The organism is Sanguibacteroides justesenii (assembly GCF_003204205.1).
Taxonomy (GTDB): Bacteria; Bacteroidota; Bacteroidia; order Bacteroidales; family Marinifilaceae; genus Gabonibacter; species Gabonibacter massiliensis.
Map to the genome: position 1 here is coordinate 461373 of NZ_QJPL01000002.1, position 57671 is coordinate 519043.

Genomic DNA, 57671 nt, shown 5'->3' on the forward strand with positions numbered 1-57671 from the left:
TCATTTCCCAAAAATTTAGGAAAAAATTGTTGTTCTAATTTGGCATAAAATCCCTTGCTCGGATTCGGAATAAAATCCCTCGAATCGTAGGAAGCTACGATTCCGGGACCGAAGCAGGAGATGCTGCTCTTTTCTCCGTTAAGGAATGAAATATCTTTAAAATCTTTTCCGTTAACGTTCCTGAACATCAGGTTGGGCCCCACGTAGGTATTTTTGGCGACTTTGAATAAAAAATCCAGTTTAATTTGATTTTCTAACCGTTTAAAGGTCGTGCTGGAATCCCTGTGTCCGGCTTCATAACCGATTCCCCAGTAAGAACTCGGAAAAGAGAAAAAATAGATGTTTCCGTCGATTCGGAATTTGTCTTTCGGAAATATCGTATTCCCGCGAATCCCTAACAGGTAAAATCCGGTTGTGGTGATATCACCGTAAATAGAAACATTGGAGGGAGATATGGATTTGTCTGAACGGTCTAATCGGTATAGACCGGAAGCGACCACGCCGAGGCCTAATTTGGTATCGCTCGAAAAATGAGGTCCTCCGATGATGGAGAAATCGAATTTTTTCTCTTCTTTTACTTCGTTCGATTCGGCAAAATAACGATAAAAACGCTTGAAAAAATTATCTTTTTTTGTTTTCACGGAATCAGGAATCTCGTTTATGCTGTCCCTTTTTTCTATTAGTCCGTCTGCTTTGCCCTGGGATATACCAAAGCCAAACAGGAGAATAAAGATATATAGTGATCGTTGAATCATATCTTGTTTTGTTGGAAGTAGTTGGAATATAGATTTTAATACACGGTTTTAATTCTGTTAGACGATGTACGCAAGATTTATGCCATTTGTTTACTTTTTGATAATCATCAAAGAAAAATAAGGAAATTCTTTCGTCATGATTTCCTCTTTGTCTTGGTAATAAAGCTCTCCGGTCGTACCGATATTTTCAAAATAATGAACATGAAGTGACGGGTTCTTTGCTATAAAGCGATGGATCTCGTCCGTACATTGTGAAAGTTTCATAATTACAATGACATAGTTTTTTTCTATTAAGCCCTGGAGTTCTCCCGAGGAAACGGTGCCGGGAAGGACAATTAGTTTTTCCTCCTGTTTCACGATATGGAGACCGGCCAATGCACCGGCCGCGATAAAAGCCGGAATTCCGGCTGATGTCGTGATGGGAATTCCGGCGTTTGATAGTTTCTCAAACAGATAATTGCCGGAAGAATAGAAACCGGAGTCTCCTTCCGCTGTAATGGATACGATCTCCCCTTTGTTTATTTTTTCCTGAATTTCCAAGGCTATTTGATCATACATCCGATTGGCTTCCGTCCGGTCTTTTGACATAGGGACCGGAAAACAGTGAATCCGGGTTGTATCGACGGGCAATGCCCGCAATATGGTTAAAGAACGGGATTTAAAATTACCGTTTTTATCTGCGGTTCCCGGACAGTATATGCTTGTCGATTCTTGTAAGGTTTTCAGGGATTTAACCGTGATTAATTCCGGATTGCCTGGTCCTAATGAGACGTTTATGATTTTTCCTGTTATTGCCATATCTATGATTTTAATCGTAAAAAGCAAATTTGAATCTCTTTATGATCTCTGGGTCATAAATTTGCGAGGGCAAAAGTCGTAAAAAAAAGAATGTGATCAAAATAATATTTATATCTTTGCATGCGTCTTGGTATTTCCATAAGGAAAAGGGAATCCGGTGAAATTCCGGGGCTGTCCCCGCAGCTGTAAAGTCAATCGCTATCTCGTAATGAGGTAGATCTTTTCGGTACAACCACTGAAATGTGTCTGTTTTGGGAAGGAGAAAAGATGACAAGCCAGAAAACCTGCCAGATGTGTACATTGATTAAATTTAATCTTTCGGAGGAAAAGAAAATGAATACATTCATGCAATTATCTTTAGTATTGTTGTTATCTGTCGGTTTACTTTCTTGTAAACCGGAAAAACGTCGGGCTAAGGTTGATTCTGTCGTATCCGGTATTAAAGCGGAATCAGACACTGCAAGACAAATCCGGCTGAAGTATGCACAAGGCTTTCGGGTCGAATATCGGAAGGATTATTTGTTATTGGAGATACAAGACCCACAAAATAAAAATAGTACTTGTTACCGGTTCGTTTTGAAGAAGCGGGGAGGTCATGCCTCTTTTCCCGAGGGAGTTCCCGTGATCGATCTTCCGGTCAGGCATTTGATCTGTATGACCTCTTTACAGTTGTCCAATGTTATTAAGTTGGGAGCGATGGATCGGGTGGTCGGAATTACGAGTACCCGTTACCTTTTCAATGAAACCATGCAAAAGCAGGTGGACGAGGGGAGGACTCAAAAGATCGGTATCGAAGGTAATTTCGATAATGAGGTGATCATGAATATCAATCCGGATTTGATGCTGATTTCCCCTTTTAAACGAGGGGGATATGATGCGGTGAAAGATATAGGCATTCCTTTGGTTCCTCATTTGGGCTACAAAGAGATGACTCCGTTGGGACAGGCCGAATGGATTAAGTTTACCGGTTTATTGTTGGGAATGGAAGAGGATGCGAATCGGATATTCGGTCAGATAGAGCAACGATATAATGAATTGAAACGGTTGGTACGGGATGTGAAGCGGCGCCCGGTTGTATTCAGTGGAGAGCTGAGGGGTGGCGTATGGTATGCGGTCGGGGGAAAAAGTTTTTTGGCTCAATTGTTTCATGATGCGGGAGCCGATTATTTTTTAAAAGATGATCCCAGATCGGGAGGAGTTACTCTCGATTTTGAAACGGTCTATAATCAGGCCGAGAGTGCGGATTATTGGCGTATCGCGAACAGCTTTCCCGGAGATTATAATTACGATGCGTTGAAAGCACAGGATGAAAGATACGCGGATTTCAAGGCGTTCCGGCAAAAAGGGGTGATCTATTGCAATATGAGGGAAAAACCGTTTTACGAGAGTATGCCGGCCGAGCCGGATATTGTTTTGGCTGATATGATTAGGGTTTTTCATCCGGAGTTGTTGCCGGATTATCGGCCGGTGTATTATGATTTGTTAAAAAAGTAGGAAGATGAACATACGGAGAAATACGGTATTGATTTTTTCCATTATAGTATTTATTATCGTCTTTTTGTTGCTGAATCTGGTTTTGGGATCGGTTTCCATTCCTTTTACCTCCGTGTGGAACGTGTTGACAGGGGGAGAGGGAGAACCGGTGGCTTGGCAGAATATCGTTTGGAAATCTCGTTTACCTCAGGCGTTGACCGCATTGGTGACAGGAGCTGGCTTGTCTATCAGTGGATTACAGATGCAGACGATTTTCCGGAATCCTTTGGCCGGTCCTTCCGTGTTGGGGATTAGTTCCGGAGCCAGTTTGGGAGTTGCTTTCGTTGTGCTTCTTTCGGGCAATCTGGGAGGGGTCGCTTTGAGCCGTTTAGGGTTTATCGGAGAGGTGGCCATGTCCGTAGCGGCTGTGATAGGGGCTCTGTCTGTTATGGCTTTGATCGTTTTTGCTTCCGGGAAGATAAAAGGGAGTGTTACTTTATTGATTATCGGAGTGATGATCGGCTATATTGCCAACGCGATTATCGGGGTGTTGAAATTTTTTAGCGTGGAGGAGGATATCAAGGCTTATGTTATCTGGGGTTTGGGAAGTTTCTCTCGAGTATCTGGTAATCAGATGATGTTGTTTGTCGGAATTATGGCGGTGATCATTCCCCTATCGTTTTTATTGATCAAGTCTTTGAATCTGTTGATGCTGGGTGACGGATATGCCCGTAATCTCGGATTAAACATAAAAAGAGCCCGGGTGGAAGTAATTACCTGTGCCGGGGTACTGACGGCTATCGTGACGGCTTACTGCGGACCGATTATCTTTTTGGGTTTAGCGGTTCCTCATTTGTGTCGGGCTATATTTCAGACTTCGGATCATCGGATGTTGATGCCGGCTTCCATGCTGGTGGGGGCAGCTTTGGCTTTGGCCTGTAATTTGATCGCCCGTTTGCCTGGGTTTGAAGGAGCTCTTCCGGTTAATTCCGTGACGGCATTGGTGGGGGCTCCTGTGGTTGCATCTGTTTTATTTAGGAAACGGAAAGGGGATTGGAACGAATAAAATGAGGTTATGGCATTAAAGGATACGGTAAATATAAGAGGTCTTTCTATCGGTTATAAGACGAAAAGTGATACGAAAATAGTGGCACAAGGTATTTGTACGACGATTTACGGGGGGGAATTGACCTGTTTGTTAGGAGCTAACGGGGTAGGTAAATCGACACTTTTGCAGACGCTCTCTGCTTTTCAACCGAAGTTGGCAGGAGAGATCGAGATCAGGGGAAAAGAGATCGAGAGATATACCGATAAGGAGTTGTCGACGACCATAGGGGTAGTACTCACGGAGAAATGTGATGTCCGGAACATGATGGCCCGGGAATTGGTTGAAATGGGACGCAGTCCTTATACCGGGTTTTGGGGAGTGTTGAATAAGGAGGATCGCCGGATTGTCGAGGAGTCTATCGCCTTGGTCCGGATAGAGAATTTAGCCTCCCGGATGATACATACCTTGAGTGACGGAGAACGTCAAAAAGTAATGATAGCCAAAGCATTGGCGCAGCAGACTCCGATTATCTTTTTAGACGAGCCTACTGCTTTTTTGGATTTCCCGAGTAAAGTGGAGATCATGCAATTGCTTCATCGTTTGACGCGTGAAACCGATAAAACCATTTTTCTCTCGACCCATGATTTGGAGTTGGCTTTGCAGATTGCCGATAAAATTTGGTTAATGGATCGTCAACACGGCATTACGATCGGGACTCCTGAAGATTTGGCCTTAGACGGGCATTTGAGTAATTTTTTTGCTCGTAAGGGAATTGTTTTCGATATGGAGACCGGTTTGTTCCGGATTGAAAATCAATATACGAGGCAAGTGCGGTTGATCGGGCATGGCCAGAAATATGCCATGGTTCGGAAAGCTTTGCAACGAAACGGTATGTTAGCCAATCGGAATGTAGTGTCGGATATTGTCGTAGAGACCGGAGATCTTACGACCCAAGGTTTTAAGATACAGTTCCCCTCCGGAAAAATCGTATCCGTTCCCGATATCGATATTTTACTGAAACAACTGGTTGACAATTGTGAATAAAGGAATTCCGTGGTGATTGTTAGTCTCGGAGTTCTTTCGTCGGCAATTTTTGGATTGGGTTAACTGACTTTTCGTTTTTCCTGTAAGACGACGATACTTACAGCCACGATGATTAACAGGATTCCGAGGGCTCCCTGAACGGTGAACCACTCGTGAAATACCCATATCCCTATGACTACGGCCGTTAAGGGTTCCATGGCTCCGAATATGGAAGTAAGGGTTGGGCCGATGTGTTTGATGGCTTTAACCAATGTCATGTTGGATATGGCGGTTGCCGGCAATGCCAGACCCAGGATGTAAAGCCAGAGATTTCCGTCGGTCTCTAACCGAACTCCTCCCGTGAAACTGCCGCAAATGATAAACATTAGGGCTCCGAAAGCCATTACATAGCACGTAAGAACGATCGAATCGATCTGTACGGCACGACTTTTTCTCACGCCGACGATATATCCTCCGTAAGAGAAGATAGAGATGCAGGCGGATATAATTCCGAGAGTCGCATCTCCTTCGTTGTGATTGATATTACCGAGAGAGAGCATGACGGCTCCGACGATAGACATGCAAATAGCTGAAAGGATCCAACCTGATTTTCTTTCGCGGAAAAAAAACATCATGACCATAGCAACGGCTAACGGGTACATGAAGTGGATCGTGGATGCGACTCCGCTCGATATGTTTTGATAGGCAATAACTAAACTAAAAGAGGTCGCAGCCCGGAACAGGCTCAATAAAAAAACGATACCCAAATCCTTTTTACTTATGCAAAAATTACACTTAAGAGATAATCCGAATAGGATTAAACAAAGAGAGGCTACTCCCCAGCGATAAGATAATACCTCAAATGATGAATATCCGGCAGCTAAAAGTGTCAGGGTGAAAAATGGGGCCAGCCCGAATGTTGAGGAGGCCACGATTGCGTATATAATCCCTTTTATCCTACTCATATCTCAAAAATTCGGCGCAAAAATACTAAACCTGTTTTATATGTTGTTGTTTCGGGTAAAAAAGATGGGGAATAATCAGTGATTTTAAATTGTACATCTCCGGATATTTCAATCGAAGAATGATAGCCTTGTCAATTGTTTTCTTGTATAAGAATGATTTCCAATTCGGAAGAGCAGAGCTGAGGGAGACAGTATTTATAACAATATTCGATGAGTTTTTCGAAGAAGGCAGGGGAATCAGCAAATAATGTCCATAATTCCCGGGCTAAGGTAATATCTGCAATCGAATGGATTAAAGCAGAAGGACTTTTTACTTCTTTGGCAATTTGACGGATGAACTCTTTGTTCATGACTACTTTTTTACTATGCGTGTCTAAATGTCCCTCCGCTAATTTAATTGCTTTACCGATCATAATGCCCATGGTGATTTTTTCAATGCCTTCTGTTTCCGCCATCTTTAACGTTTCACCGATGAAATTCCCGTAATGGATAAATGCTTGGGGGGGAAGATCGGGGAAGCGTTCCCGCAACCTGTTTTCGCTTTTGGCCCCGGAATTGATGACGATATGTTTACAACCGAGGGCTTTGGCGACTTGAATTTCTTTACGGATGGAATTGATAAATGCTTCCGTGGAGAAAGGACGTACGATTCCGGAAGTGCCGATGATGGAAATTCCTCCGGTAATCCCCAATTTCGGGTTAAATGTTTTTTGTGCTAAAATACTTCCCTCGGGTACGGAAATTCGGATGTCAACTCCCTGATCGACTTTGTGTTGATGAATCATACGTTCTACCTCTCGAATCATCATAGCTCGGGGTGTGGCGTTAATTGCCGGATCTCCCACGGGGATTCCTAAGCCGGGCAGGGTCACGGTTCCTACCCCTTCCCCGGGCAGAAATCGGATTTCCGGAGAAGAGTTGAACCTGATTTCGGAACAGATCAGGCGTCCGTGGGTTACGTCCGGGTCATCTCCCGCATCTTTGGTAACGCAGCATTTGCAGGAGTCTTCATTCAAAAAACCTTGTTCAACGGGTAGAGTCACTTCTTCCCCGTTGGGCAGAGTTATTGTTGCTTCTGTTGGAACTGTTCCGGTAAGAAGTCCTTGCAAGGCGGCTTTGGTTGCAGCCGTGGCGCAGGTTCCCGTCGTGAAACCGCTGCGTAACGGGTAAAATCCGGGTAAAAGACGTTCCACCCGGTAACGAAGTCCGTGTTCTCCGTTGACGGTATAAAAAGAATCCGGTAATGGAGGACGTTTAATGACGAGTAGCGGGATATGCAGAGCTTTGGCCGCTTCTGTTTTTTCACGGAAAAAACCCGACTCTCCGCTCTCTTTCGTGAGGATGGCTTCCGGTCGTATTTTTTCCAAAAGAGCGGTTTCATCTTCTCCCTCTTGCCAAAAAAGTAATTTTTCACGGGGAAAATTTTCTTTATTGGCAAGTTGTAAAGAGTCTTCCCGGTTAAGTATTCTGAACCAACAAGGATATTGCGACCAGTAAGGATGTAACTTATGGATCGTTTGGACGCCTGTTAGGGCCAGTAAATTCCGGATAGAGTGTCGCTTTAGGTATCGGATGGCTTCATCGAAAGAGTCGCACCAGATAAACGAAGGATCGTGTTCGGGATAACGGCGTTCGAAACGGATAACGGGAATTTCCAACTCTTCGGATATAAGGGCGATATTCGCGTGTAAATTTTCGGCAAAAGGGTGGGCGGCATCCACGATAAGGCGAATATCATGGGAAATGCAGAAGTCTTGAATGGATTTCCGGTCCATCTCTCCGTTGATTCGGGTACCGTGCTTACATTCCAACTGTTGGGTTTTACCTCGGGTGGAATAGTAATAAGAACTTCCCGCTTCGTCCAATGTACGAACCGCTGCCCTTCCTTCTGTCGTTCCGCCGAATATTAAAACCATGGTAATTTTGGATCGAGAATCTTACGATGTTTGATTTACAATTGTCAATTTGTAATTTACGATCAAATTATTTTATTTGCGAAATAAGTGTTTGAATTGGTGCGAATAGAGCCTGGAAAGTCCCTGTCTGTTATCGATAGCTTCTCCTACAACGATCATTGTGGTGAGAGTCAGGTGATTTTCTTTTATGATCCGGGCCAAATCTTTTAATTCTCCCCGGTAAATCCGTTCGTCTTTCCAAGTCAGATGGTAACAGGCAGCTACCGGAGTCGTGGGCGGATAATGTTCCAACAACTCGCTCTGTACTTGCTCTGCGATAGAAGCACTTAGGAAAATACACATAGTGCTTTGTGACCGGGCCAACAGGTGTAGTTTCTCTTTTTCCGGCATCGGGGTGCGGCCTTCTCCCCGGGTAAGGATAATGGTCTGTACTTTTTCCGGTATGGTGAATTGGGATTGTAAAGCTGCTGCTGCTGCCAGGAAAGAAGAGATTCCGGGCGTAATGTGATAGTGCATGCCGTATTCGTCGAAAAAGGCCATTTGTTCTTGAATCGCCCCGTAAATGCAAGGGTCTCCGGTGTGAAGTCTGACGATAAAGAGTCCTTTATCGTAAAATTCTTTCATAATTGCGAATTGTTCTTCCAAATCCATAGAAGCCGAACTGCGTACGGTTGCTCCTGGTTTGGCGTAATAGGTTAGTTCCACGGGCACCAGACTACCGGCATACAGAATAAGGTCTGCCTGTTCGAGGAAGCGCTTTCCTTTTACGGAAATTAATTCGGGATCCCCGGGTCCGGCGCCGACAATTTCTATGAAACCTTTACGTTCCGCAAGGGCATCGCATGCTATGGCGTATGTAAAATGACTCCCTTCAAGAAGGGACATTTTTTGTTTTTCAATAAGTAGCTGTTCGTTGCGGGCGCTTTTCAAAGCTGTACTTTCTGCCACTCCGTAAACAGAGGTAACTTCGAAAACTTTTTCGGAAGGATTGGGAACCACTATGCCTTGTAGATCTTCTGTCGCATACACGGTAAGAGGAAGTTCTGTTTGTCGGGAGATTTCCCGGATAAGAGGCTCCTCTTTTTTTAGTTCGATAGTGGAAATGCTTTTTAGAGATAAAGGAGATAAGCCTTTGGTTGTCATATCTTTTTTTATCCATTCCCACGCTCCTTCCGGGTGAGCGTTCCTTTTACAGCCTATTCCCATGTGGAGGACAGGGGGGCGGAAGATAAGGGTCGGTATGGAAAAATTGTAAATGCGGGGAGTGACGGCGATCAACAAGTGAAAGCGTTCTTGAGGAACGTCTTCAAATCGATAGAATAGTTCTACATGTTCAGGACAGGTATGTTCCAAATAGTTTGTGCCTTTGTCTCTAATATCCAACAACAGGGCCGTCGGGCGTTTGTTTACAAAGGCGGCGATGATCTCGTTCATCGGGTGTGTTTTTTCCGCTTTCCATCCGAATTGGCGGTCGAGGGTATCGAGAGCCCATAGGTTTGTATTATCGCTCTGCGTGGTAATAATGGCCTCTCCGCCGATAATTCCCGCTATGCGTTTGGCTAATTCGTTTGCACCTCCCACGTGTCCTGACAAAACCGGGATGACGTGTTTCCCTACGGCGTCTATGTTGATCACGGCAGGATCCTTGTATTTGGATTGGATACAGGGGGCTATGGTCCGAACACATATACCTAAAGCTCCTATGAACAGGAGAGCGTCGAAATCATGGAAATGAACTGCGGTAAATGCGGCGATGGAGTCGATAGGAGTGCATCCTTCTCGTTCTATCGATGAAAATATTTCGCTGTTTGGCATCTCCCGGCGGATGATCCGAGCCGTTTCGGCTCCCTGATCCGAGGCTATGATGATGGCTATCGAATTCATATGATTAACTGTTTTTTGTCGCTTGAATAATTTCTATCGGGTTATGTTGATCGACGGTTATACGGTGTCGTTTGGTGATCGTAAAGCCGCATTGTTCCGCCGTAACGGTAAATAATCGATTGCTCTCTTCCGAGACGGAATTGAATACGACAGGGCCTCCCGAAACGATCTTTTCGCTTAGGATATGTAAGATCTCCTTCATTTTTCCCCCGTGTCCGCCGATAAAAACGGCATCGGGATAAGGGATGCCTGTCAGGTCTGCCGTGGTAAAATCTTCTGCGATGGTATCGATTCCCGGGGTACCGAACTTTTGGCAGTTGGCGTACATCAGTTCTTCTCCTTCCGGTCGTTGTTCGAAAGCGGTAATATGAAGATGGGGAAATTGTAGTTTAGCTTCGATGGATACGGAACCGGTACAAAATCCGATATCCCATAAATGTTGCCGGGATCGGAGATCTAACATGCTTAAAGATAGTAAGCGAACCGGCATTTTCGTGATCATCTTGCTTCTTCCGTTCAGCAGATGGAAATCCTCTTCCGGGAGGCCGAAAGGTCGCTCTCGGGGATAAGTTTGTTCGAGGATAATGCAATTGGGGAATTGAAATTCTTGTTTGCAGACTTCCGGCAAGGAGAACCTCCGTATTCTTTCTTCTGTGTTTCCCAGTAATTCACCGACGGTCATTTGGTAGTTGTCGTATCCGAATTCAAGCATTCGTTGGGCAATGGCAGGGGGCGTTTTTTCACGGTCGGTCAGAATACCTATCTTTTTCCCTCCTTCAATCAATGTTTTGTCGAATTCATGCCATGGGCGCCCTGTAAGAGAGACCGTATGCATGTCGTGGTAAGGCAGAAGCAGGCGGTGTGACAGGGTTTGTAACGAATTGAAACAGGGGTGTAGTATGATCTTTGCCTGAGGCAATCGTTTCTGGATCGTAGTTGCAAACCCGAAAAAAAGAGGATCACCGGAAGCAAAAACAACGATTTCCCCCCATAAGGCGTATTGTCGGAATACGTTGTCCAAGGGAACGGTTATATCTATCCAAGTGTAATCGGGCGGAAGCAACTTCTTAACGAGTTCATGATGTCGTTTCCCTCCGGAAAAAACAGAATGACTACTGATGAGCGAACGGATATGCTTATTAAAATCCGGTTCTTTGTTGTCGTCCAATCCGATTACAATAAATTCCATAAGAATAAAATTAAAAATGAAATACACACGGAACGCAAATAGGGTATCTGAAATTATAAATCTCTTCCGGGACGTAATTGCGACGCATCGTCGAAGCAAAGGATAGCATTGACAATTGTAGCAGCAAGATTACTTCCTCCCTTACGTCCTTCTATGATAATCTTGGGTATACGGGTGAATGATTTAAGCATATGCTTGGATTCCCGTACATTGACGAATCCAACGGGTGCTCCGATAACTCCTGCGGGACGTGCTTTCCCTTTGCGGATTAACGAACAGAGTTCCATCAGGGCGGTGGGGGCGTTCCCGAAAACGTACAAAGCTTCAGGATGTTCTTCTGCTGCCAACCGGATTCCGGCTTGTGTCCTGGTGATATTCAGCTGGTTAGCCATTTCAGCGGTTCGTTCGTCATGCAAATAACATTTTACGGATACACCTAAACGTTCGAGAGCTCCTTTTCGGATACCCGATGCGGCCATCGTAACATCCGTAATGATTGTCCGGATCTTTCTCTCCTTGAAATCTTGGTACAATTTCTCCACGGCTAAGGGATCGGAGTAAAAGATATTTTCCATATCGAAATCGGCTGTGGTATGGATCGTGTGTAATAATGCCCATTTCCGATCCAAAGGTATATCCTTGTTCTTTAATTCCGAGGCTATGGTACGGAAACTTTGAATCATAATTTCTTGCCCTATTTTCATCTCGGTGTCGGATTCTTGATCCCGATAGTAGCCGCGGGGAGTGATGATGTGATTGTCCCACGCGTAGGATTGAGAATTACCGATAATTACGATGGTAAACATGTCGACCTCTTCCGGGTCGAAATCGGTAAGGGTAGTTATTTTTGTCTTTTGTTCCGTTCTGCCTGCTTGACGGACAAACCCGACCGGGTTTTCCGGTTGGCGATACTCTAAAAAGATCTCCTTTAAACGATGAAGTTGCCAGTAACGGCCTTCACTTTTCGGATTATATATGGCTGTGACGAAATCGGCAGCAGCAGCTGCTGCTATTCGTTTTTCGATTTTTTCCCAAGGGGTCATTAAATCGGAAAGGGAGATGATGCAGAAGTCGTGTCCGATCGGTGCACCCAAAAGAGCTGCTCCCTTTTGAAAGGCACTGATGCCGGGAAGAATCTCAATTTCGATGTCGCTGTTTAACTCTTTTTTCATTTCCAAAATAAGGGGAGCCATACCGTATATGCCGGCATCCCCCGAGCTGATCACACAAACTGTTTTCCCGTTTTGAGCTTGCCGGAAAGCTTCTGCTGCCCGATCTTGTTCTTTTTTCATTCCCGTGTCGACACATTTTGCGTGACTGCCGATAATTTCCTGAATGAATCCGAAGTAGTATTTATAGCCGATAACAACGTCTGAATCGGCTATGGCTGTCCGTACGGCAGGCGTAATATCTTCTTCGCTTCCCGGACCGATACCCGCTACGTATATTTTTCCGTTATTCATATTTGAATTGTTTAACCGGAACAAAGTTACTTTTTTTATTTCACTTTCATAGAATCCATAAGGTTCTTCAAATCGATAAAGTTTTAAAAGCCCATGGGGTATAAATGATTTCTGATTGAGTTTTGCTCTTGCCTTCTTTACAATCGTCAATCTTTTTTAATCATTCGATCGATAAGTTGCTTAATTCCAGCATCTTTTTAATCTTTTGATCTCTTCGGGATACCCCTCGGGGGACCGGGACGTTCCCGACGGTCGTGTAGACGGTTTCCGTTCCCTGGTCTCCGGGACTCGCTTCGCTCGGACATTCCGTCGTCCGGACATTCCGGAAACCGCACGCAACACTCGCCGTTCCTTGTTTATGTTCCCTCGTTTTATCCTTCCCTCTCCTCCGTTCATTGTAAATTTAAGATTGGCTGCTGCTTTTTAATTTACAATCTACAATTTACAATCGTCAATCTTTTCAATCCTTCTATCTCTTAATTCTTCCATCACTCGATATCGTCCGATATTTCGTATTTCTTTTTCTTGGTTACGATATCTTCTTTTTTGTGGGTAGCCGCGTAACGTGCATGTTGGATGAAAATATCCTGAATGCGGGAATGTTCACCTAATCCTTTCAGAAAGAGAGAAACACGATATCCGTTTTTTTCCAATTTTTCTTTCCACTCTTTGGCGATATCGTTTTTAGCGTGATCTCCGGCTACGAACATAAAGGGGATAAGGGTAACTTCTTTACTTCCGGATGATTTAAGGCCGGACAGTACATTTTCAAAGGTCGGATAGCCTTCTATGGTTCCGATATGGTAATTTTTATGTCCTTCTGCTTTCATCATGTAATCAAGCATACCGTAAGAGGCGTTTCCCGGATGATAGGTTCCGTGGCAGACAAATACGCATTCTCCTTTCGTTTTTCCTTTTAATTCTGCGGCGATTGCTTTTATGGCTTTGAGGTAGTCTTCCGGTGAGTAGAGTAACGGGTTTCCGATACGGATATCTTTGAATTTGGATTGTAGTTGAGCCGCATCCCGACGTAATGATTCCATTTCGACACCCTCGATAATGTTCGTCGACTGTATGATGATATGAGTATAGCCTTCTGTTGCCAATTTGTTTAACGCCTCTGTCGGGTTTGGTTTCCGAACACCTTTTTCTTTTAGACGGCGTATAATCATACGGGAGGTATAAGCTTCTCGGACTTCGATAGTCTGAAACTCTTTTTTCATTTTTTGATTAATGGCATCGATGGTCAAGGCCCGGGTATCGTCATGGGTTGTCCCGAAATGTACGACGAGAAGAGCGATTTTATCGTTGGGCCCTACTGTTTTAAAGATGTCGGATTCTTTAAAACCTTCTCCGTGTCCGAAGAGAGTTATGTGGAAAAGTAGTAATAAGATGACAAATAGTATGTTTTTCATGACAAGAAAGGGATAATCCCCGGGATGTTCGAAAATTCTAAAAAAGGGTAGATGTGTTTTTCAAACATCTCCGGGGAGATGGGTTATTTGGTGAAACGAATAATCAAACTGGCAAACAAGGTCCTGCCCGGATTGAGCGTGGCGTAATTCACCCCGTTCGGACGATCGTCCGTCCAGTCAAAAATATTGTCTATTCCGGCATTCACCTCAAAGAAGAAGTTTCCTACCGGGGCAAAAGTGTGGGTGGTTGCCAGATTCCATAATTGATATTTCGGGGCGCTCTTGTCCGTATAGATGGGTTTCCCCGTCGTTTTATCCTTTGTTTCGGAATAGATGTATTTTTGTCCTTGTATTCTTCCGTTTACATTTACGTTCAGTCTGTATTTGTTCCATTCGTGCATCCATCCGGCACGGAAGGTGGCCGCGTGTCTTACGGCCTCGTTCAACCGGTGTCCGGTTTTTCGGTCTTTGGCATAAACACAATTATAGGCTCCACCTGCGGAGAAACCGTATCCGAGATAACTGTTAACGGAAATATCGAACCCTTGAGCACGCGCTTTATCTAAATTGCGATACATTTTCCTCGTTTTGATTCCGTTTTCCTTGTCCTCTTCCGTTAATTCCAACTCGTAACTGTCAATGATATCCTTAATGTCATTGATATATCCGTTTACCGAGATATTCAGAAATCTTCCGACATATTCGACGTTCAAACTGTAATAGTTTGATTTTTCCGGTTTTAAATCCGGATTTCCGATGGTAATGGATCCCCGGTTCTCGTAATCATAATAGAGTTCCTGTAAGGTCGGTGCTTTGAAACCGGCGGAATAGGCAGCCCTGAAATTGAATTTTTTCAAAGAGTACATCAAGGCTAATTTAGGGGTAAACCTGTTTTTGAAATTTTCATGGTAAACGTAACGGAATCCGGGAAGGATCTGAAGTTTGTCCCATAGACGTATTTCGTCCTGTGCATAAATGGCGAGTGTATATACCTCTTTAGGTTCATCCAAGCTGCCGGGATTTTTCATGTAGTCGTCCACGTATTCGGCACCCACGGTGAATTTGTTAAAATCACCGACCCGGAATACGCTTCTCAGATTGGCATTATAGTACTTTTGACGTTTGGTCAGTTCCTCGTCGCCAACCCGGAAGGTCGTGTCGTTTTTGACCACCTGTGCCACGGTATAAAGCTTGTTATACTCGTAGTTGTCCATGTATAAATCTAAAGCAATATAGGCTTTGTTATCAAACAGGTATTTTCCTCCTACACCGCAATTGTAATCCATATAGGTCAAATCGTACGTGTAGCCTCCGTCGCTTTTCTTGTGTTGGACGGGACGGTTCACCTCCCGGTCAAAATAGCTTCCTTGGGCATAAAGCGATAGCCTCTGGTTCGGCTCGTAAGTGAAACGTTGGCTTACGATATTGGAAAAAAAGGAGTTGACGGATTCTTTCCTGGTAGGAACGACCGTATCTGCGCTTGTTTCGTAGGGACTTAATTTCCACCCGTCCGATTGGCGTCTTTGGTAAGAGGTTGAGGAGGTAAATTTACCGAAGTTCAGGTCTAAACTGGCGTTTTGGACGAAACTGGATTTTCCCCCGAACCGGGTTTTGGATTGGATGCTGATAGGTTCTTTGGGTTGCTCGGTAATGACATTGATAACTCCGGCAATGGCTTCCGAACCATAGAGGGAAGAGGCTGCTCCTTTCAGTATTTCGATTCGTTTTACCCGGCTCATATCAATACGCGACAAGTCCGTATTGCCGGAAACATCTCCCGCCATTTTTTTCCCGTCCACTAAAATTAGAATATGTTTGTTCTCCAGCCCGTTCATCGTGAAATAAGAGCCCATGACGGTCGGACGGATGTTGAAAGAGGGATTTAATAATAATAAGGCGTCCTCGAAGGAGGTGACTCCGGCTTTTCTTATTTCTGTTCCGCTTAAAACTTCCACGGGTACGGGAGAGTCTTTTAGTCTGCGGTGAGTTCCCGTACCGGTGACAACGACCTGATTCAAGTTTACGGGCGTCCGGGATAGTTTGAAAACGATCTCTTCTGTGCTACTGTTTACTTTTATGTCTTCCGTTTCATAACCGGAAAAACTGGCTCTGAGGATGTATGTCCCCTCTGCGATGTTTTTCAGGGTAAACTCACCTTTGTTATCCGTTGCGATACCTATATTCGTGCCGATCAATCTCACGTTAGCTCCCGCGAGAGCTTTTTGGGTTTTGGCATCGACGACTTTTCCTTTTAGGGTGATGCCGGCGAGTGAAACACTGACAACCGATAACAGCAAAGCTGTTAACACAACAAACTTTTTCATTACAATGATTAATTTTAGCTGTTTATAATTCTATTCCTGACCCCGGGAATAGTTATTACCTATATGTCTCGGCAGGTCTCCTGACTACGCCTAAGAACGATACCTTCCCGTCCGCAATCGGACAGTGGTGTAAGAATCTGTTCTTTGATCCTTCTTTTAAAGGACCGGGCATCACAGTAGCGGGCACTGTTCCGGATTCCAACCGGCTTCCCTCTTGTGTGTTAGCAGATATGCAACACAACACCAAAGACAGTGCAAATGTATTACTTTTTGATTTGAAATAAAAAAATACTTGAAAAAAATGACAAGTTAAATCGGAGCATAAAAAAGAGCTATATCCGGTCGAAAGGAAAATAACCTGTAGCACCCGTCCCTATGTGCTGTTCTATCTCAAAATTTTTTAATCACTCAATCTTTTTATCCGCAATCATGAATTATCATTATATTTGTCCTTCAATTCGGATCAAATGCGGAAATCACAGTTTTTAATCGGAGCGGCTTCTTCTGGAAGCGGGAAAACTACCTTTACGATCGGTTTGTTGCGGGCTTTGAAGGATCGAGGCTTGGACGTACAGCCCTTTAAATGCGGACCGGATTATATCGATACGAAGTATCACGCCATTGCCTCGGGGGAAGAATCGGTGAATTTGGATGTTTTTATGGCTGCTGAAAAGCGTGTACGGGAGGTATATGCCCGTTATGGCGAACATTCGGACGTATGCGTGACCGAAGGGGTAATGGGCCTATTCGACGGTTATGACGGCATGAACGGGAGTAGTGCGGAAATTGCCGCTTTGTTGAATATTCCCGTGATATTGTTGTTGAATGCCCGGTCGACGGCTTATTCCGTAGCCCCTGTCCTGTACGGTTTCAAACATTTTTATCCGAAGTTGCAGGTTGCGGGGGTCGTTTTTAATTTTGTCAGTTCCGCTATGCATTACTCTTATTTGCAACAAGCGTGCGAGGATGTCGGTATGGAAGCTTTGGGATACCTCCCGAAACAGGAAGATTTTGAGGTGCCTTCCCGGCATTTGGGGTTAACTCTTGATGAAACTTTCGATTTTGATGCATTTGCCGGCCGGGTGGCGAAGGTTATCACACGGACGGTAGATGTGGATCGTTTATTGGAGTTGACCCGAAGGGCTTTTGAACCGGTTGCTGTTAGTGAGAGGAGAGTAACCGAAAGATTGAGGATCGCTGTTGCCATGGATGAGGCCTTTAACTTTGTTTACCGTGAAAATATGGAGGTATTGAAACGAATGGGTGAAGTTACTTTTTTCAGTCCTTTGCGGGACCGGGAGCTGCCGTTATCGGATTTTGTCTATCTACCCGGCGGATATCCCGAGTACTATTTGCCCGAATTATCTGCCAACGGGGAAATGTTGGCTTCGATTCGGGATTATGGGGAGAGTGGAGGAAAAGTCTTTGCCGAATGCGGGGGAATGATGTATCTTTGTGATTCTATTTCGGGTATGGACGGAAAGGTATACCCTATGGCAGGCCTTTTGAAACATAGGGCGACCATGGAGAAGATGGGTTTGAAATTGGGATATCGGCGGATAGAGATCGACGGTATGGTATTCCGGGGACATGAATTCCACTATTCCCGGGTAGTGTCCGGAGATCGGTTTATCCCTACGGTTGGAAAAACATATAGTGCTAAAGGGCGGGAAACGGACACGCCGATTTATCATTATAAACACGTGTTGGCTTCCTATATCCATTTTTATTGGGATGAGGAAACATTTCAGTCCTTGTATTCGATTATTTGATTTTTGAAAAAGGATTATATTTTTTATTTTAATACGATGAATAGGAGAGGCATCCTTTCTTAAAAGGGACTATAACTTCTTTTCTCTAATCGTTCTTTTTTTTCCATCGAGGATGAGTTCGATGCTTTTTAATGACTTTATGGAAGAGGTATAATTTTCTATTTTACCGTTTGTGAGCTTGTATTCGACAATCAATTGAAATTCTCCTTTTCTCGGGATATAATATTTCCGGAAAATACTTATGACATCGTAGTATTCTTCATAAATGAACGTATTCCATTCCGAGGCCGTTTTTTCTTGGATATATATCCGGATAATCTCTTTTTTTTGTTTGTCCGTTTGGGAAAACCGGATGCAGAACGGAAGAGGTGAGTTTTCTTCCGAACGGATGGAATCTTTTAACGGGTGAACGCTATCGATTCGGGTTATACGGTCATAGGATATTTGCTGGGCAGAGGCAGGAGGTACGAATCCCCAATATAGGATGCCGAATAAGAGGCTTTTTAGAATTGGGCTTGTTTTCATAAGATAGGATATTGTAGGATCGTTATTCTCGCTATTCCAAATAAAAAAAGTATGATTAGACGCTATATCTTATAATAAAATGCTTTAAAGGTAGAAAAGTATTATCGTCTTTTAAGAATAAATATAAAAAAACGAACAAGGGATTAACTTATTGGCCTGCGATTGGGGGATATGTAACGGTTAATTCACCGATCGGTAGTTAATCTTTTCCTGTAATTACAGGATACGAGCACCCGTACATGAAAAATAAGTAGATATAAAAATGATTAAGAGATTAGATTGAGGTAATCACCTAATCTCTTAATCATAACATTACCGGAGTTTCAATGATCCGTTTACTTTTCCTTTACCCATTTAACGGCATCGGCAATCACGAGCTGAATAAATGAATAACGATATTTCTCTGATGTAAAAGGATGATCTACTCCCCTGTCGTCCAACACAACACGGGATTCTCCGGCCGGCAGGTTAAACTTGCCCAGCGATACCCAGGCTTCTTCCGGTAAGAGGTAGAGGTTTGACAAATCGAAATTTCCTTCTTGAACTTCTAAGATTATTTCCTCTTTTCCTTGGGGAGTGTAGACGGTATAGTAATTTTTCATCCCCGGGAAGTCGGTCGTATATATATCTCTTCTTGATGTCGTATAATGAGGCCGATAGATAAATATTTCGTATTTTCCGGCTTCCGGAAGGTTGGCAGTCCATTCGGCTTTGAATTGGCCGGTACCGACTTCTTTTACAAATGCGCTACGGATACGATTGCCGTACATTCCTTTTTCTAATATAGGATTCCAAGCGTTAGCTTTAAGGTTTTGCGGGTTGACGTATTCCTGATCGCTCTCGTTTCTGAACAGATCGGCTAATCGTTTTCGGTTGTTTGCCGAATCGATCAACTGGAAATTCTCGTCCTCGTTGTCGACGACGATCTCTCCCGGGGGATAGAATTCATTTCTATCGATCGGCGTGACTCCTTCTTTCGGTACGGGACCTGAGAAGGGGAACTCTCCCGGGGAAAATAAAATGTTATCATTGGGTAAAATGCCCGAAAAGTTGGTGGTCAATTCTAACCGGTGTTCGATGTTTGCATGAATGACGATTCGTTTAAATTCTCCGGGTTTGATCAGGTAATTTCGGTCGTATCCGGTTATTGCACCGTACATATCAGTTATAAGGAGTGAAACGATACCGTCCGTTTCACTGATATTGCCCACCTTGAAATCGATGATCCGTGTCTTTCCCGTCGTTTTGAGGGAGAGGTCTTTTATCGTTAACAGGGGTATCTGGTGGCTCGTGTACCACTCGTCCATGTAAGGTTTGATGTTCTGTCCGAACCGTTGCTCGAATTCCTCGAGGAACGAGTCGAAATCGGTTTCTTGAAAACGGATACGCTCGTTGAATTCATGCATGAAACGGTTTAAGGAGTCCCAGGTGGTGATTGTCGCAAGGTAGCCTAATAAATGCGAAACTTTTAAAGAAATGGCCGAACTTTGTTCCCTGCTGTATCCTTCCGCGATAATTCCTTTCAACCCCTTCTCTGCAAAATGATTTAATATTTTCGGACTTATTTTGGATTCCGATAGTCTCGGGTTTATCATATTATTGAATATCAATTCTATACCCTGGTACGAATCGGACGTGAGGCTGCTATTGTAATTCGAGAAAATGTTTTTTATTCCTATCCTACTAAGAAAAGCGGGCATTTGGCGGTACAGAACGTATTCCTCTACGCTTTCGTCTTGATTAGGATCTTTGGAAAAAGTACCGGGATGGGTTGATTGTACTCTGCATAAACGTTCCCAGAAAAGAGCCATTTCCGGTTGGATGTTATCGCTAAACGAATTGTTATCGCTAAACGAAGTTTTGTTGGTCCAAAAATAGGAGGAGGAAGGAACCTCGATCAATTTAAAATATTTAAAGGGGTAAGGGATGGGAGTATTGTATTCGATTTCATTTTTACATTCATAAAAAATCTCTTTTAAATTTTTCTCCCGGTCCGGGTTATCTTTTTTCAAGGCTTCCCATTCATCGAAATATTTCATATAGAAACTATTTCCCGGATAAGTGTAAAACTCGACGGTAAGGGAATCTACGGTGATCGCCCTTTTCTCGTAATTCCCGATACAGAGGGTTAACCCGGTCAGGTTTTGTAAATTGTTGAACGTGACGTTATCGCCCTCTCTCGTCGGTTTGCCTTGCGATAAAACGGTCATCCCGCCCGGGTTTTTGACATGGAGGGTATAATCCGTGAAATTAGTCTCTTTGGATGCCTGCAACCAGACAGGGGGAACTGCCGTCGGGTACCACATCACTTGCGGCAGAAGCAAGGTGTATTTATCCGATACAAAAGCCGTACGGTTACCATAGTTTTCACCTTCACGATCGGTGCGGGGAGAGAAGAATTTGTCGTCGGGGATGTTTACCTGATAAATATCCTCGTCGATCGTTCCCCCGTACGTGATCTCTATCTCGATATTTTCCCCGGGAGCCAGGGGACGCTTGATGACGATCACCTGCCGGTCCCTGTGAAAGGGAAGGTTTTGTCCCCCGGATTCGATCTTGTCGATCTTTAATCCCGGGTTTAGGAAGAGCAGAAGTTGCTCCATTGTTGTTTTTTTCCGGTTTTGGATTTTCATCCGGCTTGTTGCCGAGAATTTATCTCCCCCGGGTCGATAGGTGATATCGTGCTCAATTACACGAGCCTTGGGATATTCATTGTATTTCAAGAAAGTTTCGCGATACCCGATCCTGTTTTTCAAACGGCTTTGAAAGTTGGTAACGTATATAACGCCGAGCCCCACGGCCAGTACGAAACACAGGAAAGCGGGAATGGTTAAATAACGTTTTTTACCGGGAGTACCGGGTTGTCTTTTCGTGAAGGGTACGGCGAAGTAGAGCAGGCTTATACCCAATAACAGGATCGCACCTCGCTGGAGCAGGTAATTCTCCATGTGCATGAACCCGACTAAGGTGGAAAAAGAGTTCGGCAGCGAACTTCCCCGGAAATCGAATATCCCGTGAAGAGGCGTCGTCAGGTAGGTGTACGCTAAGTAGAGAAAAACGATCAGGATAAGCCAGCTGACGAAAGGGTGTTTAACTAACCTGTTTACCAATACGGATAACCCGGTAATAAAAACAAGCGTGGGCAACACGTAAGTGAGTAGATAAAAAAGATTTACCCACAAGTTAACGGGAGAATCCGGTATTAATATTCCCGTAGACATTAAGCTAATTACAAAGATGACATCTATCGCGAAGAACGGGATAAGAATACCCAAAATTTCTCCGAGAAAAGATCGGCCGTTACCGATGGGCCGTGCTGAAAGCACTTCCCGGGTTTCGGCTTTTTTCCGTTTCCTATGGATATCGCAGACGATAAAAGCGACAATTATCGATTGGAACAAGTTTAAAAAGTGAATCCCGAATAAAGAAAAGGAGGATGCAAATACAAATTTTCTCCAATTGATGTATTCGTATTGGTAAGTATCCAATAAAGGTAAGCCTAAAGTATATATGAATACCCCGAAAATAAAGAGATAAAATAACCAGTTTCTTTTTACTAACTTGCTCTCATAAGTTATGGCAGCTTTTAGAGTTGTTTTTTCCATCATTGCAGGTTTTGTTTTTTTGTGATTTATTTTTAGTACGTCCCAAAGATATAAATAAAAAAACTATTATGTAATACATAGTATTGTTAAAATAAGGAAAGATTGTTCGAGTATAAGATTCGGAACGGATTAAATGTCGAAAAAAACAGAAGCGAAAAGGCTTTTGTCGTATTTCTGATCGAGAATTACGCGTTATAAGCGAATATAGTGTAGAAAATAGAGATTATCAGGAGCGTAAGTAAACAAACCATTTGGTTGATGCGGGCGGCACGACGAAAGTCCGCGCGGGAGAGTTCCCGATCGTTGGTCCCGATATATGGCTTATCGACAAGTATACCGTGGTAGATGTTGGGTCCCCCGAATCGGCAATCCAAACTTCCGGCCATTGCGGATTCCGGGTAGCCGGAATTAGGGCTGGCGTGCTGCCGAGCGTATTGCCGGATAAAATTGAAGATTCCTTTCCGATAACCGACGATGGCAATAAACAGGGCTGTTATCCGGGCAGGGATATAATTGAAAATATCATCAACGCGAGCCGAACAACATCCGAAATCTTTGTATTTGGGATCTTTGTAACCGACCATAGAGTCGAGGGTATTGATCATTTTATAAGCCATCATAGCGGGAAATCCGCCGAGCGCGTAAAAGAAAAGCGGGGCAACGACGCCGTCGCTTAAATTTTCGGCCATGGTTTCCAAAACCGCCGTGTATATTTTTTTCGGGGGAAGTTGAGAGGTATCTCGTCCCACGATCCAGGACAGACGCTTGCGTCCGGCTTCTACTCCTTTTTTTTCCAACGTATCTATGACCTCTCTTCCTTCTTGGATCAAACTGTGGTTGGCTAATCCGTAGAAGACGAAAGCGGAAGCGACGATATAATAGAAGACAGGTGAAATTTTCCAGGTTAGGATTGAAATTCCCATACCGATCCCCCATATGAAAAGCGGTAGGAGCAGAGCTACTAAACATCCCTTGGTTTTTCGATAATTTCCTTGATTCAAATGACGTTCGCACCAGTTGATTAAGTTCCCGAAAGCCACGACGGGGTGAGGAAGTTTGCGAGGATCTCCGAAAAGCAGGTCCAGGATGTAACCGGAGATTAAAGGGAGCAAAACAGGTAGAAGGGACATGGTCGGAAGATTTAATACGGTTTCGTTTTGGCAGGAGAACCTTCGTTGGCCCCAAGTTCTTGTAATGCCTCTATCAGCAGGCCGTTTTTAAAATCGGTCAGGGTATTTACCCGGAAATAGCGGTTGTTTAGTCCCCGGAAATTGGAGGCATCCCGAATCAGAAGTCCGTATCTTTCAAGGAGGATATGTTTTAGAACCGTTGAATTCCAGTCAGTCTCGACTAAAAAGAAGGAGGTTTCGGAGGGTTGGGGACGGAATCCCGGAATCTTTTGCAGGGCTGTCACGAATGTTTGCTTTCTGCGTAACAGATGTTGTGTATCGGGAAGTAGGTCCTCTCCATGTGTCAAGAGGTATTTTCCGACTTCAATGGCAAGAGCGTTTATACTCCAGGGTTGTTTGAACTTTTTAATCCGGGAGATCAGTTGCTCGTTTCCTAACAGGTAGCCTAACCGGAGTCCCGGAATGGCAAAATTCTTGGTCATGGAGTGGATTACTAATAGATTCGGAAATTGTTCCAGCAGCCCTTCTGCCGGATAAGCAGAAGGGGCGAAATCAATAAAGGATTCATCCACAACAAGTGTCATTCGGGGGTGATGTCGGAGTAAATTCCGAATCTGGTCAAGTTCCCATACTCGTCCGTCCGGATTATTCGGATTACAGATAAACATGAGTTCCGGTTCGGGACAAATTTTTCCTATTTCTTCCGGAGTACATTCCCGTTCGGAAAAAGGGATAAAAGCGAGTCGATGTTTATATAACGAACAGGCGTCTTCGTATTCTGTAAAAGAGGGGATCGGCAAACAGGTATTGGCTCCCGTAAAAGCATGAGCGATGAGGTAGAAGAGCTCGGTTGCCCCGTTACCTGCAATTACATTCTCGGAGGAGATTCCATAATGCCGGGCGACTATTTCCACAAAAGATCCCGCATCGGGTTCCGGATAATGGAGGATCTTGTCCATTTGTTGCAGGATAACCGATTGCAATAGGTTGATATCTGTTTCGTACCAGACATTCGTGGAAAAGTTCGCTTTTATCTCTCCGGCGGCCTTGTATATATCATCTCCGTGTCCGTGTATCATCGTTCATCTGTTTTTAAAGTGGAATAGATATAGGCTAAGTCTACGGCAGCCCTCACGTGATCGGCCAGTAAATCGTATTGCCTGTTTTTGTAGGCGGCATAATCGAATTCGGATGGAGCCATCGGGGTCAATCCTTCCGCCAACTCATTTAGAACGATACTGTTGTCTAATATACCGTGTAGGTAGGTGCCCCAACATTTATCATTGAGAAGGTATCCGTCTTCTCGCCCGTCGCTCAATCTATTTAAAGGTGATGCCGGAGAATCGTTCAAAAGAGTCGTCCCTCCCATATGAATCTCGTAGCCTTCGCAGGTATTTTCGAGTCCTTTGAATCGAAACCTGCATTGGCGGGTGATCTTTTCCGGCTCCAACACGGTGACTGTCGGAAAAATACTTAATCCGGGAATCGCGTCGATCTCTCCTTCGATATGGAATGGGTCTTCTATTCTGGATCCTAACATTTGATACCCTCCGCATATTCCGATGATTTTCTTCCCCGATTTGTGGGCTTGAAGTATGGCATCGGCAATTCCGTTCGAACGGATATCCTGTAAGTCGGCTATGGTGTTTTTAGAACCCGGCAGGATAATGATATCGGCCTTTTCGATTTCCCGGGTATTGTTCGTGTAATAGGCATGAAATCTGGGATCTTGTTCCAGTATGTTGAAATCCGTAAAGTTGGATAGGCGTTTCAAGAGGATGATCGCCACGTTGATTTTTCCTTTCGTTGCCCGGTCATTTTTATTCTCGAGTGCCACTGAATCTTCATCTTCTATATGGATATCCCGGAAATAGGGAATGACTCCTACCACGGGAATACGGGTCAAATCGCGGATGATTTTTCTTCCTTCATCGAAAAGAGAGACATCTCCCCTGAATTTGTTTATGATAATGCCTTTAATCTGACGCTTTTCCTCTTCGTCGAGTAAGGCGATAGAGCCGTATACCGAAGCGAATACCCCCCCCCGGTCTATGTCGGCCACGAGATAAGTTGCGGCTCCCGTGCGGACAGCCATGCGCATATTGGTAATATCCCTGTTCTTCAGATTCAGTTCGGATATGCTTCCCGCTCCTTCTAACACGATAGGGTTGTATCGCCGGGAGAGGCGTTGGTAAGCCGCATAGGCCTGATTAAACAGTTCCGCTTTGTTGTTCGCCAGAAAATACTCTTTGGCCGTCATATTACCGATCGGCTTTCCATTTAAGACGACCTGTGAACTTTGTTCGTTCGTCGGTTTTAGCAACACGGGATTCATATCACTCTGCGGTGGAATCATGCAGGCTTCCGCTTGTACGGCTTGAGCACGTCCGATCTCCAATCCGTCCGGAGTGGAATAGGAATTGAGAGACATGTTTTGAGCTTTAAACGGGGCCGGATAATAACCGTCTTGTTTAAAAATGCGGCAAAAAGCGGCATTCACGATACTTTTTCCAGCATCGGAGCAAGTCCCGACGAACATGATGGGTTTTAACCGCATAAATAGAAAATTTTAAATTTCACTTGCCAGCTTAACACGATGCAAATATAGCGCGGTGCAAATTTATTTTGGTAGTTTGTAAGATGAATTTTTCAAATATTGTCGTTTAAGATTTTTTCTTGTATAGAAAAGATTGCCAACGTTCTTCTTCCGTCCCTTGTAAATCCATTTCATAGCGGGCCAGCGTGAAAAAGAGATCCGATAAGCGATTGATAAACCGAAGAATAACCGGAGTGACCTCCTCTTCTTTGTTTAATGTCCATAAGCGTCTTTCGGCTCGTCGGGCGATGGTGCGAGCCATATGACATTGAGCGGAAACGAGTGTTCCTCCTGGGAGAATAAAATGTGAGGAGGGATGACGGATGGCGGATTGCCATCGGTCTATTTCTTGCTCGCAGCAAATATCTAAATCTTCGGGAAGCGGATTCGGATTTTGGGGACGTAAGGCGGTAGGAGTTGCCACGTGGGACATAACGGTCATGAGGGATTTTTGAATGAAATGGAGCATCTCCTGCCACTCGTGCCTTTCTCCGATTTGGGCCCGGATAAGTCCGATACAAGAGTTCAATTCGTCCAGGGTTCCGTTGGCCTCGATGCGAGGATCGTCCTTGTCGACCCGTTTTCCCCCGTGTATTCCTGTTGTTCCTTTATCTCCTCCTTTGGTGTATATTTTCATGTCTGTAAGTGTCGATGGAATGTTTGTTTATAAAATCTGAAATAAAATGCAGGCCGTATTTTCCATAATTGGTAATTCGGTCATCTCCATGGCTTTTTTTCCTTGCAGGTAAGTGGCGATGGCTCGGTTAAAGGCTCCGTGGCCTACGGCGACGATTCGTTTTCCCTCGTGATATGTCTTTAAATACCGAATGAAAGCGGCAGCCCGGTTGAACAGTTCATCTACCGATTCGACACTATCCGGTAAATCGCTCCAATTTACATCGTCCAATTGTTGTCCCGTGTATACGCCCCAGTCCATTTCCCGGAGCAGGGGGGTCGCTTCAGGCTCCAATTCGTGAAATGAAGCGATTACTTCGGCCGTCTCCCAGCTTCTGGCCAGATCACTGCATACGACGGCATCCACTCTTTCATTTTTTAATTTCTCGGCTAACTTTCTTGCTTGTTCAATACCTAACGGGGAGAGGGTGCCCGGGAGTTGCCCTTGCAAAATATGTTGTTGATTTTCTAACGTTTCCCCATGACGGGTAAGAGTGAGTTCTATCATGGCATCTCTTCTTTGATTCTTTCCCGCGAAGGTAATAAACAAATTCAAGTTTTTGTTACTATCGTCTTTTTACCAATCTGATGATGTATTTTACGGATAAAACAATCCCGCTCACGGAGACAAAGGCACATCCGAGCAAAAGTCCCCACATGACGATTGTCCATAATACGGGACGATCGATTAGAAATTTGAAATCCAACCGGTGTAATCCCCGGAAGGCCCAGCGTTTCCAACGTCCGTTGTTATCATAATGTTGCGGTTGAAAAGATTTCAAATTATAATAATAGCAATCTCCGGATTCATTATCCAACGTTACTTTATAGACAGGTAGAGGTAAAGTTCTGCGACGGGAGATGTAATAGTTATCGTATTCTTCCATTTTGACGATGGTGTAGTGAACCGTATCGGCCGTCAGTTTCTTTACGGCAGCGTAGATCGTCTCTTCGGTGATTTGAAAAGGGCGTATCGAGTCGGCGGATGCATCCAGAATAATTTCTTTTTCCACTGTCCGTAATTTGTAAAGTGGTATATCGTTGTAATTACTCCAGGTAATCTCTTTTACAGGACCATGTGTTTTCGATACTTCGGCAATAGCCTTCCGGTAATCCAGATTATATTTTTCGATGGGAGGAGCAGCCGCGATGGAAGGACGGCTTCTGAACGCGTTACCTGCCTTTTTGTTATTGTTGAATAAATTGGAAAAGGTGGGTGATATGGGCGCCCATGCACTGAATAGCCAAGTACAGATAAAGATACCGAAAAAGAAACCGGTGATGTGATGCCAGCGGAACCACGGCTTTGTATAGGGAGAATGAAGAAAGCCTTTCCGGCGGGCTAGCCAGTAGGCTCGGATTCCGAGAAAGATTCCACTGATGCACATGATAAGGCTGAGTAAGCAACTCCAATACAAAAGAGTATCCCATTTTTGTATATCCTGTCGAATAGAGGTGATGTATAACCAATGGGGAATAGCTCCTATCCAGGCCCAAAAGCGTTGTTCCCGGGAAGAGAACTGTAGGATATTTCCGGTACGGGAAGAGATATAAAGTTGGTAATGTTCCGGTCCGTCAAAATAGAATTTGTAGATAGGCAGGTCTTTTTTCAATTGTCCGAAAGGAATCCATACCTCTAATTTGCGGAGTGTATCGACCTCGGTGATGTTACGATCCGGACACCAGTATTTGGCTCTCTCCTCGCAAAGGGAATAGATGGGAGAAGGGAGGATATAGGTACTGTCGGCGTAGAGATCGGTTACTTCACGCCATCTGCCGTAATGGAAAACCGGTTCGCCGAAGGGATTGTTTAAATTAAAGTTGTTCGAGAGTACATTTTGGGGTAAACGTTGCCGTATCTCGTTGATTGCGGGTAGACGAGAGGTATCCAGGGCTTCCTGGCGAGGAAGTCTTTTGTCCGGTCCTACCCGGGGAAAGGAGTGGTATATCAATACTATACCGGAAATGCACCATAAAAAACACAGTATACAGAGTAAAAGTCCGAGAATCCGGTGTACGTGAATAAAAAATTTAATCATATCTTTTTAGTTTATAGTTTTATAAATATGTTGCTTACTTCACGCCAGGAATTCATCGGAACTCTTATCGAATCGCTCGATAACGATTCAATAACGGCTTGATAGTTAAAATCTTTCATTTTTGATGAAAAACATTTCAGTAACGCTATCCTTAACCCCGAGCATATGCGTTAACTATTGGTTTCGGTAGGTCTCCTGACTCGCCCCGGATAGATACCTTCCCATTCCCTCGTATTCGCTGGAACAGTGGTGTAAGAATTTATCCGTCATATATCTTCTTTTCAGAAGAAGCGGGCATCACAGTAGCGGGTACTGTACCGGATTCTGACCGGTTTCCCTCTTGTGTGTTAGTTAGAATGATAACACAACACCAAAACGCTGCAAATGTACAATTTTTTTTGAAATGATGTTATTTCTGGAAAAATATCATGAAATAAAAAATGGTAATAGTGTTTCTAATAAAGAAATTTGTATTACTTTTGTGCCGTTTTGGTGCGATACCTCTTTTCTTGAGGTGAAACAGAATAGGGAATCCGGTGTGAATCCGGAACTGTACCCGCAGCTGTAAGTTCCTGTAAAAGAATTTTGTACTTCAATGTCACTGGTTGAAACCGGGAAGGCGGCAAAATTCGGAACAAGTCAGAAGACCTGCCAAAGCACGTAAACCATAGCTTTCGGGAACAAAAGCGAGAGGAGAAAGATAAATTTATACTTTTTACTCATGTACCCTTAAACTATGTTAATAATGCTTTATTCATTATTAATATATAGTTTTTATGAAAAAAGTTGTTGTACTAACATTATTGTTACTGGTGTGTGTCGGCTCTCTTTTGGCCGAAGATAAAGACAAAAGGAAAAAAAAGAGTATCACGGATTCGATTTTTAATATTGAAGAAGCGACGGTCTTGGGAAAAAAGAAAAGAATGGAATTAATGGGACTGAATGTACCTCTCAGATTCGTTCCGTTAAATGTATCTCTATTGTCTGCAAAAGTGCTTGAACGGAAAGGAATTACCGAATGGGTGGATGCCGTTCGTTTTCTGCCTGGCGTCCGACTGGGCAACCAGGGCGGTTTGTGGAGACGTTTTTACGTCGGAGGCTCCAATATGCCGGCCGTTTTAATGGTGGACGGTATTCGGGATGACCGGCAGAGTATTAACACGTTTCCTTTGGGGGATCTTGCTTCGGCGGAGTCTATCGAAGTGCTTCGCGGACCTGCAGCCATCCTTGCCGGTTACGGAGCCATGGGAGGTGTTATCAATATTGTGCGTAAGAAAGCCTCTCCCGAATTTTTGGCGAATGCCCGTTTCAGTTATGAGAGGTGGGATGTAAAGAAGGTAAGTTTGGGATTCGGCGGTAAATTGGTCGGACCGGTAGAGTACATGGCTAACTTGCATTACGCTACTTTGGGAGGTTGGCGTCGTATGTCTCCTCAGCGTTTATCCGGAATAGCGACATTGGGAGCTACTTTAGGCAAGAGCAGAGTTGATGTCGCCTTTGGTTTTGAAGACGACCATTATACGGTCGAATTGGGGGCTGCTCCTTATATGCCGGGGGATATGGTGGATATGGCTACCGATAAAGTGGTTATGCGTAAGGGAGATCGTCATCCAACAGCCGATTTCGGGCAGGTTTATAATGATTTTGCCAATGATTCGCATAGCCGGAAAGGGTATAATATAAAACTTGATTATGTTTATACCTTTACGAACGGTTTGAAATTGAAGGAGGTTTTTGCTTTTGATCACAGCTATCACCGGACTTCCGGAGTAGGAAGTCTTTCTTACAAAAGTGCGAAAACTCCCTTTGAAGGAGCGGATTACAAATATTATACGGAGAAGAACGGGGTTCGGGAAGCGACTTATGTGGATATAGATTCTTTGCGCCGTTTCGGGGCGAGCGGTTTTTTCCCGCGTCACGATACTTATAACAACACATTAGAGTTAACCGGCGATGCGGAAATAGCTTCTACAAAACACCATTATGCTATCGGTTGGAATTGGTCGTTATTTGATATGCGACAATATTGCGGTTGGGATAACGGAGATACCTACGGTCCGGGAACCGATGTGATGTTGTCCGTGAAAAATCCGGAACTTGTACAAGGGTACTGGATACAGAATGTATCTTCCATTTACTTGAGAAAATGGTATACAAACGGTATCTATTTCCGTGATGTATTTGAATGGAATGATAAATGGAAATTCATGGCTTCCGGGCGTATGGATTTTTACAAGAGAAGAATGATGGCCAATTTTCCGACGATCGACGGGAAATCGTTCGATTACGATAAAAAAGATATGGGAAAATGGGCGAATTTTCATGCCTCAGCTTTTACCTGGCATGTGGGAGCTGTTTATTTTCCCCGTCCAGAATTATCGATTCATATTGCCCACGGGTCAGCCTTTACTCCGAATACGACGACATATCGTGTAAATAATATCTATTTGGATAAAAACGGAAATTCGATTAATCCGGATAAGGAAGGGGATCAAATTTTCAAACCCGAACGGGATTACTCTTTTGAGACGGGAGTTCGTTATACTTTTAACGAGTGGTTGGATGCAAGCGTAAATTTCTCTTACATCCGTCGTACCAATATGGTTACGAACGTGGGAACCCGTGAGGTGGAAGAAGAGCAAGGGGATGGAACCGTGGAAGTGACTAAGATGACGGTTAATGCGCAGGTAGGTAGAGCCGATATGAAGACACTGGATATGGATGTTACGGCCCGGATTTTACCTACTCTTTCTTTGAGGGGGGCTTTATGTTTGTCGGATTATCGGATACGCTCCATTCGGGAAAGTAGTGCTTTCCCCGAATATAAGCAGACGGGGAAAAACATGCGTACCACAGGAGTACCTCGGACTACTTTCTATGTGTTTGCCGATTATACTGTTCCGACGGGGATATTTAAGGCTTTGTCCTTTCATTTGAGTGGAAACTTCCGGGACAAAATTTTCCGGGATGTAGCTTCCCGATTGTATTATCCCTCTCTTTGGTTGATGGATGGAGGCGTATTTTATACGATAAAGAGTCATATTACGTTAGCATGTAATGTAAATAATATATTTAATAAGGAGTATTTCGAATCATCCAGTCCGGTACAGGGTACTCCGAGAAACTATCAACTTTCTGTGTCTTATAAGTTTTAAATAGGATTTTGGGGTTTTAAGTGAGCTGTTTGACGAAAAAATTATTCAGCTTTTTAGGTATGTATTTTCGAATCTTCTAATTGACATTCGTCAATTGTAATTTAGATGATAGCCATTCCCTGTATACGGCCATACGGTTGTATACAGGGAATGGCTATTTCGATGCACGGAACATTATTTGTTTGTACAAGTTGTGAATGTTCTCGGATTTAGGTTTCGTAGTATGGTATGAGTGTTTCTGATTATCTTACTGGTACCCATTTGACAGCATCGGCAATTATCAGTTGAAGGTATTCACCGAATATTTTATTCGTAACGGAAGCCCCCCGGTCGTCCAATACGACACGGGATTCTCCAGCCGGTAAAGTGAACGTGCCTAAGGATACCCAGACTTCTTCCGGCGACAGGGTGGAAGTAACCGGTAGCCAGTCTGAAGTTTCTTCTCGGTTTTCTATGATGATTTCCTCTTTTCCCTTGGGGGTGTAGACGGTATAGTAGTTTTTCATCCCCGGGTGGTCGGCTGTACATAGTTTTCCGTCACAAGCGTCAACAATACGGGGTCGGTGGATAAGTATCTCGTATTTCCCTGCTTCCGGGAGGTTTGCTGTCCAGACTGCTTTGAAATTTCCCGTGCCTGATTTTTTGGTGAAAGCACTACGAATATGTTTGCCGTAGAATTCCTGCGATAAAGTAACAATCCAAGCGTTGGCTTTCGAGTTTTCTAAATAAGTGTACTCTTGGGCGTCTTCTTTTTTGACCAGATCGGCTAATCGTTTTCGATTGTTTGCCGAATCGATCAGCTGGAAGCTCTCGTCCTCGTTGTCGACGATGATCTCTCCCGGGGGGGAGAATCGATTCCTCTCGATCAATGTGACTCCTTCTTTCGGTACGGGGCCTGATAAGGGGGATTCATTGTTATTGAATGAAATGTTTTTCGGTAAATTACCCGAGAAATTGGTGGTCAGCAGGAGTTCTTCTTCGATGTCTTCATGAACGACAATTCGTTTGTATTCTCCGGGTTTGATGATGTAATTCCGGCAGTTTTCGATTGGCTGTCCCCCGATACCATACTGACCAAGCTTAATGATCGAGACGATACCGTCCGTTTCGCTGGAATTGTTTACCATAAAGTCGATGACTTGTGTCTTTTCTGTCGTTTTCCGGGACAGATCTTTTATCGTTAACAGGGGAATCCGGCGACTCGTGTACCACTCGTCCATGTAAGCCTTGATGTCCTGCCCGAAACGTTGCTCGAATTCCTCGAAGAACGAGTCGAAGTCAATTTCCCGGAAGCGGGTACGCTCGTTAAATTCCCGCGTGAAGCGGTTTAGGGAGTCCCAGGTAGTGATTGTCGAGAGATAACTTAATAAATGCGAAACTTTTGTAGAAATGACGAGGCGTTGTTCCTCGCTGTATTCTTCGGCCATGATCCCTTTCAATCCTTTTTTCGCAATACGGTTTATCGTTTTGGGATTCATATCTTTCTTGGATACTTTCGGGTTGATTATTTGTTTGAATATGGCGTCTATCCCCTGATATCTGTCGGAGGTGATGCTGCTGGTATAATCCGAGAAAATACGATTTATGCGCATTTGGTCCAGGTAAAAGGGAAGCTGGTAGTCCAGTATATAATTCTGTATGCTCCAATCTTCGCAAGGAGTAAAAGTACCGGGATGTGTATTCTCCCATTCGCACCATCGTTCCTGAAAAAGTGCGATCTCCGGTTGAATGCCATCGCTGAACGGACTTCTGTTGAGAAAGGACGAAGGAACCTCGACCAGCTTGAAATAGTGAAAGGGGTAAGGGGTAGGTTTGCCGTGTTCGATTTTATTTCTGCATTGATAAAATACCTTTTTTAAATTTTTCTCCCGGTCAGGATTGTCTTTTTTCAGGTCCTCCCATTCATCGAAACACTTCAGGTAGAAATCGTTTCCCGGGTAGGTGTAAAACTCGACGGTAAGGGAATCGACCGTGATCGCCCTTTTCTCGTAATTCCCGATACAGAGGGTTAACCCGGTCAGGTTTTGTAAATTGTTGAACGTGACGTTATCGCCCTCTCTCGTCGGTTTGCCTTGAGATAAGACGGTCATCTCGCCCGGGTTTTTGACGCGGAGGGTGTAATCCGTGAAATCGGTCTCCTTGGATGCCTGTAACTCGACCGGAGGAACCGCGGTCGGATACCACATCACTTGCGGTATAAGTAAAGTGTATTTATCCGATACGAAAGCCGTGTGTCTGCCGTAATTTTCGTAATCAAAACGATACCTGACGGTAGAAAAGAATTTATTATCCGGAATGTTAATCTGGTAAATATCCTCGTCGATCGTTCCCCCGTACTCCATCTCTATCTCGATATTTTCCCCGGGAGCCAGGGGACGCTCGATGACGATCACCTGCCGGTCCCTGTGAAAGGGAAGGTTTTGTCCCCCGGATTCGATCTTGTCGATCTTTAATCCCGGGTTTAAGAAGAGCAGAAGCTGTTCCATTGTTGTTTTTTTCCGGTTTTGAATCTTCATCCGGCTTGTTGCCGAGAATTTATCTCCCCCGGGTCGATAGGTGATATCGTGCTCGCTCACGCGTGCCGTGGGGTATTCATTGTATTTCACGAAAGTTTCGCGATGCCCGATCCTGTTTTTCAAACGGCTTTGAAAGTTGGTAACGTATATAACGCCGAGCCCCACGGCAAGTACGAAGCACAAGAAAGCGGGAACCGTTAAATAGCGTTTCCGGCCGGCGACATTGGGATATCTCTTCGTGGCTAAAACGGCGAGGTAGAGCAGGCTTATACCCAATAACAGGATAGCACCTCGCTGGAGCAGGTAATTCTCCATGTGCATGAACCCGACTAAGGTGGAAAAAAAGTTCGGAAGTGAATTTCCACGAAAATCGAATATCCCGTGAAGAGGCGTCGTCAGGTAGGTGTACGCTAAGTAGAGAAAAGCGATCAGGATAAGCCAGCTGACGAAAGGGTGTTTGGCTAACCTGTTTACCAATACGGATAACCCGGTAATAAAAACAAGCGTGGGCAGCACGTGCGTGAAAAGATAGAAAAGATATATTCCTATATTGACGGGGGAATTCGGTACAAATATGTGGATAATCATGGAGATGATCATAAAGATGACATCTATCGTGAGGAACGGAATAAGAATACCCAAAAATTCCCCGAGAAAGGATTGACCGTTACCGATGGGCCGTGCTGAAAGCACTTCCCGGGTTTCGGCTTTTTTCCGTTTCCTATGGATGTCGCAGACGATAAATGTGACGAATATCGGTTGGAAGAGGTTCAAAAAGTAATATCCGTATAGAGGAAAAGAAGACTCGAATATAAATTTACGCCATGGAACGTACGTATTTATAAGGTTATCCAAGAGAGGACTACCTAATATAAATCCCAATGCCCCGAAGACAAAGAGGTAAAATAACCAGTTTCTTTTTACTAACTTGCTCTCGTAAGTTATGGCTGTTTTTAGGGTTGACATTTCCATAATTGCAGGTTTTATTTTTTGTAATTTATTTTTAGTACGATACAAATATATAAATAAAAAATAGTAGCATGCAATACATAGTACTGTTAAAATTGAAATATTTCCGGGAATAAGAATTAGGAGGACGTGGATTCTGGATATCTATCTCAGGATATATTATTAATATATAATGGTTTATTCTTTAAAATGGAAGATTCGCCGGAAGTGAGATCGGTATAGGATAGTGGTTTATTTTTTTTGCTTTATTATAAATAACAAGGACCGAAAGGCTTTTTACCGTATTACGGATAGGGAAAATATGCCGTATAAATAGAATCTAAAAATAGAGATTATCAAAGCATAAAAAAACAACTCTTTCGGTCGATTGGCGTGAGAAATCGGCGATTGTATTGCTGGAAGATTCGATTGATACTTGTGGCTCACAATTGGCTGTGGTTCTATTGAAATGAATGATGCTGATACGGTTGTTTTTTCCGTGAGGAATCAATTGTAAACGGAATTGCTTGTTTTCTTATTTTACAACTTCGTTTTTTTTCTGCGATTTCTTTGTATTTCGTTAAAAAACAGAGAAATTTGCCGTTATGATGAAAAGAAAAATAGTTTTGATAACCGGAGGACAGCGATCCGGCAAAAGTGATTATGCTCAGCGTTTGGCGTTGGAGTTATCGGATTGTCCGGTTTATTTAGCTACTTCCCGGGTATGGGATGAGGAGTTCCGGGAGCGGGTAAGAAGGCATCAACGAGACCGGGGGGCCCAATGGACCAACATAGAGGAAGAGAAATATATATCGAAATGCGATCTGAAGGGGCGCGTAGTGGTTATAGATTGTATTACTTTGTGGAGTACGAATTTCTTTTTCGATAATGATTCCGATATTGAAAAATCGTTGAGGGAAATAAAAGATGAATTCGACCGATTTACGGCACAAGAGGGAATTTTTATTTTTGTAACGAACGAGATCGGTATGGGGGGGATAGCCGTGGATCCGGTACAACGTCGTTTTACCGATTTACAGGGATGGGTGAATCGGTACGTGGCTTCCCGTGCGGATGAGGTCGTGTTGATGGTCTCCGGGATAGAGATGAAAATTAAGAGCTAAGGATAAAATAAATATACAATAAAAATGAGAGCGTTTGTAGTAAAAGAGACGAATAAGGCTATCGTGCCGGTTTTAGAGGATAAAATCAATAATTTGACAAAACCTAAAGGCTCTTTGGGGCGGTTGGAAGAGTTGGCTATCCAATTGGGAACTATCCAACAAACATTATCTCCGAAATTGAATAAGCCGCAGAATATTATTTACGCTGCAGATCATGGGATTGTGAAAGAGGGCGTTAGCTTTTCAGCACCGGAAGTAACCCGACAGATGATTTATAATTTCATCAAAGGCGGTGCAGGCGTAAATATGTTCGCTCGTCAGCATCATTTCGGTCTTAAATTGGTAGATTGTGGCGTAAACGGGGATTTTGGCGTATTGGAGGGTTTGATCGATCGAAAGATCAGGAAAGGAACTTCTAACTTTCGTTACGAGGCGGCAATGAGTGAGGAGGAGTTTGAGCGGGCTATTGAAATCGGCGCAGAGATTGTGGATATGGTTTACGCGGAAGGAACCAATGTGGTGAGTTTTGGAGAGATGGGAATAGCTAATACGTCGCCTTCTTCCGTTTGGATGTCCTATTTCACCGGGATCGATTTAAAACAATGCGTGGGAGCCGGAAGCGGTTTGGCAAGTGACGGTATTAAACATAAATATGAGGTGTTGAAGGCTTCTATGGAAAATTATACCGGGGACGGATCGACAGAAGATATTTTACGTTATTTCGGGGGATTCGAGATGGTCGCTGCTGTCGGGGGGATGTTACGTGCCGCGGAGTTGGGAATGGTTATTATCGTGGATGGATTTATCATGACTAATTGCGTGCTGGCAGCAAGAAAATGTTGTCCGGCAGTAACGGATTATTGTGTATACGGACACCAGGGAGATGAAACGGGACATAAATTGTTATTGGATTTTTTGGAAGCTAAGCCGTTGTTGAATTTAGGATTACGTTTGGGCGAAGGGACCGGAGCTATTTGTGCCTATCCGCTATTGGAATCGGCTGTGCGTATGATTAATGAAATGGCTTCATTTAAACAGGCCGAGGTAACAAAATATTTTTAGATTGAAAGATTCAATGATTATAAGGATTAAGCGATTGGATTTAATCTCTGAATCGCTTAATCTTTCTGACTCCCATCCTGTTAATTTATAATCTGCAATTTACAATACTATGAAAGGTTTATTGGCGGCGATGATGATGTTTACCCGATTGCCGTTGTGGCATTGGGTAAGTGTGGATAAACGTTATTTCGAGGAGGCCATACGGTATTGGCCTGTGATCGGTTTTTTAACCGGTTTTGTTACAGCCGGAACTTTTTGGTTAGCTTCGTTCGTGTTACCGGTGGGGATTGCCTGCGTATTGGCAATCATTGCCCGTGTTCTACTAACCGGAGCTTTACATGAAGATGGTTTGGCGGACTTTTTTGATGGGTTCGGCGGGGGAACGACCAAAGAGAAAATTTTAGCTATTATGAAGGATTCGCATATCGGATGTTACGGAACCATCGGATTGCTTCTCTATTTTCTGCTCTATTATAGTTTGTTGTTTGCCATCGGGGGATCGGGAGTGGAGACCTCCGTGTTATTTGCCATTATTTTGAGTGCGGATTGTTTTTCTAAATTTTGTGCGGCCGGAATGATCAATACGCTTTCCTATGTTCGAAAGGTAGAAGAGAGTAAAGTACATTTATTATACAATAAAGTTAAGCTCTTTCTTTTTGCGGGAGTCGGTTTTCTTGTTTTAATACCCTTTCTTTTTTTGGATGCGTATTTATGGTGTGCAGTCTTCCCTGCTTTAATGATGGCATGCGGGTTGCGTTTTTTTCTGAAACTCAAGATCGGGGGATATACCGGAGATTGTTGCGGGGCTTCGGTATTATTGATCGAGCAAGTATTTTATATAACAATTGTGGCTCTTCTATTTGTTTGTTGACGGCTTTTTCTTTACCCATTTTATGGCGTCGGCGACGATGTATTGGTTGGAACTTCCCCTATCATCGAGGGTGACACTGGTTTTTCCCGTTACGAGGGTAAAAGTGCCCAATGGAACCCAAAATCCAAGACTACGTTCTCGTTTGTTCATAAGGTCTAATTTAACTTCCTGTTTTTTTTCTTGCTCTATCGTGTAATGAAGAATTGCTCCGTTACAGTAATTATTTAAGACAGGTGGTTGTACCGTGTATATTAAAGGAATGTGGGCGAAGATCTCGTACTCTCCCGGTTCGGTGACGGTTACTTCCCATCGGGCCTTGTAGCTTCCTTTTCCACCCGTCTTGTAATGAATACTTTTTGTAATTTCCCCGTGATAAGTGTAATTATAGTTTTTGGTCCATCTAAGGGCATTATGGGGCCACTCGTAATACCTGTTAAATTCTTTTTCAAAGAGTTCGTTCAGAATCTTTCCCGGTTCGATAAGAGAAAATCCCTGATCCTCGTTGTCCACGATCAGTTCATCCGGATCGGGTGTTGTTATCGTGGGGTTGCAATCGAAGATTCCGGTTGTTGTGTCTGCCATGAAAGTAATGATCTTTCCGATAGATCTTTGAATTGGAATATTATAAGATATTCCGGTATATAGTTTGATATCATACTTGTTATCGTTGACCATTTTTATCTGTTTGCACGAGTGGGGTGGAAGTACGAGGTATTTTATTGATGAAGAAGAAGGAATTGTATTTTGTCTTTTTACATTTTCGAAGTCAATAGACACGATTGCATCGATGCCGGTCGGGTTATACAGTTTGACGTGAGCGGCATATCTGCCGAGGCTGTCTCCTTCTATTTTATTTATTTGAGCTTCTTGTACTAAAATTGCAGGTAAGCCCTTCCCCGCGTACCATTTTCGAGTAAAAGGAAGGATATCCGTGTTAAACTTTTCTTTAAATTTTTCGAGAAACTTTTCGAGAAAGGTTACTTGATAAGGTACGGTACACGTTTCTCGAAGCAGGTCGATGACTTGGTCTCTTCTTGCACGAGAGGCAAGGTAATGAAGGAAATCCTTTTTTTTCAGGTCAATGATCTTGGCGAGCACTTCTTCGGGTAATTTTTTGTCATACAAGGCTTCTTTCAGGCTGTGTTTTTCCATGTAACGCAAGGCGAAAATGATGTTGGCTGTAGGAGTATATTCGTGTATAGATGCACCGAAAACAGGTTCCTCTTTTAAAATATCTTGTATGATTAAATTTATGACTGGAAATTCGTCTGATCGGGTATAGCATGTGTCTTTTACAAGAACGGGAAGAATGTTGTACTTGTTTTTTTCCCAGTTGGTGACTCCTGTTTTCTCGTTATAACGAGAAGATTCTCCTTGTACAAGGAGCTCGAGAGAACGGGAGAGCATATGACTTTGTAGCTCCTTCTCGTCATTCGTGTAAAAATTGCTCCGGTATATTTTTTTCATTTGCTTAAAATCGAGATCGAAGGTTGCTCCTCTTTCCGGGTAAAAAAGAATCTCCGGTTGGGCGAAATCGCTGCTCTCTTTCCGGGTCCTGAAAAAGGAGTGAATGGACAGGGGAATCTCGATTAACATTAATCTACAAGGTGGATTTCCTTTTATTTCTCTGTAATTTATTAAATCTTTATACGCTTCGATTATTACTTTGTTGTCGGCCTGTTTTAGGTCGTTATAAAAGAAGGGTTGTTCTTTCAGGTAATAGAGGTACGCGTAAAATTTCCCCATGCTAATGTATTTCCTTTTGAACTTGCCGGCACAAAGGGAAATACCCGTAAGAGGATCCTCGTTATGGAAAGAGACCTGTTTTTTATTTTTCTCTTCTTTTCCCTGTGAGAGGAAAATTAGTTCTCCGGGATTTTCGACGGTCAATTTAAAGCGGGTAAAGTCTTTCCCGGAGCAAAAAGGGGCCATCGGGTTAACGAGAGGTACGGCCGACGGGTACCACATGACCTCGGGGGTAAGGTAGATATAGTTTTCTTCGACCATAGCACTTCTTTTGCCGAGTATAAAAGGAAGAGAAGGGTTATCTTTGGGTTGGTAAAACAACTTGTCGGGGATATCGAGGTAAGCGACGCTCTCGTCGATTTCCCCCGAGTAACGGAGTTTTAGTTTTATCTCTTGTCCTGTCTCCAGGGGATGAAAGATGAGGGTGACCTGTCCTTCTTGTTTGAATGGCAGTTCTTTTTCGTTCTCTTTCAATGAGTTTATTTTCAGGCCGGGGTTTAGAAAAAGCACGAGGGTATCGACTTTTCCCGGGTTCGGGTTTTTCAGGTAGAGTTCGCTGGTCGCGTTCACGATAGAGCCTTCCCTGGAAAAATGGATTTGGTGTTCTGGAATTTGTAAGTTGGGAATATTCCCGTGGCGCGCGAATATCTCCACGTGATTCTGTCTTTTTTGGCTCTCTTTCACGAAATGAATCCGGTACGAGGAGAGCAACATCAATCCGATAACTGTCACGACGATTCCGGTTATTCGGAATTCTCCGGGAGCTTTTACCCGGTTGGGGATTCTGTTAAAACAGGCTATCGCCAGGCAAATTAGTCCAATCCCGATCCCGAAAAAAGCTCCCCGGTGCAGGAGGTAATGTTCGGGATTAACATGTCCGGTGATGTTCGAAAAGATGTTCGGTATGGAGATGGCCAGGATATCGGTTGTCCCGTTCCAGTAATCGTGAAAAAAGCCGGAGGTGCAAAGGTAGAGTAGACCCGTAACTAATATGGTAATCCCTTTATGTCGTGTAAGAAAGGATAGAAAGAGGGTAAGTCCGGAGTAAAAGAGGGTCGCTGGAACGGTCAGAGTAATGAAATAGAAGAGATAGATTCCTATGTTGAAGGGAGAGTCCGTGAGTAGTACATGCACGGTAGAGGTGATACCGATGGACGCTAAATCGAGAATAAATAGGACCTTTATAACGCCTAACGTTTTTCCGAGTAACCACTCGCTATTCCCGGCGGGATGAACCTCGAGGTTTTCGGCTGTCGATCTCTTGTAGAACCCGCTGATCGTAAAGATGACAAATAGGTTCTGAAGAAGGTTGAGAAGCGTGGTGCTGACCCAGGGGATATAGGAGGAAATGGCGATTCTTTGCCAGGATGCGGAGGGAAAATTTCCATGGTAGATCATAACGATATAAGTGATACCGCCTATAACCAAACCCGCGAGGATTTTAAACAAAATACCTCGTCCCTGTATTTTAGCTTCGTGGGTCAGAATCGTGTTGACGTTATATAGGTTCATATCTCAGATTGACTTAACAAAAATAGAAGTTTTTCCTTTTTAAATAAGCTAATAATTCGTATGTATTAATGTAATGAGGAAAAAGATTATTAGAAAATAAATTTTCTGTTGTACTTGATTTGGGGACAAGAATCATATCGTCTACTATGGTAGCCTCATTGGGATTAAATAAGGTAACGGTTTTTGTTGCAGTACCAAATCCTGCAAGAGAAAATTCCAATGTGTAGGTTCCAGAGGCATTGAGAACTAACACGTATCTTCCGTTTTTATCTGTTTTGTAACGATTGCAGTACCAAGAGTGCGGACGGTGACACCTGGTAGTAATTCCATGGTCCAAAATTCTCTTACGTCTCCACCGACATAATATTTAGCCGCAAATACCTCTTCTCCTTCTATAAGCAGAAAGGAGAAGAAAAATAATCTTAAAATTAAACTTTTCATATTCGTACGATTTAATGATTAATATATGGAGGGACGAAGTATCGATTGTAATTTACAAAAAAATAGATAATAAACAAAATTTTAGACGATTTATTTTAATTCTACATAATGCTATCAATAAATTCTTTTCCTATATTTGCTTTATAAAAAAACGGTGATATGAAAACTATTCTTATAATTTTAAGCTTCCTGATCTGGGGAGGAGAAGATGGTTTTGTTTCAGCCCGGAAAGAGGAGCATGTGCGGGTATTGAGACCTTTAGAGCAATGTGAAAGAGTAACCGATTTGAATAAGTGGATAGAGCGGGTGGAGGTGATACCGTTGGATAAAGTGGAGGGAATTACAGTTTGGAGCCGTAAAATTTTGCTTGTGCCGGGGGAGAATATTATTTTGTGGGATAATCGTAATATCGCTTTTTTCGATGCTTCCGGTAAATATTTGTTTACTATTGGAAGGGAGTGTATGCCGAAGGAGGGTAATTGCGGAACTATCCGGGATGTGGCATTGGATTTTGATAAAAATGTGTTGTTGGCATTGGATTGGAAGGGAGATGTACAATTGTACGATCTGACCGATGGTCATTGGTTGGAAAGTATTCATCCGGAATATGCTGAGGCGGGAGATGCTTATGAGATTGCTCCGTCGACGGACGGTGGTTTTTTTCTCTATTTTTGTATATTGGATGAGGATAGTTTTTCAAAGCCATTCGATCAGTTAGTGTCATTTGATAAAAAGGGGAAAAAGACTGGAAGCTATCTGTCTCGTTCAGACTATACGATTCCTTTCTTCCTCATTTCTCCCTCTTATGATCGGTCTTATTATATCCGTACACAGGGAGGAGAGCATTTTTATTATAGAGTAAAAGAGGGAAAATTGGAAAAAGAGTTTAAAATTGATTTTGGAAAACGGACAATCCCTTCCGGATATGCCTTTTCTCCGCTGAAGGAAGGTAAATCGCAGATTCAATATTATTTGCAGGCGGATTATTTTAAAATGCCGATCTATTTTAAGGCGACTTCAAAAGAATTTTATTTTTCCGTTGCGGGCCCTCGTGCCGAAGCCTATTATTTTTTGTATCCCAACCGTAAGCAAAAGGGAATTTATTGGGTAGGAGAAGAAGGGGCTCCGGTACGATTTTATCATTCGGATAAGGATTATTTTTATACCATTCTATGGGATGATTGCAAGGAACTGAAGAAGACGGAAGATATTCAAAAAATAAAGGATCCTTTGAAACGTTGTGTATTGGAGCGTATCGGATTGATACAGCTTCATGCTCTGCATTACCCTTTTATTACGAAAGTTAAATTTAAATCATGATAAGCCGATGAAGTTGACATTGATCCGGCATACCCGGGTAGAAGTTCCTGCCGGGACTTGCTACGGGAATAGCGATGTAGATGTAGCGGAAACATTTCCGGAAGAGGCGGAGAAGGTGAAGGCAGGTTTAGTGGGAACGCGATTCGATGCGGTGTACTCGAGTCCTTTGCAACGATGTACGAAATTGGCTGCTTATTGCGGTTTTCCAGATCCTGTACTGGATGATCGTTTAAAAGAGTTGAATTTCGGACACTGGGAAGGAAAACGATGGGAGGAAATTAAGGATCCCAAGTTACAGGAGTGGTATGACAATTGGTTAAATGTCCAGCCCGTAGGAGGTGAAAGTTTTTTGGATCAATACAATAGGGTTACTGCCTTTTTGGATGAGTTGAGAAAGAAACCTTTTCGGGAGGTTTGTATTTTTGCTCACGGGGGAACGATTCAAGCTGTATTGATTTATGCGGGTGTTTATAATTTCAATCAAGCATTTTCAAATGATATCACGTATGGCAGTCGTACGATCGTGGAGGTCGTTTAGCATCTTTCTTCCTCTTCTTCGGCATGGCGTATGGCTTGTTTGAGTTTTCGGCGTACGTTCTTTTCGCAAACTAAAGTCAGGCCGATAATGAATAACATGACGGCTACATCGATACACATTCGAGTACTGACTCCATTGAAATCCATCATTGCTATTCGTACGATTGCAATTAATATGAGGATATAAATGAAAGCCCGTATCCGTTGTAATTTTTTTTGACAATGGAGTATTGCGTTGTTGGGAGATTCGTCCTCTTTTTTCATAAAAAATTCTTTTACGTCGTTAAATGTACGAATTATTTTTTAATAAGAGATATGAATTTCGATATGAAATTCAGTTGTTGATGCTGAGCCGGATAGTTACTCCTTTATCGTTTCTTACTTGTACGGTCTGATCTTCCGAGATGGGGTAGACGTAAGAGTAGATACAAGGTACGACCTCTTTCCCTTTTTTGTTGACATAGCCCTCTTTCCCTTTGGCTCGGACTAAAGCATAACCCATGGAATTAAACGGCTCTATATGGGTATAGATACAACGGGTAAGGGGAGCTCCTTTATCGTTTAACAGACCTACTTGATTGTCTTGGTTTAGCACGAGAATGAATTGCCGCTCTTTATCAAACCAGTATATATCTTTATAGACGGAAGGAAGGGCGATGTCTCCGTTTTCGTCCAATAAGCCCAAAGCATCGTCTTTATAAATCCGAAATAGACGGTTGCTCATTTTTCCGATGGCGTCGTAGATACAGGATGTGATTTCGTTCTGCAAACTGTCGATTAATCCGAATTTTCTCTCTTTTTTTATTTTATACACGTTTGGTGTGAAATATTCCAGTTCTTCATACCGGGGAAGAAAGACCTCTTTTCCTTTTTTGTCGATATAACCGTACAAGTTATCCTTGACAACAAGAGCGAGACCTCTCTCTCCAAAATCATCAATTCGGTCGTACGTGGTTTCGCATATTGTATTACCGTAAGCGTCGATTAATCCGAATTTCCCTTCTGCTTCTACCCGAATGATCTCCCCGTTGTATAATTCTCCGTCGGCATCGCAAAAGGTCGCCGATTGGTATTGGCAAGGCGTTACCATCTGTTTTTGGAGGTTGATAAAACCGGATAGGCTATCGTTTGTAATGGAATAAAGATAAGCCCCGAATTTTTGAATATCATTGTATAGGCAAGGGAGAATCTCTTTTCCGTCCCGGGAAACATATCCTAATTTCCCGTTTTGTTTAACGAGAGCTATGCCTGTGGAATCGAAAGCAAATATCTCATCGTAACGGAAAGGAATCATTTCTTTTCCGGAAAGGTTTATATAGCCGTATTTATTTTCTTTTCTGGCTTTGGCGACCCCTTCTTCCGGAAAGATATGAAGTTCGTCATAAAGGCAATCTACAACCTTTTCTCCTTTTAGATTGATGATTCCCTTTTTGGCGTTTTGGGTAACAATGGCCAATCCGTATTGAAAGCTTTCTGCCTGTTCGTATTTGAATGGGATCACGATCTTGCCTTTTGTATTGATGAATCCGTAACCATTGCCCATCCTGACGACTGCGATACCCTCCTTAAAATCTTTTGCCCCATCGAATTTATAAGCTACGATTTCTTCTCCCGTTTCGTTAATAAACCCCCACTTTCCATTGGCTATCTGGTGGGCGTAACCGATAAAATTGATCTGTTTTTTTTCCTTGCAGGCCAGCAACAAGCCGATCAGGCATAATAGAAGGGTATATTTCATTATGTGTACTATATAGTCTATATTTTGAAGGATTAAAAGTAATAATATTTTTTAAATAGAGTGTCTGTTCTTGATTGTATGAGTGATAAAAAACAACGCTGATCAATTTCATTTTGATCAGCGTTGTTTATATCTTACAAAGATTAAATTATTCTGCGGTAGCGGCAGCTTTATTTTTTCTTTTTCGTTCTGTCTCGTCAAGGATGATTTTGCGAAGGCGCATAGACTTGGGCGTAACCTCCACGTATTCGTCTTCCTGAATATATTCAAGAGCTTCTTCCAAACTAAATTTTACGGCAGGGGCGATGTTTACTTTATCATCGGAGCCACTGGCTCGCATATTGGTCAGTTTCTTGGATTTGCAGACATTGATAACGATATCGTCCTGACGGGTACTTTCGCCGATAACTTGTCCGGCATATACTTCTTCACCCGGATCGATGAAGAAACGTCCGCGGTCTTGCAGTTTATTGATTGCGTAAGCGAAAGTATCTCCGGCTTCCATGGCGATAAGAGAGCCGTTGGTACGCATTTCGATCTCTCCCATATAAGGTTCGAAGCCTTTCAGGCGGTGGGCCATAACGGCTTCTCCGGCCGTCGCTGTCAGTAAATTGCTTCTTAGACCGATGATTCCCCTTGAGGGGATATCGAATGTAAGGTGAACCCGTTCATTCCGGTGTTCCATGTTGGTCATGGTACCTTTTCGACGGTTAACCATTTCAATCGCTTTTCCTGAAAGTTCCTCCGGTAAATCGATCGTTAACTCTTCGACGGGTTCGCATTTGACGCCGTTGATCTCTTTTATGATTACTTTGGGTTGTCCTACTTGTAACTCGTAACCCTCCCGGCGCATGGTCTCGATAAGAACGCTCAGGTGTAATACACCCCGTCCGAATACGACAAATGAATCGGCTGTTAATCCGGGTTGTACCCGTAAAGCAAGATTCTTTTCCAGTTCCCGGTCCAAACGTTCCTTGATATGGCGGGAAGTTACGTATTTACCGTCTCTTCCGAAGAAGGGAGAGTCGTTGATGGTAAATAGCATACTCATGGTCGGCTCGTCGATTGCAATGGGAGCGAGAGCCTCCGGATTCTCGAAATCCGCAATCGTATCGCCGATCTCAAATCCTTCGATTCCCACTAACGCGCAGATCTCGCCGCACTCTACTTCTTCCACTTTTTGTTTACCCATCCCCTCGAATATCATTAAATCTTTGATTCTGGATTTTACCATCGTTTCTCCGTCCCGCTTACATAACGTTACGGCCATTCCGGATTTTAGCTTGCCGCGGGTTAGTTTCCCGATGGCAATACGTCCCACGTAAGAGGAGTATTCCAGGGAGGTAATTAACATTTGTGGAGTTCCTTCCTGTATTTTAGGAGCGGGAATATCTTTGATAATAGCGTCTAATAACGGGGTAATATCAGTTGTCGGCTTATGCCAATCCGTTGACATCCAACCTTGTTTGGCACTACCGTAAACAACGGTGAAATCGAGTTGCTCTTCGGTAGCGTCCAAAGAGAACATAAGATCAAATACCTGTTCATAAACAAAATCCGGTCTGCAATTGGTCTTGTCTACTTTATTAACTACCACGATGGGTTTTTTACCTAAAGCAAGAGCTTTTTGAAGAACGAAACGGGTTTGAGGCATAGTTCCCTCGAAGGCATCTACCAATAGGAGAACACCGTCGGCCATATTCAGAACGCGTTCGACCTCTCCACCGAAATCGGCATGACCCGGTGTGTCAATGATATTGATCTTATAGTCTTTGTAATGAACGGATACGTTTTTAGCCAATATGGTAATTCCTCGTTCTCTTTCCAGATCATTATTATCGAGCAATAGATCGCCTTTGTTTTCTGTTTCTCTGAATAAATTTCCTTGGTAAATCATTTTGTCGACCAGTGTCGTTTTCCCGTGATCGACATGTGCGATAATCGCAATGTTTCTAATTTTCTGCATTTTGCTCCTTTATGGTATTGTTCCAAATAGGGCGCAAAGGTAATGCATTTTATTGGAAAGTGAATCAGTTGGATATAAAAAATATAAAAAAGGGACTTCGGAGTCCCTTTTTTATGATGCGATAGAATCAGCAATCAACGCGGTTTGCGCTTCCTAACACGTTAATTGTTTTGTGTTTATATAATTCCTTTAATGATTCGCGTGCCGGCCCGAGGTATTTACGCGGATCGAATTCTGCCGGTTTCTGGGCAAATACTTCACGAATAGCGGCTGTCATTGCCAAACGTCCGTCGGAATCGATGTTGATTTTGCAGACGGCTGATGTCGCTGCTTTACGTAATTGTTCTTCCGGAATACCTACGGCATCTTTTACGGCTCCCCCGTATTTGTTGATAATGGCAACCTTGTCTTGAGGAACTGAAGAAGAGCCGTGAAGTACGATCGGGAATCCCGGGATCCTTTTTTCTATCTCCTCGAGGATATCAAAGCGTAAAGGAGGCGGAATCAAAATTCCCTCTGCATTCCGGGTACATTGTTCCGGTTTGAATTTGTTGGCTCCGTGGGAAGTTCCGATAGAGATAGCCAATGAATCCACCCCTGTTCTTTTCACGAAATCTTCTACCTGTGCAGGACTGGTATAGACGTGTTCAGCTGCTTTCACGTCGTCTTCGATTCCGGCTAAAACTCCTAATTCTCCCTCAACGGTTACGTCGAATTGGTGAGCATAGTCTACCACTTTCTTCGTTAGAGCGATATTTTCTTCGTACGGGAGGGCCGAACCGTCAATCATGACAGAAGAAAAGCCCATTTCAATACAAGATTTACATAATTCAAAGGTGTCACCATGATCTAAATGAAGGGCAATAGGTATATTGCATCCCAATTCTTTTGCATATTCGACAGCCCCTTGTGCCATGTAACGCAAAATGGTTTGATTGGCATATTTTCGAGCTCCGCTGGAGACTTGTAAGATTACCGGTGATTTGGTTTCTACGCAAGCTCCGATGATGGCTTGCATCTGTTCCATATTGTTGAAATTGAAAGCCGGGATGGCGTATTTGCCTTCCATTGCCTTCTTGAACATCTCTCTGGTGTTAACCAGTCCTAAGTCTTTGTAATTAACCATAGCTGATATTTTTTATAATCTGCATCAAAGTTAAGGATTAAAAACAGAGTTTTCCAAGAAAAACCGGAAAAAATTTCAAACGTTTGCGTAACCTGTTAATTTCATGTTGTCCGGAAATACAAGGATTGAAGATGGGAATTGAAATTCATACCCGATATTGCGACGCACCCCTGTTTGCAATCTTGTTAAAATGTCTGGTGTACGATTAGGTCGTCCCATGCGCTATCTTGTTTCACCATTCGATCTCTTCTAAACCATGTGCTTTTAAATAGGTATTGGCTTGACTGAAGTGGTGATTTCCAAACCATCCGCCCCGATTGGCCGATAAGGGAGAAGGATGAACGGATTTTAATACCAAATGGCGTTGCGTATTGATGAAAGCTCCTTTGCGCTGGGCATAAGAACCCCATAGCATGAAAACGAGGTGCTCCTTTTTTTCGGCTAATAGTTTGATAACGGCATCCGTGAACTCTTCCCAGCCTTTATTCTGGTGGGAGCCGGCCTGATGAGCCCTTACAGTCAAGGTAGCGTTCAGGAGTAGAACCCCCTGATCGGACCAGCGTTCCAAATTTCCGGAAGAAGGTATGGCTGATCCCAAATCGTTGTTGATCTCTTTAAAAATGTTTTGTAAAGATGGTGGTTGTTCTATTCCTTCCGGTACGGAAAAACAAAGGCCGTGAGCCTGTCCCGGCCCGTGGTAGGGATCTTGTCCCAAAATGACGACTTTCGTGTTTTCAACGGGACAATGGTCAAAAGCGTTAAAAATAAGTTTTCCCGGGGGGAATATTCGGTTATGCTTATACTCTTCTTTCACAAATTGAATGAGCTCTGAAAAATAAGGTTTTTCAAATTCTTCCTTTAAAAGGTCTTTCCAGGATTCTTCTATTTTAACGTCAGGCATGGTAGGTAGAATTTAGATTATAATTAAAGATTTGATGATTTACGATTGGGTGATTTTGAAAAGTCATTATTTGACAGGCTTTATCTTTAGTTCAAAAAGTTTAGGCCAGCGTTTACCGGTAACATATAGGGTCCCTTTTTGGGCATTGTAGGCAATACCGTTCAGTACGTCATCATTTTCATCTAACTTGCCGCTCTCCTCCTTTGTTAATAAGTCGGGCAGATGCAATTCTTGTTTGACGACCCCTGTTTGCGGATCGATAACGGCGATTCGATCGGTTAGCCAAACGTTGGCCCAGATCATGCCGTTTATGAACTCCAGTTCGTTTAGATTCAGGACGGGACCGTTATGGTCGAAAACCTCTACTCTTTTCAATATATTGAAAGTTTCCGGATCGAGGTGATAGAGGACATGAGTTCCGTCACTCATGATCAGTTTGTCGTCCATTGTGGTAATGCCCCAACCTTGAGTTTGGTAATCGAACGTGGTTTCCAGCGTGAAAGTATTCAGGTCGTAAACAAATCCTTTGTGTGATTTCCAGGTAATTTGATAAATTTTGTCTTTATAGATGGTAATACCTTCTCCGAAATAGGACCTGTCAAGGTGAAGGACGGATAGTATTTTATTGTTTTGAAGATCTGTTTTTCGTAAAGAGGAGGCTCCGTATTGTCCGGTTCCTTCGTACATGAAATTGTCGTGAAATACAAGACCTTGGGTGTAGGCGCGGTTGTCGTGAGGGAAGGTGTTTATAAGTTGGTAATCGAGAGATACAGGAGCTTTGTTTGGTTTAATGACGATCGGCATGGTAGCAATCCCCTGTCTCTGGTTAGGATGGAAAGCCATGACTTTTATCGTTTGAGTTCCGCATTTCCCTTCCGGGATTTTGAAGATATACTCCCGGGTATTACTGTCTAATGTGGTGATCCTTGAGTTATTGTACAGGATATGAGAAGAATCGATTTTATATCGTTTGTCGTAAGCGAAATTTATTTTGATTTTCTCTCCGAATACACACGTGTCGTTTTTTTGAGGATAGATAATCTGGATGCTCTTAACGTATCTCGTCGTATTTTCCGGTGATGGTTTCGCATTTGCCGAAACCGACGTTGCGTTTTTGTTTTTAGGCTTTGTCTCCGTTTTGCACGAGATGAACACCAATGTAAATAATAATGCGTAGAATATGTATGTCATTGATTTTTAATTATAATTATCTTCCTCCTGTGAAGAGGGTAAAAGAAGCCTTCTTATTCGAGGCTCCATTCGTATCCGTCTTTTGTATCCTTAATAAGGATTCCTGCATTTTTTAATTCGTCACGAATCTGATCGGAAGTGGCCCAGTCTTTATTTTGGCGTGCTACTTTCCGCACGTTCATCATCGCCTCGATTACTTTGTCTAAAGCTTGGTTGCTTGCCCCGGAATCCTCCTCGCTTTTTAATCCCAGAATATCAATTACGATGTCCTGGTATAGTTTTTTCAATTTATCTAAATTTTCGGTGTTTATTTTTTCATGGCCTGCACTGATCGAATTGATGATCCGTACACCGTCGAATAGATGGGAGATTAGAATAGGAGTATTCAAATCATCGTTTAGCGCTTCGAAACATTCCTTTATCAAGGAGTCCACATCTACCGTATTCTCTATTGACGGCTTCAGTTTATTCAATTGGTTGACGGCGGACATAAGACGTTCGTAACCTTTTTGGGCCGCTTTTAATGCTTCGTTTGAGAAATCGAGCGGGCTACGATAATGGGCTTGGAGAATAAAGAACCGAACCGTCATGGGGGAGTAGGCTTGTTCCAGTACGTCATTTTCTCCCGAGAAAAGTTGATCCAAGGTGATAAAGTTACCTAACGATTTCCCCATTTTTTGTCCGTTGATGGTTACCATATTATTATGCATCCAGTACCTTACGGCGTCGTGTCCGTACGCGGCCGCACTTTGGGCGATTTCGCATTCGTGATGAGGAAATTGTAAATCCAACCCTCCCCCGTGGATATCAAACGTTTCTCCCAGGTATTTTTGACTCATACAAGAACATTCTAAATGCCAGCCCGGGAATCCTGTTCCCCAGGGGGAAGGCCACCGCATGATGTGTTCCGGGGAGGCTTTTTTCCAGAGAGCGAAATCCAACGGGTTTCTTTTTTCTCCTTGTCCGTCTAACTGGCGTGTATTGGAAAATAACTCTTCTATTTTTCGGCCGGAAAGTTTTCCGTAATGGAATTTCCGGTTGTAGTGTTCTACATCGAAATAGATATTGCCGTTACTTTCATAAGCGAAACCGTTATCGATAATCTTTTTGATTAACTCCTGTTGTTCTATGATGTGTCCCGAAGCGTGAGGTTCTATACTGGGAGGAAGTGTATTCAGATCTTCCATGTTTTTATGATAACGGTTGGTATACAATTGGACGATTTCCATCGGTTCCAGTTGTTCCAATTTCGCTTTTTTGCCGATTTTGTCCTCTCCTTCGTCTGCGTCGTTGACTAAATGACCTACATCAGTGATATTCCGGATGTATCTTACCTTATAACCCAAGTATTTCAGGTATCTGAAAAGCAAATCGAACGTGATAGCCGGACGGGCATGTCCCAAATGAGCATCCCCGTACACGGTAGGACCGCATACGTACAATCCGACAAATGGAGGGTTAAGAGGTTCGAACAGCTCCTTTTTCCGATCTAATGTATTGTATATCGTCAGTTTATTTTCCATGGTATTTTTAGTCATTTGTTTCGGATAACAAAAGTAAGAAAAAAATAAAAAACAACTTCTCTATTTTTATAAAGTTTAAAAACAGGGGAAGAGAAGAGCATGGGATAGGCGTTTTACTCCTGCGGCTTATACTTCAAGGCTTCCGGGATCAGGGCTTTTAATTGAGCGATCCGTTTTTCGTCTGCCGGGTGGGTGGATAAGAATTCGGCTTGTTTGCCTCCCCCTGCTGCTGCCATTCGTGACCAAAAGGCCGTGGCTTCATTGGGATCGTAACCGGCCATTGTCATAAAGATCAGTCCCAAATGATCGGCTTCCGATTCGTGTTTACGTGAAAAAGGCAAGATGATGCCGACGTTGGCTCCGATTCCGATTACCTGTTCCAGTAACGCTTTTCTTGCTGCCCCCTGGGATTGGCCGAGTAATTCGCTTGCGGCAGTACTACCGTATTGAACCAATGCTTGTTGACTCATTCGTTCGTTGCTGTGATGGGCTACGGCATGAGCGATTTCGTGTCCCATAACGACAGCGATGCCCGCTTCGTTTTGGCAGTAGGGCAAAATCCCTTCATAGAATACCACTTTTCCTCCGGGCATACACCAGGCGTTGGGTTCATTGCTGACTACCAGATTAAATTCCCATTGGAAATTTTGAATTTCGGATTCTAAACCGTGCTCTCTCAGGTATTGTTCCACGGCTTTGGATATGCGGGCCCCTACTTTCCGAATCCGGTTTTTGGCCGAATCGTCGCTCGATAATTTATTCTCTTTAATAAAACTGCTGTAAGAAGTCAGGCTGGTTTGTACCATCTGGTCTTCCGGAAATAAAATAAGTTGATGACGTCCCGTGATGGGTACGGTGGCACATTGGTACATCAATAGAAGGAAAGAGCCTAATAGGGTAATACGGGTAAATTTCTTTTTCATCGTTTGATTTCTTTTTTATTTCGAATGCTAAAATATAATACGTACCTGAAAAATGCAATGTTTTTCAATAGAGAATCTTTCGGAAAAAATGAGTTACTTTTTGCCCGTTGGACAGCATCCCGTTAACAATCTATTTTTATTGGGTTAAAAGGTAATAGATAGATAATAGAAACAAGATTTTCTTTTATTGAATTATTTTGAGGGAAATACTTTTATTTTTGTGTTAAAATGAAAAGTAATGAATCGGAGAATTCTTCAATTGGCCGTTCCGTCGATTATATCTAATATAACGGTCCCGTTATTGGGTTTAGTCGATGTGGCTATCGTGGGGCATTTGGGTGCGACTGCTTATATCGGGGCGATTGCGGTAGGAGGATTGCTGTTTAATATTTTATACTGGAATTTCGGTTTTTTGCGAATGGGTACGAGCGGGTTGACTTCGCAGGCTTATGGACGGAAAGACGCTTCGGCGGAAACGAGGGTTTTGGTACAGGCGGTTTGTGTCGGGTTGGTCTCTGCAATCGCCTTATTGTTGTTGCAATACCCGATCGAGCGTTTGGCTTTTCACCTGTTGGATACCAGCGATGAAGTAGAACGGTATGCCGTAGCCTATTTTCGGGTTTGCATCTGGGGAGCTCCGGCTGTTTTGACTTTGTATGGTTTTAAGGGATGGTTTATCGGAATGCAAAATTCCCGTTTCCCCATGTATATTGCTATTGCGGTGAATACGGTTAATATTTTGTGCAGCCTTTGTTTCGTTTTTGGATTTAAGATGAAGGTGGAAGGAGTTGCCTTGGGAACCGTGGTGGCCGAATATGGCGGCTTGGCCATGGCGGTTGTTTTATGGGTGAAGAAATACGGCTATTTGCGGGTAAGGGTTGTTTTGCGGGAAAGTTTATATTTAACGGCTATGCAGCGTTTTTTCGCGGTGAACCGGGATATTTTTTTGCGTACATTCTGTTTGATTGCCGTAACTACTTTTTTTACTTCCACGGGGGCCCGTCAGGGGGACGTGATATTGGCGGTTAATACTCTGTTGATGCAGCTTTTTACACTGTTTTCTTATATTATGGACGGTTTTGCTTATGCCGGGGAAGCTTTAGCAGGCCGTTACGTGGGTGCTTGTAATTTAAAGCAATTGAAACATGCTGTCCGTAATCTGTTCGCTTGGGGAGTCGGACTATCTTTGTTTTTTACTCTTTTATACGCGGTAGGAGGGAAAAATTTTTTAAGTATATTGACGGATGATACGGAGGTCATACAGGCTTCGGCTACTTATTTTTATTGGGTTTTGGCTATTCCGTTAGCCGGATTTTCCGCTTTCTTATGGGATGGAATACTTATAGGTGCCACTGCAACGAAACAGATGCTTGGGGCTATGTTGATAGCTTCATTCGCTTTTTTCTTCATTTTTTATACTTTTTCCGGGAGTACCGATAATCATATGCTTTGGCTGGCTTTTCTGGTCTATCTTTCTTTGCGGGGAATCATGCAAACGCTTTGGAGTCGTAAGATTTTTACACTGCAATATTTACAAAAAATAGGTTGTAAATAATTTTCGAGTGTTTCCGGATCATTTAGATCTATCGGTTTCGGGTATTGTCGTGTATTGTAAAAATGTTATTTTTGCACGGTTGGATGAAAATTAGTAAAAATTAAATGTATGAGTGTGACAACAGAAAAGAAAAAAGTGAAGTTCAGTAAAGCGTTTTGGGTTGCCAACACGGTCGAATTATTAGAGAGAGCGGCGTATTACGGTGTTTTTGTCGTAATCACCCTGTATTTGAGTAATGTATTGGGTTTTTCAGATATTCAGGCTGCTACTATCGCGGGAATATTTTCCGCTTGTTTGTATTTCTTGCCTACTTTCTCGGGAGCTCTTGCCGACAAAATAGGATTTCGTAAGTCCATGTTACTGGCTTTTTTGTTATTGACGTTAGGGTATTTGGGATTAGGGGTATTTCCGACTTTTTTGGCTTCTACCGGATTGGTGGAATACGGATACGAAACTCGTTTTAACGGATTGCAGGATAGTAACTATCGTTACGGTATCTTACCGATTATGGCTTTGATCGTTGTCGGCGGATCTTTTATTAAAAGTGTTATTTCCGGTACCGTGGCCAAGGAAACGGACGAGAGTACCCGAGCGAAAGGTTTTGCTATTTTTTACGGGATGGTAAATATCGGGGCTTTTTCCGGCAAGGTATTGGTGACGCCGTTAAGAGATTCTATGGGACATGAGGGGATGATCGTCTTGAATTATTTCTCTGCCTCCATGACATTTTTAGCTTTAATAGCTATTTATTTTATGTATAAAAGCGATAAACATGCGGGAGAAGGAAAATCTTTCCGGCAGATATGGGTCGCTTTGATGAAAGTCTGTACGAACGCCCGTCTGCTTATTTTAATTTTAATCATTACGGGATTCTGGATGGTGCAACATCAGTTATACGCGACGATGCCCAAATACGTGATCCGGTTGGCCGGGGAAGGAAGTGCTATCGGGTGGTATGCTAACGTGAATCCGTTGGTGGTTGTGTTGACGGTGAGTTTGATTACGCAATTGATGCGAAAAAAATCGGCATTATTTTCTATGACGGTAGGCATGTTTATTATGCCGGTATCGGCTTTATGTATGGCTTCGGGTAATATGTTGAGCAATAGTGAGATTGTTGGAATGCATCCGGTCGCTTTTATGATGATCGTGGGTATCGTGTTCCAGGGATTAGCTGAAGTATTTATTTCTCCCCGTTTTCTGGAGTATTTTTCTTTACAGGCTCCTAAAGGAGAGGAAGGGCTTTATCTCGGATTTAGCCATTTGCATTCGTTTCTCTCTTCTATTTTCGGTTTCGGATTGTCCGGATTCCTGTTGAGTAAATATTGTCCGGACCATGCTTTGTTTAGTAGCGAGGCGGAGTGGGCGGCGGCAGCTTCAAATGCTCATTATATCTGGTATTATTTTGCCGGTATTGCTTTGGTTTCGGCTATCGCTTTGATCATTTACGGAAAAGTGGTACGTTACATAGATGCCCGGAAACAGGAGATGGGTAACGAATAACTACGTAGTATATATCGGAATGAAAAGGTGTTTCTCCTCGTATTTAGGAAAAACACCTTTTGATTTAAGGTTTGGTTTGTTTTACAGTACGGGTGATTTGTTTGGAATGGAAAGGGATACGACTAACGGAAAATAGTTCGTGTTTTTGAGCTGAAACCCTTATGGAGGTAACAAAAGGCTTCTTTGTTGTTGCCTTGCCTTTTGTCAATACATGTCCGTTACGGGAAGGATCACCGTCATAGATGATGATATCATGATGAAGGGGAACCTCCGAAGATTCTTGGATGATGAATTTTAATTCTATGTTTTTCATCGGGGTATTTTGATGCAGAACGCCATGTGCTTTATTGTTCCAGGCGATAGTAATACCTATACAGACTACGGTAATAGTTAAGATTAAAAATCGGGTCATGTTATTCTTTTATGTTTGTGTAAAGATTACGTGAGAAAAGAAATTCAGGTTACATCCTGATAAGTAGGAGATTGGAAAAAAGTTATTATCCGGGAGTTGCCGTAGGGAATTGGAATTTCTTTATTAGATTTGTAAAATATCTATTTTTGTAGTTTTAGTAAGGAGGTTTTGTAAAGAGGTATGGATACAATCATAGCGTTATTTGAACGGAGTTGCGAGAAATTTTCCGAAAGTCCTTATTTGTGGGAGAAGAGAGATGGAAAATATATATCCACGTCTTATCGGGAGGTTAGAGAGAAAGTAATAGATTTTGCCGGAGCTTTACTCTCTTTGGGGATGAATAAGGGAGACCGGGCAGCTCTTTTGAGTGAAGGATGTAATCGTTGGGTGTATGCTGAACTGGGGGTATTGTACGCGGGAGGGGTAAATGTACCTTTAAGTATCAAATTGACAAGTGATGAAATCTTATTTCGGATAGAACATTCGGGAGTTCGTTTTTTAATTGTTTCTTCTTATTATTTCCGTCGGATACGTGAAATGAGCTCCCGTTTGCTCCAAGTAGAGAAGATCATTGTATTCGATTATGAGGGAGAAGAGGAGCGTACTCTCTCTTTCGAGTCTCTTTTGTCTGAAGGCAAGTTGTGGTTAGCATCTAATTCTCACGTCTTGAACGATCGGGTTCGGTCTGTTCGGGCAGATGATCTGGTAAATATCTCTTATACTTCGGGAACAACGGCAGACCCTAAAGGGATTATGTTGTCGCATGGGAATTATGTGACGAACGTGTTACAGGCTGATTCGCTGATACAGATTCCATCGTCTTATAAGGTGCTTTTGTTTCTGCCTTGGGATCATAGTTTCGCTCATACGGTAGGCATCTACTCTTTTATGTATAACGGAGCTTCGTTGGCTTCGGTAGATTTTGGAAATTCTCCTATGGAATATTTAAGGAATATTCCGGTGAATCTTTTGGAAATAAAACCTCATGTCTTGCTTAGTGTGCCGG

Annotated in this window: 43 protein-coding genes and 4 riboswitches (2 of these 47 cut by a window edge); of the genes, 14 read left to right on the plus strand and 29 right to left on the minus strand. The window is 43.2% G+C overall.

Annotation, left to right across the window (positions count from 1 at the left end; translation table 11 throughout):
* On the minus strand, window positions 1–755 hold the 5' portion of the coding sequence (locus DMB45_RS04950) for a BamA/TamA family outer membrane protein (RefSeq protein WP_041503431.1). It extends 421 nt beyond the left edge of the window; only the first 755 of its 1176 coding nucleotides appear in the window; its start codon is at window positions 753–755; its stop codon lies beyond the left edge, outside the window.
* 90 nt (window positions 756–845) lie between these two features.
* Window positions 846–1553, minus strand: coding sequence for a precorrin-2 C(20)-methyltransferase (cobI, locus tag DMB45_RS04955; protein WP_041503432.1), 708 nt, complete (start codon window positions 1551–1553; stop codon window positions 846–848).
* Window positions 1554–1663: 110 nt separating this feature from the next.
* Window positions 1664–1859, plus strand: a riboswitch (cobalamin riboswitch).
* A gap of 27 nt (window positions 1860–1886) precedes the next feature.
* Between cobI and DMB45_RS04960 the strand changes: the two genes are divergently transcribed.
* The 3 genes from DMB45_RS04960 to DMB45_RS04970 are packed head-to-tail and all read left to right on the plus strand — an operon-like array spanning window position 1887 to window position 5118.
* Complete coding sequence (locus DMB45_RS04960; protein ID WP_110688534.1) at window positions 1887–3047, plus strand: ABC transporter substrate-binding protein; 1161 nt, start codon at window positions 1887–1889, stop codon at window positions 3045–3047.
* Between the two features lie 4 nt (window positions 3048–3051).
* Complete coding sequence (locus DMB45_RS04965) at window positions 3052–4092, plus strand: iron chelate uptake ABC transporter family permease subunit (protein WP_394341852.1); 1041 nt, start codon at window positions 3052–3054, stop codon at window positions 4090–4092.
* Window positions 4093–4101: 9 nt separating this feature from the next.
* Entirely contained in the window at window positions 4102–5118 is a 1017-nt protein-coding gene (locus tag DMB45_RS04970) for an ABC transporter ATP-binding protein (RefSeq protein ID WP_110688514.1), read from the plus strand.
* Between the two features lie 59 nt (window positions 5119–5177).
* Here DMB45_RS04970 and DMB45_RS04975 read toward each other — a convergent pair whose 3' ends face one another.
* From DMB45_RS04975 to cobJ, 5 genes are all read right to left on the minus strand, one after another.
* Complete coding sequence (locus tag DMB45_RS04975; RefSeq protein WP_041503435.1) at window positions 5178–6062, minus strand: DMT family transporter; 885 nt, start codon at window positions 6060–6062, stop codon at window positions 5178–5180.
* Window positions 6063–6193: 131 nt separating this feature from the next.
* Complete coding sequence (gene cbiD / locus DMB45_RS04980; RefSeq protein WP_041503436.1) at window positions 6194–7978, minus strand: cobalt-precorrin-5B (C(1))-methyltransferase CbiD; 1785 nt, start codon at window positions 7976–7978, stop codon at window positions 6194–6196.
* A gap of 72 nt (window positions 7979–8050) precedes the next feature.
* Window positions 8051–9862 carry a precorrin-4 C(11)-methyltransferase gene (gene cobM / locus DMB45_RS04985; protein WP_041503437.1) on the minus strand — a complete coding sequence of 604 codons (1812 nt, stop codon included), beginning with the start codon at window positions 9860–9862 and terminating at the stop codon, window positions 8051–8053.
* A gap of 4 nt (window positions 9863–9866) precedes the next feature.
* Window positions 9867–11051: a precorrin-6y C5,15-methyltransferase (decarboxylating) subunit CbiE gene (cbiE, locus tag DMB45_RS04990; RefSeq protein ID WP_110688515.1), complete on the minus strand. Its 1185-nt coding sequence runs from the start codon at window positions 11049–11051 to the stop codon at window positions 9867–9869.
* Window positions 11052–11104: 53 nt separating this feature from the next.
* Complete coding sequence (cobJ, locus tag DMB45_RS04995) at window positions 11105–12514, minus strand: precorrin-3B C(17)-methyltransferase (protein WP_041505179.1); 1410 nt, start codon at window positions 12512–12514, stop codon at window positions 11105–11107.
* A 205-nt stretch (window positions 12515–12719) separates the two neighbouring features.
* On the opposite strand from cobJ, the gene DMB45_RS05000 reads away from it, so the two are divergent.
* Complete coding sequence (locus DMB45_RS05000; protein ID WP_041503440.1) at window positions 12720–12941, plus strand: hypothetical protein; 222 nt, start codon at window positions 12720–12722, stop codon at window positions 12939–12941.
* 61 nt (window positions 12942–13002) lie between these two features.
* Here DMB45_RS05000 and DMB45_RS05005 read toward each other — a convergent pair whose 3' ends face one another.
* A complete protein-coding gene (locus DMB45_RS05005) occupies window positions 13003–13929 on the minus strand; it encodes a sirohydrochlorin cobaltochelatase (RefSeq protein WP_041505177.1) in 927 nt (308 codons plus the stop codon).
* A gap of 83 nt (window positions 13930–14012) precedes the next feature.
* Window positions 14013–16253: a TonB-dependent receptor gene (locus tag DMB45_RS05010; RefSeq protein ID WP_059027111.1), complete on the minus strand. Its 2241-nt coding sequence runs from the start codon at window positions 16251–16253 to the stop codon at window positions 14013–14015.
* Between the two features lie 53 nt (window positions 16254–16306).
* A riboswitch (cobalamin riboswitch) is annotated at window positions 16307–16516 on the minus strand.
* Between the two features lie 204 nt (window positions 16517–16720).
* On the opposite strand from DMB45_RS05010, the gene DMB45_RS05015 reads away from it, so the two are divergent.
* Window positions 16721–18025, plus strand: a complete 1305-nt coding sequence (locus DMB45_RS05015) for a cobyrinate a,c-diamide synthase (RefSeq protein ID WP_059027114.1) — start codon at window positions 16721–16723, stop codon at window positions 18023–18025.
* Between the two features lie 69 nt (window positions 18026–18094).
* On the opposite strand, the gene DMB45_RS05020 is transcribed toward DMB45_RS05015, so the two are convergent.
* From DMB45_RS05020 to DMB45_RS05055, 8 genes are all read right to left on the minus strand, one after another.
* Window positions 18095–18550: a hypothetical protein gene (locus DMB45_RS05020; RefSeq protein ID WP_110688516.1), complete on the minus strand. Its 456-nt coding sequence runs from the start codon at window positions 18548–18550 to the stop codon at window positions 18095–18097.
* Window positions 18551–18885: 335 nt separating this feature from the next.
* Window positions 18886–22158: a hypothetical protein gene (locus tag DMB45_RS05025; RefSeq protein ID WP_237143279.1), complete on the minus strand. Its 3273-nt coding sequence runs from the start codon at window positions 22156–22158 to the stop codon at window positions 18886–18888.
* Between the two features lie 182 nt (window positions 22159–22340).
* A complete protein-coding gene (gene cbiB / locus DMB45_RS05030; protein WP_110688517.1) occupies window positions 22341–23285 on the minus strand; it encodes an adenosylcobinamide-phosphate synthase CbiB in 945 nt (314 codons plus the stop codon).
* 11 nt (window positions 23286–23296) lie between these two features.
* Window positions 23297–24364 carry a pyridoxal phosphate-dependent aminotransferase gene (locus tag DMB45_RS05035; RefSeq protein WP_052634625.1) on the minus strand — a complete coding sequence of 356 codons (1068 nt, stop codon included), beginning with the start codon at window positions 24362–24364 and terminating at the stop codon, window positions 23297–23299.
* Window positions 24361–25842, minus strand: a complete 1482-nt coding sequence (locus tag DMB45_RS05040; RefSeq protein WP_041503541.1) for a cobyric acid synthase — start codon at window positions 25840–25842, stop codon at window positions 24361–24363. The genes DMB45_RS05035 and DMB45_RS05040 overlap by 4 nt, the downstream gene beginning before the upstream one ends.
* 106 nt (window positions 25843–25948) lie before the next feature.
* The gene (locus DMB45_RS05045) at window positions 25949–26518 is read right to left on the minus strand and encodes a cob(I)yrinic acid a,c-diamide adenosyltransferase (RefSeq protein ID WP_041503542.1); all 570 of its coding nucleotides are present in this window, start codon (window positions 26516–26518) and stop codon (window positions 25949–25951) included.
* A 27-nt stretch (window positions 26519–26545) separates the two neighbouring features.
* Window positions 26546–27064: a histidine phosphatase family protein gene (locus DMB45_RS05050; protein WP_110688518.1), complete on the minus strand. Its 519-nt coding sequence runs from the start codon at window positions 27062–27064 to the stop codon at window positions 26546–26548.
* A gap of 58 nt (window positions 27065–27122) precedes the next feature.
* Entirely contained in the window at window positions 27123–28595 is a 1473-nt protein-coding gene (locus tag DMB45_RS05055; protein ID WP_059027123.1) for a PepSY domain-containing protein, read from the minus strand.
* Between the two features lie 168 nt (window positions 28596–28763).
* Window positions 28764–28985, minus strand: a riboswitch (cobalamin riboswitch).
* A gap of 83 nt (window positions 28986–29068) precedes the next feature.
* A riboswitch (cobalamin riboswitch) is annotated at window positions 29069–29265 on the plus strand.
* 106 nt (window positions 29266–29371) lie between these two features.
* Here DMB45_RS05055 and DMB45_RS05060 point away from each other — a divergent pair.
* Window positions 29372–31750 carry a TonB-dependent receptor gene (locus tag DMB45_RS05060; protein ID WP_237143280.1) on the plus strand — a complete coding sequence of 793 codons (2379 nt, stop codon included), beginning with the start codon at window positions 29372–29374 and terminating at the stop codon, window positions 31748–31750.
* A 242-nt stretch (window positions 31751–31992) separates the two neighbouring features.
* Here the strand turns inward: DMB45_RS05060 and DMB45_RS05065 are convergent, their stop codons facing one another.
* Window positions 31993–35238, minus strand: coding sequence for a hypothetical protein (locus DMB45_RS05065; protein ID WP_110688519.1), 3246 nt, complete (start codon window positions 35236–35238; stop codon window positions 31993–31995).
* A 584-nt stretch (window positions 35239–35822) separates the two neighbouring features.
* Between DMB45_RS05065 and DMB45_RS05070 the strand changes: the two genes are divergently transcribed.
* The 3 genes from DMB45_RS05070 (at window position 35823) to DMB45_RS05080 (ending at window position 38271) form a co-directional block, all read left to right on the plus strand.
* Window positions 35823–36338: a bifunctional adenosylcobinamide kinase/adenosylcobinamide-phosphate guanylyltransferase gene (locus DMB45_RS05070; RefSeq protein WP_181416493.1), complete on the plus strand. Its 516-nt coding sequence runs from the start codon at window positions 35823–35825 to the stop codon at window positions 36336–36338.
* Window positions 36339–36362: 24 nt separating this feature from the next.
* Window positions 36363–37400 (plus strand): nicotinate-nucleotide--dimethylbenzimidazole phosphoribosyltransferase, encoded by a 1038-nt coding sequence (cobT, locus tag DMB45_RS05075; protein WP_059027127.1) that lies wholly within the window; start codon window positions 36363–36365, stop codon window positions 37398–37400.
* 109 nt (window positions 37401–37509) lie between these two features.
* Entirely contained in the window at window positions 37510–38271 is a 762-nt protein-coding gene (locus tag DMB45_RS05080) for an adenosylcobinamide-GDP ribazoletransferase (RefSeq protein WP_059027129.1), read from the plus strand.
* Here DMB45_RS05080 and DMB45_RS05085 read toward each other — a convergent pair.
* The gene (locus DMB45_RS05085; protein ID WP_110688520.1) at window positions 38257–41529 is read right to left on the minus strand and encodes a golvesin C-terminal-like domain-containing protein; all 3273 of its coding nucleotides are present in this window, start codon (window positions 41527–41529) and stop codon (window positions 38257–38259) included. The two genes, DMB45_RS05080 and DMB45_RS05085, sit on opposite strands and share 15 nt — an antisense overlap.
* A 246-nt stretch (window positions 41530–41775) precedes the next feature.
* Window positions 41776–41970 (minus strand): hypothetical protein, encoded by a 195-nt coding sequence (locus tag DMB45_RS05090; protein WP_041504631.1) that lies wholly within the window; start codon window positions 41968–41970, stop codon window positions 41776–41778.
* Window positions 41971–42129: 159 nt separating this feature from the next.
* Here DMB45_RS05090 and DMB45_RS05095 point away from each other — a divergent pair, with 159 nt between their 5' ends.
* Window positions 42130–43290, plus strand: a complete 1161-nt coding sequence (locus DMB45_RS05095) for a hypothetical protein (RefSeq protein WP_041504632.1) — start codon at window positions 42130–42132, stop codon at window positions 43288–43290.
* Between the two features lie 7 nt (window positions 43291–43297).
* Window positions 43298–43828 carry an alpha-ribazole phosphatase gene (gene cobC, locus DMB45_RS05100; RefSeq protein ID WP_041504633.1) on the plus strand — a complete coding sequence of 177 codons (531 nt, stop codon included), beginning with the start codon at window positions 43298–43300 and terminating at the stop codon, window positions 43826–43828.
* Here cobC and DMB45_RS05105 read toward each other — a convergent pair.
* From DMB45_RS05105 to DMB45_RS05140, 8 genes are all read right to left on the minus strand, one after another.
* Window positions 43825–44091, minus strand: coding sequence for a hypothetical protein (locus DMB45_RS05105; RefSeq protein ID WP_041503552.1), 267 nt, complete (start codon window positions 44089–44091; stop codon window positions 43825–43827). The genes cobC and DMB45_RS05105 overlap by 4 nt on opposite strands.
* Before the next feature lie 70 nt (window positions 44092–44161).
* Window positions 44162–45565, minus strand: coding sequence for a WG repeat-containing protein (locus DMB45_RS05110; protein WP_110688521.1), 1404 nt, complete (start codon window positions 45563–45565; stop codon window positions 44162–44164).
* A 148-nt stretch (window positions 45566–45713) separates the two neighbouring features.
* Entirely contained in the window at window positions 45714–47531 is a 1818-nt protein-coding gene (gene typA / locus DMB45_RS05115) for a translational GTPase TypA (RefSeq protein WP_041504635.1), read from the minus strand.
* Between the two features lie 127 nt (window positions 47532–47658).
* Window positions 47659–48657: a class II fructose-bisphosphate aldolase gene (locus DMB45_RS05120; RefSeq protein ID WP_041503555.1), complete on the minus strand. Its 999-nt coding sequence runs from the start codon at window positions 48655–48657 to the stop codon at window positions 47659–47661.
* 232 nt (window positions 48658–48889) lie between these two features.
* A complete protein-coding gene (gene ung, locus DMB45_RS05125; RefSeq protein ID WP_041503556.1) occupies window positions 48890–49558 on the minus strand; it encodes a uracil-DNA glycosylase in 669 nt (222 codons plus the stop codon).
* Between the two features lie 66 nt (window positions 49559–49624).
* Window positions 49625–50749 carry a glutaminyl-peptide cyclotransferase gene (locus tag DMB45_RS05130; RefSeq protein WP_052634627.1) on the minus strand — a complete coding sequence of 375 codons (1125 nt, stop codon included), beginning with the start codon at window positions 50747–50749 and terminating at the stop codon, window positions 49625–49627.
* 53 nt (window positions 50750–50802) lie between these two features.
* Window positions 50803–52272 carry a cysteine--tRNA ligase gene (gene cysS / locus DMB45_RS05135; protein ID WP_110688538.1) on the minus strand — a complete coding sequence of 490 codons (1470 nt, stop codon included), beginning with the start codon at window positions 52270–52272 and terminating at the stop codon, window positions 50803–50805.
* Between the two features lie 113 nt (window positions 52273–52385).
* On the minus strand, window positions 52386–53195 hold the full coding sequence (locus DMB45_RS05140) for a M48 family metallopeptidase (RefSeq protein ID WP_041503557.1): 810 nt from the start codon (window positions 53193–53195) through the stop codon (window positions 52386–52388).
* 238 nt (window positions 53196–53433) lie between these two features.
* Between DMB45_RS05140 and DMB45_RS05145 the strand changes: the two genes are divergently transcribed.
* Window positions 53434–54750 carry an MATE family efflux transporter gene (locus tag DMB45_RS05145; protein ID WP_041503558.1) on the plus strand — a complete coding sequence of 439 codons (1317 nt, stop codon included), beginning with the start codon at window positions 53434–53436 and terminating at the stop codon, window positions 54748–54750.
* A 108-nt stretch (window positions 54751–54858) separates the two neighbouring features.
* A complete protein-coding gene (locus DMB45_RS05150; protein ID WP_041503559.1) occupies window positions 54859–56253 on the plus strand; it encodes an MFS transporter in 1395 nt (464 codons plus the stop codon).
* Between the two features lie 64 nt (window positions 56254–56317).
* Here DMB45_RS05150 and DMB45_RS05155 read toward each other — a convergent pair whose 3' ends face one another.
* Window positions 56318–56665: a hypothetical protein gene (locus DMB45_RS05155; RefSeq protein WP_041503560.1), complete on the minus strand. Its 348-nt coding sequence runs from the start codon at window positions 56663–56665 to the stop codon at window positions 56318–56320.
* A 180-nt stretch (window positions 56666–56845) separates the two neighbouring features.
* On the opposite strand from DMB45_RS05155, the gene DMB45_RS05160 reads away from it, so the two are divergent.
* Window positions 56846–57671 carry the start of an AMP-dependent synthetase/ligase gene (locus DMB45_RS05160; RefSeq protein WP_041503561.1) on the plus strand. The gene runs 1076 nt beyond the window's last position, so the window shows 826 of its 1902 coding nt (coding positions 1–826); its start codon is at window positions 56846–56848; the stop codon falls past the right edge of the window.

Excerpts from the sequence above, each read along its gene's own strand:
- cobI (WP_041503432.1), bottom strand. The coding sequence starts at position 1,553 with ATGGCAATAACAGGAAAAATCATAAACGTCTCATTAGGACCAGGCAAT.
- DMB45_RS04960 (WP_110688534.1), top strand. The coding sequence starts at position 1,887 with ATGAATACATTCATGCAATTATCTTTAGTATTGTTGTTATCTGTCGGT.
- DMB45_RS04965 (WP_394341852.1), top strand. The coding sequence starts at position 3,052 with ATGAACATACGGAGAAATACGGTATTGATTTTTTCCATTATAGTATTT.
- DMB45_RS04970 (WP_110688514.1), top strand. The coding sequence starts at position 4,102 with ATGGCATTAAAGGATACGGTAAATATAAGAGGTCTTTCTATCGGTTAT.
- DMB45_RS04975 (WP_041503435.1), bottom strand. The coding sequence starts at position 6,062 with ATGAGTAGGATAAAAGGGATTATATACGCAATCGTGGCCTCCTCAACA.
- cbiD (WP_041503436.1), bottom strand. The coding sequence starts at position 7,978 with ATGGTTTTAATATTCGGCGGAACGACAGAAGGAAGGGCAGCGGTTCGT.
- cobM (WP_041503437.1), bottom strand. The coding sequence starts at position 9,862 with ATGAATTCGATAGCCATCATCATAGCCTCGGATCAGGGAGCCGAAACG.
- cbiE (WP_110688515.1), bottom strand. The coding sequence starts at position 11,051 with ATGGAATTTATTGTAATCGGATTGGACGACAACAAAGAACCGGATTTT.
- cobJ (WP_041505179.1), bottom strand. The coding sequence starts at position 12,514 with ATGAATAACGGAAAAATATACGTAGCGGGTATCGGTCCGGGAAGCGAA.
- DMB45_RS05005 (WP_041505177.1), bottom strand. The coding sequence starts at position 13,929 with ATGAAAAACATACTATTTGTCATCTTATTACTACTTTTCCACATAACT.
- DMB45_RS05010 (WP_059027111.1), bottom strand. The coding sequence starts at position 16,253 with ATGAAAAAGTTTGTTGTGTTAACAGCTTTGCTGTTATCGGTTGTCAGT.
- DMB45_RS05015 (WP_059027114.1), top strand. The coding sequence starts at position 16,721 with ATGCGGAAATCACAGTTTTTAATCGGAGCGGCTTCTTCTGGAAGCGGG.
- DMB45_RS05020 (WP_110688516.1), bottom strand. The coding sequence starts at position 18,550 with ATGAAAACAAGCCCAATTCTAAAAAGCCTCTTATTCGGCATCCTATAT.
- DMB45_RS05025 (WP_237143279.1), bottom strand. The coding sequence starts at position 22,158 with ATGATGGAAAAAACAACTCTAAAAGCTGCCATAACTTATGAGAGCAAG.
- cbiB (WP_110688517.1), bottom strand. The coding sequence starts at position 23,285 with ATGTCCCTTCTACCTGTTTTGCTCCCTTTAATCTCCGGTTACATCCTG.
- DMB45_RS05035 (WP_052634625.1), bottom strand. The coding sequence starts at position 24,364 with ATGATACACGGACACGGAGATGATATATACAAGGCCGCCGGAGAGATA.
- DMB45_RS05040 (WP_041503541.1), bottom strand. The coding sequence starts at position 25,842 with ATGCGGTTAAAACCCATCATGTTCGTCGGGACTTGCTCCGATGCTGGA.
- DMB45_RS05045 (WP_041503542.1), bottom strand. The coding sequence starts at position 26,518 with ATGAAAATATACACCAAAGGAGGAGATAAAGGAACAACAGGAATACAC.
- DMB45_RS05050 (WP_110688518.1), bottom strand. The coding sequence starts at position 27,064 with ATGATAGAACTCACTCTTACCCGTCATGGGGAAACGTTAGAAAATCAA.
- DMB45_RS05055 (WP_059027123.1), bottom strand. The coding sequence starts at position 28,595 with ATGATTAAATTTTTTATTCACGTACACCGGATTCTCGGACTTTTACTC.
- DMB45_RS05060 (WP_237143280.1), top strand. The coding sequence starts at position 29,372 with ATGAAAAAAGTTGTTGTACTAACATTATTGTTACTGGTGTGTGTCGGC.
- DMB45_RS05065 (WP_110688519.1), bottom strand. The coding sequence starts at position 35,238 with ATGGAAATGTCAACCCTAAAAACAGCCATAACTTACGAGAGCAAGTTA.
- DMB45_RS05070 (WP_181416493.1), top strand. The coding sequence starts at position 35,823 with ATGAAAAGAAAAATAGTTTTGATAACCGGAGGACAGCGATCCGGCAAA.
- cobT (WP_059027127.1), top strand. The coding sequence starts at position 36,363 with ATGAGAGCGTTTGTAGTAAAAGAGACGAATAAGGCTATCGTGCCGGTT.
- DMB45_RS05080 (WP_059027129.1), top strand. The coding sequence starts at position 37,510 with ATGAAAGGTTTATTGGCGGCGATGATGATGTTTACCCGATTGCCGTTG.
- DMB45_RS05085 (WP_110688520.1), bottom strand. The coding sequence starts at position 41,529 with ATGAACCTATATAACGTCAACACGATTCTGACCCACGAAGCTAAAATA.
- DMB45_RS05090 (WP_041504631.1), bottom strand. The coding sequence starts at position 41,970 with ATGAAAAGTTTAATTTTAAGATTATTTTTCTTCTCCTTTCTGCTTATA.
- DMB45_RS05095 (WP_041504632.1), top strand. The coding sequence starts at position 42,130 with ATGAAAACTATTCTTATAATTTTAAGCTTCCTGATCTGGGGAGGAGAA.
- cobC (WP_041504633.1), top strand. The coding sequence starts at position 43,298 with ATGAAGTTGACATTGATCCGGCATACCCGGGTAGAAGTTCCTGCCGGG.
- DMB45_RS05105 (WP_041503552.1), bottom strand. The coding sequence starts at position 44,091 with ATGAAAAAAGAGGACGAATCTCCCAACAACGCAATACTCCATTGTCAA.
- DMB45_RS05110 (WP_110688521.1), bottom strand. The coding sequence starts at position 45,565 with ATGAAATATACCCTTCTATTATGCCTGATCGGCTTGTTGCTGGCCTGC.
- typA (WP_041504635.1), bottom strand. The coding sequence starts at position 47,531 with ATGCAGAAAATTAGAAACATTGCGATTATCGCACATGTCGATCACGGG.
- DMB45_RS05120 (WP_041503555.1), bottom strand. The coding sequence starts at position 48,657 with ATGGTTAATTACAAAGACTTAGGACTGGTTAACACCAGAGAGATGTTC.
- ung (WP_041503556.1), bottom strand. The coding sequence starts at position 49,558 with ATGCCTGACGTTAAAATAGAAGAATCCTGGAAAGACCTTTTAAAGGAA.
- DMB45_RS05130 (WP_052634627.1), bottom strand. The coding sequence starts at position 50,749 with ATGACATACATATTCTACGCATTATTATTTACATTGGTGTTCATCTCG.
- cysS (WP_110688538.1), bottom strand. The coding sequence starts at position 52,272 with ATGGAAAATAAACTGACGATATACAATACATTAGATCGGAAAAAGGAG.
- DMB45_RS05140 (WP_041503557.1), bottom strand. The coding sequence starts at position 53,195 with ATGAAAAAGAAATTTACCCGTATTACCCTATTAGGCTCTTTCCTTCTA.
- DMB45_RS05145 (WP_041503558.1), top strand. The coding sequence starts at position 53,434 with ATGAATCGGAGAATTCTTCAATTGGCCGTTCCGTCGATTATATCTAAT.
- DMB45_RS05150 (WP_041503559.1), top strand. The coding sequence starts at position 54,859 with ATGAGTGTGACAACAGAAAAGAAAAAAGTGAAGTTCAGTAAAGCGTTT.
- DMB45_RS05155 (WP_041503560.1), bottom strand. The coding sequence starts at position 56,665 with ATGACCCGATTTTTAATCTTAACTATTACCGTAGTCTGTATAGGTATT.